The following is a 57,671-nucleotide window of genomic DNA, read 5'->3' on the forward strand; positions in this document are numbered from 1 at the left end:
CGGTCTCGGCCGGCAGGCGCGAACGGTTGTGGTACAGCACCTTCATGCCGAAACCGTGGGCACCACGGCGGGCGACGCCCTGGCCGATGCGGCCCATGCCGAGAATGCCCAGCGTGCTGCCGTGGATGTCGGCGCCGAGCATGGTCTGGAACGACCACTGCTGCCACTGCCCTTGGCGCAGCCAGCGCTCGGATTCGGTGATGCGGCGCGCAGTGGCCATCAGCAGCGCGAAACCAAGATCGGCCGTGGTCTCGGTCAACACGTCCGGCGTGTTGCTGGCAAGGATGCCGGCGGCGCTCAGCGCATCGACATCCAGATTGTTATAGCCGACGCCGACATTGGCGATCACCTGCAGCTGCGCAGCGTCGGCCACCTGGGCCGCACCGATGCGCTCGTTGAGGGTGATGATCGCGCCATCGGCGCCGGCCAGCTGTTCGGCGATCTGCGCAGGCGACCAGGCGGTAACGGTGTCGGTGACGCGCAGCTGCACGCGATCGCGCAGCGGCGCGATGGCCGCGTCGATCAGCGGCTGGCTCACCCACACCGTCGGCCGCGTGTCAGCCATCGATGCGCCCGGGAATGCGCGGGGTGATCGTGCCGACATCGCCGCACTGCGCGCGATGGCGCAGCGCCTGATCCATCAGCACCAGCGCCATCATCGCCTCGGCAATGGGGGTGGCGCGGATGCCGACGCAGGGGTCGTGACGGCCGGTGGTGACCACCTCGACCACGTTGCCGGCGGTATCCAGCGATGGGCCCGGCAGGCGCAGGCTGGAGGTCGGCTTCAGGACGATCGAGGCGACCACCGGCTGGCCGGTGGAAATGCCGCCGAGGATGCCGCCGGCATGATTGCTGGCAAAGCCCTGAGGAGTCAGCAGATCACGGTGCTCGGTGCCCTTCTGCGCAGCGCTGGCAAAGCCATCGCCGATCTCCACGCCCTTCACTGCATTGATGCTCATCAGCGCGGCGGCGAGGTCGCCATCGAGCTTGCCGTAGATCGGTTCGCCCCAGCCCGGCGGCACGTTGTCGGCCACCACGTCCACGCGCGCACCGACCGAGTCACCGGACTTGCGCAGCGCATCCATGTACGCCTCCAGCTGCGGCACCTGTTCGGCGTGCGGCCAGAAGAACGGGTTGTCTTCCACCGCCGACCAGTCGAAACCGGCCGGACGGATCTCGCCCAGCTGTGACAGGTAGCCGCGCACGGTGACGCCGAAGCGTTCTGCCAGCCACTTCTTGGCGACCACGCCGGCGGCCACGCGCATGGTGGTTTCGCGCGCCGAAGAGCGGCCACCACCGCGCGGATCGCGGATGCCGTACTTGTGCCAGTAGCTGTAGTCGGCATGACCCGGACGGAACTGCTGGCCGATGTTGGCGTAGTCCTTGCTGCGCTGGTCGGTGTTGCGGATCAGCAGCGCGATCGGGGTGCCAGTGGTCAGCCCCTCGTACACACCGGACAGGATCTCGACCTCGTCGGCCTCGCGCCGCGCCGAGGTGTGCCGGCTCTTGCCGGTGGCACGACGCTGCAGGTCGTGGGCGAATTCGGCCGCGTCCAGCGCCAGCCCCGGCGGGCAGCCATCGATCACGCAGCCGATGGCCGGCCCGTGCGACTCGCCGAACGTGGTGACGGTGAACAGCTTGCCGAACGAATTGGAGCTCACGGGCGCTGCGCCGCCAGTTCAGTGATGCGCGCGCTGTGCGCGATCAGCTCGCGGCACTCCACTGCGAAGATACCCATCTGGCCGACCTTGAATTCGATCCAGGAGAAGTCGACTTCCGGCAGCAGCTTGATCAGGTGCTGTTCGGACTCGCCCACTTCGCAGATCAGCAGGCCGTCTTCGCTCAGGTGCAGCGGGGCGTCGCGCAGGATCTTCAACACCAGGTCCAGGCCGTCATCACCGGCACGCAGGCCCATTTCCGGCTCGTAGGAGTATTCCTGCGGCAGGGCATCGGTCTCGTCGTTGGTGACGTAGGGTGGGTTGGTGACGATCAGCTCGTAGTGGCGACCGGTCAGACCGCTGAACAGGTCGGACTTGATCAGGCTGACGTTGTGCGCCTGCAGGCGCTCCTTGTTCTCTTCGGCCAGCGACAGCGCGTCATCACTCAGGTCCACGCCGTCCACTTCCCAGTTCGGGTAGTAGTGGCCCATGGCGATGGCGATGCAGCCCGAGCCGGTGCAAAGGTCCAGCGCGCGGTGCACATCGCGGCCGGCCAGCCACGGCTCGAAGCCGCACTCGATCAGCTCGGCGATCGGCGAGCGCGGCACCAGGGCGCGCGCATCGCTCTTGAAGCTGAGGCCGGCAAACCAGGCCTCGCCGGTCAGGTAGGCTGCCGGAATGCGCTCGTCGATGCGGCGCTGGAACAGCTCCAGCACGCGCAGCTTCTCGGCCTGCAGCAGGCGCGCCTGGCCGTAGGCCGGGCCGAGGTCGTGCGGCAGGTGCAGGCTGTGCAGCACCAGCTGGGTGGCCTCGTCCAGGGCGTTGTCGTAGCTGTGCCCGAAGGTCAGCCCGGCTTCATTGAAACGGCTGGTGCCGTAGCGGATCAGATCGATGATCGTGTGGAGTTCGGCGGCCGTTTCAGCGGTCATGGCGGTACTGCGGGCAAAGTGGCCCCCGATTATAGGGGCTGGCGTCGGCGCCGGCATCCGTTGCTGAGGAAACGATCAGGCCGCAGCCGGTATAGTGGAGCCCATTTCGCGCGGGGGACCCCATGTTCAATCGCAACGCCGGCATCATCCTGCTGATCGCCTTGGCGGCAGGCCTGGGCCTGCTGGCCGCCCAGCAGGTGTTCGCGCCGAAGCCGCCGGCCAACGCCCCGGCCACCGAAGCGATCACGCTGTACCCGCAGCCGCGTGCACTGCCCGACTTCAACCTGGCCCAGTCCGACGGCACGCGCCTGATTCCGGGCGAACTGAAGGGCCATTGGACCCTGGTGTTCCTGGGCTTCACCTTCTGCCCGGACGTCTGCCCGACCACCCTGGCCGAACTGGCCAGCGCGCAGAACCAGTGGGAAGCCCTGCCCGACACGCTGCGCCCGCGCGTGCTGTTCATCTCGGTCGACCCGGACCGCGACAGCGCCACCCGCCTGGGCGAGTACGTGCACGGCTTCCACAAGGACACCCTGGCCGCCACCGCCGACATTCCTTCGCTGGAGCGCTTTGCCACCTCGCTGGGCTTCGTGTTCCAGAAGGTGCCGGGCAAGCACTTCGACGAGAACCCCGAGGATTACACCGTCGAGCATTCGGCCAGCCTGGCCGTGCTCGACCCGCAGGGCCGCCTGGCCGGCCTGGTACGCCCCCCGTTCAACGCGCCGGCGATCGCCCGCGACCTGCAGAAGCTGACCGAGAAAACCGCCCCATGAGCCTCACCACCGCCCTGACGTATGCCCTGCCCCATCGCCTGCTGTCCTCGATGGCGCGCTCGCTGGCGTACTCGGACGATCCGCGCGTGTCGCGCTGGCTGATCGACACGGTCACCCGCAAGTTCAACGTCAACCTGGACGAAGCGGCCAACCCGGACCCGCGCAGCTACGCCACGTTCAACCAGTTCTTCACCCGTGCACTGAAGCCGGGCGCGCGGATGGCCGATGCCGATCCGCGCAGCCTGGTGATGCCGGCCGACGGCCGCATCAGCCAGCTGGGGAAGATCGAGGCCGGCCGCATTTTCCAGGCCAAAGGCCAATCGTTCACCGCCGCCGAGCTGCTGGGCAGCGATGAGGACGCCAAGCCGTACAACGACGGCCTGTACGCCACGGTGTACCTGTCGCCACGCGACTACCACCGCGTGCACATGCCGTGGACCGGCACCCTGCGCGAAACCGTGCACGTTCCCGGCCGCCTGTTCAGCGTCGGTCCGGCGGCAGTGAACGGCGTGCCCCGCCTGTTCGCGCGCAACGAACGCCTGGTCTGCCACTTCGATACCAGCTTCGGCCCGATGGTGAGCGTGATGGTGGGGGCGCTGCTGGTGTCGGGCGTGGAAACGGTCTGGAGTGGCGAGGAGATTCCCGCTTACGGCGACCGCATCACCCGCAAGGATTACCGCGGCCGGGGCATCGTGCTGGAGCGCTTCGGCGAGATGGCGCGCTTCAACTACGGCTCGACGGTGATCGTGCTGCTGCCGCCGGGCGTTGCCGAGTTCGCCCCGCAATTGGGCGCCGAAAGCCCGGTGCAGCTGGGTCAGGCGCTGGCCAGGCTGCGCTGACCTGGCTCTTGCCGGGGCACGGAATGCCGGCCAGCGGCCGGCACTACCGGGTTCGTAGACACTGAATGCCGGCCAGCGGCCGGCACTACCGGTACGTGCGTTATTGCAGAGCCGGGGCCGGGCCGACGTCCATGCCGTCGTAGTCCTCTACGCCATGTTCGGCGGCCAGCGCCGCGAATTCCTGGTTGCGGCGGTCCAGCGAGGCCTCGTCGTGGATCTCCACGCGCTCCACATGCAGCACATGGAACGGCGCGTCACCTTCTTCCGGTTCCTGCTCGAACAGGTCGACGAAGCTGTAGCCCTGGGCCTGCAGATGCTCGGCCAGGGCCTGCAGCGGCGCTGCGCTGGAGTGGACGAAGAAGTACCCCCACAGCAATGGGCCGTTGATATCCCAGTCGGTGTTTTCGCGGAGGTTGGCAAACAGGTTGCGGGTGGCTTCAAGGTCCATGCGGGTTCCAGAGGTCGGGGGAATTACTTGTCACAGCCCTGCAGCTTCAGCGTCTGGCCGTGGCGCAGGCTGTAGGCCGGCGCCTTGAGGCCATTGGCGCGGGCCAGGGTCGGCACGTCGCACTGGAACCTGGCGGCGATGGCGCCCAGGGTCTCGCCCCTGCCCACCTTGTGGCTGCGCACCGGCTTCGGGCGTGCGGCCGGGCGCGGCGTCGCCACCGTGGCCACCGGTGTGGTCGGCACGCTGGTCGACGCTGCGGCATCGGCCACCGGCACCACGCCGCCCACCGCCACGCTGCCGGTGTAGCTGGCCGCAGTCGGGCGCACGATCGCCGCGTTCAGATCGGCGGTGATCAGGGTCCGCGCCAGATCGGCGCGCGGGCCGCTGACACAGTTGCGCTGGTACAGGCCGGCGATGCGGGTGGTGGCGTTGATCAGCGTGCCGGCCGGAATCCAGCCGTCGGCCTCATAACGCGGGTTGAGGTTGCGCAGTGCGCGCATGTAGCCATCGCGGGTGCCGTGGCTGCCCAGGCAGATGGTCAGTTCGTAGATGGTGGTGGACTTGGCCAGGCGCAGCGTGGCCGGCTGCGCACTGATCTTCGGGAACTCCACGCCGTACTGCTGCGGGTGCAGGAAGATCCAGGCTGCGGCGATCACCATCGGCACATAGTCCTTGGTCTCGCCCGGGAACTGGTTGTAGACGCTGTCGGTCCAGAAGCTCTGGCCACCGCTCTGCTTGAACACGCGCGCGGCACGGCCTTCGCCACCGTTGTAGGCGGCCACCGACATTTCCACATTGTTGTTCAGTTCGCGCAGGCGCTCGTTGAGGTAGCTGGCGCTGGCCTCGGCGGCGCTGCGTGCATCAAAGCGCGTGTCAAAGCCGGTACCGTCCGGGCCCAGGCCGAAACGGCGACCGGTGGCCGGCATGAACTGCATCAGGCCCGCCGCGCCGGCGCGCGAAGACGCGTGCACGCGGCCGTTGGATTCCTTGGCCATGATGCCGAACAGCAGCGCTTCGGGCAGGCCGCGCTTTTCCCATTCCGGCCACATCACCGCGCGCAGGTTCTGGTAGTTCTCGTAGCTGGTCAGCAGCGCCGGGCGCATGTCGGTCAGCCAGCGGCGGATGCCAGCCTGCACCGCCGGGTTGTATTCGACCATGGTGTCGAAGGTGTGCCGCTTGTCGTTCAACAGCGCTGCGGCGCGGGCCGCCTCGGGCACGTCGGCGGTGAGCGGGCCGATATGGTCGGGGTCGGCTTCCAGGCGGTCACCGCCCTCGTCGGCCACGTCATCGCCGGCTGCAGCGTCGGCATCGTGCTTGAGCAGGCGCTTGTAGCTGGCCAGCAGGGTGCCCATCTGGCAGCCCTTCTGCTTCACGCAGTCGTTGAGGACGTCTTCCATGTCCTCCAGCGCGGCGTCGGCCTCGTTGCTGCCCTTGGGGTCGGCGTTGGCGACCCGCAGCAGGGCGTCGCTGTAGCGCTTCTCGGCGGCAGCCATGCGCTGCTGCAGCGCATCCACCTTGACCTTGTCCCGGGCCGAAACCCGCTGTGCATGGGCGTCGGGTGCCAGGGAAACCAGGCCGGCCAGGGCCAGCAGCGGCCAACCACGGGAAATCAGGACAGGAACGGGCATTGATGGCACTGTGTGCGAAACAGGCAGGCAGAGTAGCGGCGCCGCCAAGGTCCGGGCAAGCGGACCTTCGGACCGTCACCGCCGGCGGTTAACATTGGGCTATTCACCACAAGGGCTGGACCATGGATCCGATTCTGCTCGGCAAAGGCATCACCGACGATGTGGCCGTCACCCTGCTGCCGAAACTCGGCAACCGTCACGGCCTGGTGGCCGGCGCCACCGGTACCGGCAAGACGGTGACCCTGATGACCTTGGCCGAGGGCTTCTCGCGGCTGGGCGTGCCGGTGTTCCTGGCCGATGTGAAGGGTGATGTGTCGGGCCTGGCCGTGCCGGGTACCGGCGCCGAGAACCTGCTCAAGCGCGCCGCCGAGATCGGCGTGGCCGACTATGCGCCGGCCGCGAGCCCGGCCATCTTCTGGGACCTGTACGGCAAGCTCGGCCACCCGGTGCGCACCACCGTGAGCGAAATGGGGCCGACCCTGCTTTCGCGCATCCTGGAACTGAATGACACCCAGGCCGGCGTGCTCGACATCGTATTCAAGCTGGCCGACGACCGTGGACTGCTGCTGCTGGACATGGACGACCTGCGCGCCCTGCTCGGCCTGGTCGCCGAGGAGCGCAAGGACATCTCCACCGAATACGGGCTGGTCAGCGCGCAGTCGATCGCGGCGATCCAGCGCGCGGTGCTGCGCCTGGCCCAGGAGGGTGGCGAGAATTTCTTCGGCGAGCCGGCGCTGGAACTGGCCGACATCATGCGGGTCAACCACGATGGCCGCGGCGTGATCGGCATCCTCGCCGCCGACCAGCTGGTGCTCAAGCCCAAGCTGTATTCGACCTTCCTGCTGTGGCTGCTGTCGGAACTGTTCGAACAGCTGCCGGAAGTGGGCGACCTGGACAAGCCGAAGCTGGTCTTCATCTTTGACGAGGCCCACCTGCTGTTCGACGACGCGCCAGCGTCGCTGGTGCAGCGCATCGAGCAGGTAGTGCGGCTGATCCGCTCCAAGGGCGTGGGCGTGTACTTCTGCTCGCAGTTCCCCGACGACGTGCCCGGCAACATTCTTGGCCAGCTCGGTAATCGGGTGCAGCATGCATTGCGTGCCTTCACGCCGCGCGACCAGAAGGCGGTGAAGACCGCCGCCGAGACCTTCGTGCCGAATCCGAAACTGGATGTGGCCAAGGTGCTGAGCCAGCTCGGCACCGGCGAGGCTCTGGTCTCCACGCTGCAGGACAAGGGCGTGCCGATGCCGGTGCAGCAGACGATGATCGCACCACCGCGCTGCCGGATGGGACCGGTCACCGAGGCCGAACGTGCGCAGGTACGCGCCGGCAGCCCGGTCGGCAGCCGCTACGACACCGCGATCAACCGCGAATCGGCCGCCGAACTGCTGGCCCAGCGCGCACAGAAGACGGTCGAGCAGGCGCAGGCCCCGGCCGCCCGCAGCCGCGAGCAGGACGATGCGCAGGAGGGTGGATTCGGCCAGTCGATCAAGGATGCGATCTTCGGCACCAAGCGCCGCCAGGGCATGATCGAGACCATGGCCAAGCAGACCACGCGTACCGTCGGCACCAAGCTGGGCAACCAGATCGTGCGCGGCATCCTCGGCGGCATTTTCGGCGGCAAGCGCTGAGATCGCTTCATGAGGTCAGAGCCCTTTCCGTGGGAAGGGCTCTGACCTCATCGTTCCCCTGAAAAGAAGTCTTACCGCATGTCCCGTTGGCGCCCGCCTGCAGAGAAAAGCACCGCCCTGATCACCGCCTCCGGGCATGCACGCCTGAAGGCCGAGCTGGATGAGCTCTGGCGCGTGCGTCGCCCGGAAGTGGTCAAGGCGCTGGCCGCCGCTGCCGCGGAAGGCGATCGTTCCGAGAACGCCGAATACACCTATCGCAAGAAGCAGCTGGGCGAGATCGACCGCCGCGTGCGCTACCTGACCAAACGGCTGGAATCGCTGCGCGTGGTCGATACCACGCCGACCGACCCGCAAGCGGTGTTCTTCGGCGCATGGGTGGAGCTGGAGAACATGGACAGCGGTGACACCACGCGCTACCGCATTGTCGGCCCGGACGAGACCGACGCGGGGCTGGGCTGGATCAGCATCGATTCGCCGTTGGCGCGGGCGCTGCTGAAAAAGCGCCTGGATGACGAGTTCTCGGTGGAGCTGCCCGGCGGGCAGTTCACCTTCGCGGTGATCGGCGTGGAATACGAGCCGTTGTAGAGTCGGGCTCGCTCGACTGCGTCACCGTTGTAGAGCCGAGCCCACACTCGGCTGCACCTGCCGCCATTCGAGCAAGCTCGACGCTACAAAGGCGGCGGGTAATGGCGCTCTGCGCGCAGCGGGCGGAAGTAATCGGTGTTGGCATAGAAGGCGGCATCCTGCCCCTCGTGCCAGCCCGGGATGCCGGCCAGCGGCAGCGGTCGCAGCTGCAACGGATCGGTCAGCACCCGGCCCTCGCAGATGGCCGCAGCAACTTCGGCGATACAGGCATCGTCGTCGTCGCCCTGCACCACCACGCATTTGCCGACCAACAGGCGGCCCGGCAGCAACGCCTGCTCCATCAGCGCATGACCGAACACCGCCGCAACGGCCACAACGCCGGTGCGCCAGTGCATCGGTTCAAACAGCGTCGGCCAGTCGTGCGCATCCCATGCCGCCAGCCCCCGATCATCGCACACCCGCACGATCACCCCGCTTTCGTCGAACTGGGTCAACGCGGCCTGGGCGCGATTTCGCTGGCCCGCCGGCATGGCCTCGATATGCAGGCACTGCTGCACATTGAGTACATGCTTGAGCTGCCGATGGCGTGCCCACGCCAGCGCATTGAACAGGTCATGCCAGTTGTCGGCGCGGGTGGCAATGCATCCCTGTGCGATGCGCGCCTCATAGTGCAGGCCGTCGGCCAGCAACGCGGCGCCCTGTTCAACCAGGCGCTTGCCGGGCACGGCCAGGCGTGCATCAAGCGCCGCGATGGAGGGCCATGCCGTGCCGTCCAGCAGGTCACGGAAGTCCTGCACGCCGGCAAACAGCGGGTGCGCGAACACCCGTGGATCGACCGCCGCACGTGGCGGCGGTACGAAGCGCCGAGGACCGCCGCCGTCGCCGGTGGCGGTCGGCGCAGTGGTCACAGCACCTTGAGGTCGAACGCCGGACGCGCGGCGGCGGCCAGTGCGTCGCCGTACAGGTCGTGCTCGTCGCTCTCGGTAATTTCCACATCGACGAACTCACCCACCCGCAGCGGAACCTGATCGGCGTTCTGGATATGCACCAGACCGTCGATCTCCGGCGCATCGGCCTTGGAGCGGGCCACCGCGATGTCACCCTCGATGGCATCGACCAGGCACTGCTGCACGGTGCCGACCTTGGCTTCCAGGCGCGCGGCGGAAATCTGCGCCTGCTTTTCCATGAAGCGGGCCAGGCGTTCCTGCTTCACCGCTTCCGGCACGGCATCGGGCAGGTCGTTGGCAGTGGCACCTTCGACCGGCGAGTAGGCAAACGCACCGACGCGGTCCAGCTGCGCTTCGTCGAGGAACGACAGCAGCTCTTCGAACTCGGCCTCGGTCTCGCCGGGGAAGCCGACGATGAAGGTCGAACGCACGGTGATGTCCGGCGCGATGCGGCGCCAGTTCTGCACGCGCTCGAGGGTTTTCTCCACCGCGCCGGGGCGCTTCATCAGGCGCAGGATGCGCGGGCTGGCGTGCTGGAACGGGATATCCAGGTACGGCAGGATGCGATTCTCGGCCATCAGCGGCACCACCTCATCCACATGCGGGTACGGGTAGACGTAGTGCATGCGCACCCACGCATCCAGCTCGGACAGGCCTTCGCACAGTGCCTTCAGGCGGGTCTGGTAGGCCTTGTTGCGCCACATCTTCTCGGCGTACTTCACGTCCACGCCATAGGCCGAGGTGTCCTGGGAGACCACCAGCAGCTCACGCACGCCGCCGCGCACCAGGCGCTCGGCTTCACGCAGCACCTCATCGACCGGGCGCGAGACCAGCTTGCCGCGCATCGACGGGATGATGCAGAAACTGCACTTGTGGTTGCAGCCTTCGGAAATCTTCAGGTAGGCGTAGTGACGCGGGGTCAGCTTGATGCCGTAGTCGGGCACAAGGTCCACGAACGGATCGTGCTTGGGCGGCAGCGCTTCGTGCACCGCTTCCATCACGCTCTGGTAATCCTGCGGGCCGGACACCGCCAGCACGTTCGGGTACGCCTCGCGGATCTGCTCCGGGCGCTTGCCCAGGCAGCCGGTGACGATCACCTTGCCGTTCTGGTTCATCGCCTCGCCGATGGCGTCCAGCGACTCGGTCACCGCCGAATCGATGAAGCCGCAGGTGTTGACCACCACCACGTCGGCCGAATCGTAGGACGGGACGATGTCATAGCCCTCCGAGCGGAGCTGGGTAAGGATGCGCTCGGAATCGACAAGGGCCTTCGGGCAGCCAAGGCTGACGAAGCCGACTTTGGGGTTCAGCTGGGACATGGAATCGCGGAACTCTGGGGGCCTGGGCCCCTGCCGGCATGGCAGGGGGTCCTGGGGGCCGGGGCCTGAAAGGGCGCCAGTATACCGGGGTTGGTGGCCGCGCCCTGAATCGCCAGCCGCCCGATGCTGCACAGCCGCTGACGCCACGCTAACCCGCGCACCATCGACAATGCAGCCCTGTCCCCTGCAACCGAGGTAGATGACGATGGCCGAGTGGATCACCCTGGATACGCACCATGGCCCGGTGCGGGCCTGGCAGGCCCTGCCGGAGGGCACGCCGCGCGGCGGCCTGGTGGTGGTGCAGGAAATCTTCGGCGCCAACCCGCATATCCGCGGCGTGGCCGAGCGTTTTGCTGCCGAAGGCTACGCGGTGCTCGCCCCCTCGTTCTTCGACCTGGTCGATGGCGCCGATGCCGATCCGGACGCCCTGCCCTATGACGCCGACGGCGTGAAACAGGGCCTGGAACGGGTGGCAGCGCTGGGCATGGAGAAGGCACTGGAAGTGGTCCGCGCAGCAGCCACCCGGCTGGCCCCGTACGGCAAGGTCGGCACCGTCGGCTATTGCTGGGGTGGCACGGTGGCGATGCTGTCGGCACTGCGCCTGGGCCTGCCCTCGGCCAGTTACTACGGCGCGCGCAATGTCCAGTTCCTCGATGAGACGCCGAAGGCGCCGGTGATCTTCCACTTCGGCGCGCAGGACAGGAGCATCCCGCCGGAGGCCATCCAGGCCCACCGCGAAAAGCTGCCGCAGATGGGCACCTACGTCTATCCGGCCGACCATGCCTTCAACCGGGAGGTCGGACATGCGTATGATCCAGACAGCGCCGCCCTGGCGCTGCAACGCACCCTGGACTTCTTCTCGGAGCATCTTGGATGAGCGAATTCGAACTCGATTCACGCCTGGCCACCGATAGCGTGCTGGTGGCCGAAGGACCGTTGTCGCAAGTGCGGCTGATGAACGACGAACGATTCCCCTGGCTGGTGCTGGTACCGCGCCTGGCGGGGGTGACCGAGTGGATCGAGCTGGACGGCGAGCAGCAGGACAAGCTGCGCACCGAGCTCAACCGCGCCTGCAAGGCCCTGAAGGGCGCCGATGGGGTGGAGAAGATCAACATCGGTGCGCTGGGCAACATCGTGCGCCAGCTGCATTTCCATGTGATCGGCCGTCACGACGGCGATCCGGCCTGGCCAGGCCCGGTCTGGGGCAGCGGCCCGGCGCATCGCTACGAGCCGGCCGCGCTTGACCAGCATGTCGCCTACTGGAAGGAACGGCTAGGATATCAGGCCCAGTCCTGAGCCCTTGCCGACCCGATGCGATTCAACCTCGTTGCCGCCATCCTGCTGATCCTGATCGGACTGTTCATGCTCGCCAGCAATCTGGGCTGGACGCACCTGAACCTGTCCCGGCTGCTGATGACCTGGTGGCCGGTGGCCCTGGTGGGTGTCGGCATCGCGATGCTGTTCGGTCGCGGCAAATAAGGAAGGCGGCGCATTGCGCCGCCTTCGTTCATGTAGAGCCGGGCCATGCTCGGCTGCCCTGCCAGGAAGCCGAGCATGGCTCGGCACAACCGCTCAGGTCCGCGGCAGGGTGACCCCGGTCTGGCCCTGGTACTTGCCACCGCGGTCACGGTAGGAGGTCTCGCAGACGTCATCGGCAGCGGCCTGGAAGAACAGCATCTGCGCCACGCCTTCGTTGGCATAGATGCGCGCCGGCAGCGGCGTGGTGTTGCTGAACTCCAGGGTGACATGGCCTTCCCATTCCGGCTCCAGCGGCGTCACGTTGACGATGATGCCGCAGCGCGCGTAGGTGCTCTTGCCCAGGCACACCACCAGGGTGTCGCGCGGGATGCGGAAGTATTCGACGGTGCGCGCCAGCGCGAAGCTGTTGGGCGGGATGATGCATTCATCGCCGACGATATCGACGAAGCTGCCCGGGTCGAAATGCTTGGGATCAACGATGGTGGAGTTGATGTTGGTGAACACCTTGAACTCGCGCGAGCAGCGCACGTCGTAGCCGTAGCTGGAGGTGCCGTAGCTGACGATGCGCTCGCCGTTGGCCTGCTTGACCTGCCCGGCCTCGAACGGCTCGATCATGCCGTGCTGTTCGGACATGCGGCGGATCCAACGGTCACTCTTGATGCTCATGCTTTGTCCTGGGGTACGAGGGGGCGCGAGGATTCTAGCAGGGGGCCGGCGCCTGCCGGCGGCCCCTGCCCGGGCACCTACAGCAGCGAGGACAGGATCGGGATCGAGGCCCGCGGACGCTTGCCGACTTCCTCGACCAGCCGCTGCGCGGCGTGGCGGTAGGCCTGGGCCGGGACCGAATCCGGCTGCGCGACGGTGATCGGGGTGCCCGCATCGCCCTGCTCGCGGATCCCGATCTGCAGCGGCAGCGAGCCCAGCAGCGGCACGCCGTACTGGGCGGCCATGCGCTCGCCACCGCCCTCGCCGAACAGGTGTTCGACATGCCCGCAGCTGCTGCAGGTGTGTACCGCCATGTTCTCGACGATACCCAGCACCGGCACCTCGACCTTCTCGAACATCTTCAGCGCCTTCTTCGCATCCAGCGTGGCGATGTCCTGCGGCGTGGTGACGATCACCGCCCCGGCCAGCGGAATCTTCTGGGTCAGGGTCAGCTGGATGTCACCGGTACCCGGCGGCAGGTCGATCAGCAGGAAATCCAGGTCGTCCCACAGGGTGTCGTTGAACAGCTGGGTCATCGCCGAGGTGGCCATCGGCCCGCGCCAGATCATCGGCGTGTCTTCCTCGATCAGGTAGCCGATGGACATGGTGTCCACGCCGAATGCGCGCAGCGGCTCGATGCTCTTGTTGTCCGGGCTTTCCGGGCGGCCGGACAGGCCCAGCATGGCCGGCACGCTGGGGCCGTAGATATCGGCGTCGAGCACGCCGACGCGGGCCCCCAGCTGCTGCAGCGCCACGGCCAGATTGACCGCCGTGGTGGATTTGCCGACGCCGCCCTTGCCCGAGCCCACCGCGATGACGTTGCGGATGCGGGCATGCGGCGTCAGTCCCTTCTGGACCTGGCTGGCATGGGGACGGCGGGGAGAACTGTTCACAACGGGCACCGGCGGGATCGGAAGGAGTAACCCCGCATCATACAAGCTGGATGCAACCTGACTGAAATTCAGGATTGCGACAGATTCGTCCACGGATTGTTAAGTTCATGTTACGTTCGCCGCGCACTGTTTCCAGGCCTCGGGGCTGTTTGTCCAGCCCGCGCGACGGCGTATGCGCAGTGCCGTTTTTGTTTTTGCTCTTATTGGAACTACATGAAACACTTCAGCAATACCGCACGTCGCAGTACGCTCTCCGTCGCCCTGATTTCCGCCCTGATGGCCGCCGCACCGGCCATGGCCCAGGACAAGGCGACCAACCTGGACAAGATCACCGTCACCGGTTCGCTGATTCCGCAGACCCAGGTTGAAACCCAGACCCCGGTGATGTCCATCACCGCCGAAGACATCCAGACCCGCGGTTTCAGCAGTGTTGCTGAAGTGCTGCAGCAGTCCTCGCTGACCACCGGCGGCCTGCAGGGCGGCCAGACCTCGGGTGCCTTCACCCAGGGCGCCGAAGCGGCCGGCATGTTCGGCCTGAACCCGGGCTACACCAAGTACCTGATCAACGGCCGCCCGATGCTTTCGTATCCGGCGCTGTACAACGGCAGCGAGTCGTTCAACAACATCAGCGGCATTCCGATCGACATCGTCGAGCGCATCGAAGTGCTGCCGGGCGGCCAGTCCTCGCTGTACGGCTCGGACGCGATCGCCGGCGTGGTCAACATCATCCTGAAGGAGCGCATGGACGGCGGCACGATGACCGTCCGTGGCGGCACCTACACCGAAGGTGGTGGTGGCAACATCCGCTTCAGCGCCGCCAAGGGCTTCAACGCGTTCGACGACCGCTTCCACGCGCTGGTCAACGTGCAGATCGAAAACGGCAGCCCGATCTGGGGCTACCAGCGTGACATCACCAAGCAGAACAACCCGGTCGGCTACACCGCACAGGTGCCGTCGAACGACTTCGCCGTCATCACCAACGCTGACAACAAGCTGCTGATGATGGACCCCAGCCGCTGCGCCAACGTGGCCGGCCTGTATGACGGCACCACCACCGTCGGCAAGCGTGCCTCGGGCGAATCGTGCGGTTCGGTGTACAGCGCCGGCTACAAGACCCTGAAGAACGGCAAGAACAGTGGCCAGTTCTACTCGTCGATGACCTTCGACGTGAACGACAACTTCCAGCTGTTCGCCGACCTGCTGTACAGCAAGGAAAAGACTGAATTCACCACCGGCTCGAGCGCCCTGTGGTGGGGCACCAAGTCGGTGATGGGCGGCTTCTACGACCAGGGCCTGGGCAAGGTGGTGAACCTGCAGCGCGCCTTCGCACCGGAAGAAATCGGCCCGGGCCACTACAACAACATCCTCAATTCCGATGAAAGCCGTTCCTACCAGGTCACCCTGGGTGGCAAGGGCATGGTCGGCGACTGGGATTACAGCGCCAGCTTCACCCGTGGCGAGTACCGCCTGGACCAGAACCGCTTCGCACGCTGGAAGGACAAGATCGAAGGCTTCTTCGGCGACACCGTGCTGGGCCCGCGCCTGGGCACCACCGCCGATGGCTTCGGCATCTACAACCCGAACTACGCCGCGTTCTACTCGCCGATCACCCCGGACCAGTTCGCCAGCTTCACCGGCTACGGCACCCACCACAGCAAGACCTGGCAGAACCTGGGCCGCGTGCAGGTGACCAACGGTTCGCTGTTCTCGCTGCCGGGCGGCGACGCCGGCCTGGCCGTGGTGCTGGAAGGCGGCAGTGAAGGCTGGGACTACTCGCCGGACCAGGCCTTCATCGATGGCAACGCCTGGGGCGCGAGCGCCGTGGCCGGTGCCGGCCACCGCAGCAACTACGCGGTGACCAGCGAACTGCGCATGCCGGTGTTCGAATCGCTGACCATCAGCGCCTCGGGCCGCTATGACGCGTTCAAGATCGCCGACAAGACCGTGGACAAGGCCACCTACAGCCTGGGCCTGGAATACCGTCCGATCGAAAGCCTGCTGCTGCGCGGCAAATACGGCACCGCGTTCCGCGCGCCGACCCTGTCCGATGCCTTCCAGGGCATGAGCGGTTCGTTCGCCTCCGGCCAGAACGACTACTACCGCTGCAGCCAGCTGAACTACGCGCTGCATGACGACGCCTGCTCGTTCTACAAGACCACCTCGGTGTACAGCGAAAAGTCCGGCAACCCGGACCTGAAGCCGATCACCGCCGACGTGTGGAGCGCAGGCGTGGTGTGGGCCCCGGTGAGCAACTTCTCGCTGTCGGTGGACTACTACAACTGGAAGATCAAGAACGAGGTCAAGACCCTGAGCACCGACCAGCTGCTGCTGGCCGAGTACCAGTGCCGCAACGGCCTGCCGAACAACACCTCGGCCAGCTGCCAGAACGTGACCGACTGGGTGAGCCGTGACGCCGCCGGCAACCTCACCCGCGTGTACACGCCCAAGCTCAACGTCGCCAGCCAGAACCTGCAGGCGGTGACCGTCGGTGCCAAGTACCAGCAGGACATCGGCCGCTTCGGCTCGCTGATGTTCTCGGGCAACTACACCAACATGCTCAAGCGTGAAGTGGAGCCGCTGCCCGGCGCCAAGAAGCTGGACCTGCTGAGCGATCCGTACAACATGTGGTACTACGACAACTTCGCCAAGGTCCGCGGCGATGTGTCGGTGGCCTGGGCGATCTCCAGGTTCACCACCACCGTGTACGCCAACTACATCGGCAGCACCCCGAACTACCTGGCCTACACCGGCCGCAGCTATGACTACGTCCACTCCTCCGGCGCCAAGGCCGGCAAGTGGGGCTCGTACACCACCTACAACATGAGCCTCAACTACCAGGCGCAGGATGATCTGACCCTGTCGCTGATGGTCAACAACGTGTTCAACAAGCTGCCCGAGGGCCAGCGCTACAACTACCCGGGCAACGAATCGACCCCGTTCAACAGCGGCTTCTACAGCGTGTACGGCCGCCAGATCTCGGCCCAGGTCAAGTACGACTTCTGATCCCGTCGTTTTCCGGACTTCGTGTCCGGGCCAGGCCCCGCTTCGGCGGGGCCTTTTTTTTGCCTGCGATCTGGCCGAATCCGCTTGTTCAGAATATAGACACCTTCGATCACGCCCGTAACAATGCAAGACAGATCAATGAGATATGCAGAACTCGACGTACTTTGTCGCAGTCAGCACGGCGCGTGACACACATCTCCATGACTGCATGATGAACGCTTGACAGCCTTGGTTAATGTGATGTTAATCTCGAGTCATCGGCACGTGAAGCCGGTACCAGCGCCGGGCGGCGGCACGCTGCCGACACCGGGCAAGGGGCACACGGAGACGTCGACAAGGACCAGTCCCGGTGTACGACGCAATCATTCGATTCAAGGGGATTTCAGATGATCAATCGCAAGTCGCTCAGCAAGCATCCGCTGAGCTTCGCCCTCGCCTCTGCCGTGCTGCTCGCCGCAGCCGCCCCGGCGATCGCACAGGACGCCTCCAGCACGACGCAGACCGAGGAAGCGCCCAAGTCGAAGGCCACCAACCTGGACACGGTGACCGTCACCGGTTCGCGCATCAGCCGCGACGTGTTCAACTCGGTTTCGCCGGTGCAGGTCGTCACCCGTGAAGAGACCACCCTGGCCGGCTTCAACTCGACCACCGCCGCCCTGCAGAGCACGGCGGTCACCGCCGGTGCGGCACAGATCAACAACGCCTACGGCGGCTACGTCACCGACGGCGGCCCGGGCGCCAACACCCTGGGCCTGCGCGGCCTCGGTCCGACCCGCACCCTGATCCTGCTCAACGGCCGCCGCGTATCGCCGGCCGGTACCCGCGGCTCGGTCGGCTCGACCGACCTGAACGTGCTGCCGAATTCGATCGTCGACCGCGTCGAGATCCTGAAGGACGGCGCCTCGTCCATCTACGGCTCCGACGCCGTGGCCGGCGTGATCAACATCATCACCAAGACCAAGGTCGACGGTGTCACCTTCGAAGCGCAGCACAACGCTACCGACGGTGGCGGCGGTGAAGAGCGCCGTTACTCGATCATGTTCGGCTCCACCGGCGAGCGTTCGCACTTCTCCGGTTCGTACGAGTACTACACCCGCAACGAACTGACCCTGGCCGACCGCAGCTGGGCCGGCGGCTGCCCGACCGACATGTACCGTGACATCGAGGCCGGCGACTCCTGGGGCAGCGGTGACTTCATCGATCCGCTGACCGGCAAGCCCAAGTGCTGGTCGCTCGATGCCGGCGGCACCACCCTGAATACCATCGGCACCAACACCCGCACCGGTGTGGCAGCCCCGGGCGGCGCCGGCACCCGCTTCAACCGCTGGCGCCCGAACGCGGCGATCACCACCGGCCTGGTCGGCTACGAAGGCGTGGACCTGAACACCCGCGACACCTTCGACCCGGCCATGCGCAACGAGTCGCTGATCTCGCCGACCAAGACCCATACCCTGTACTTCCAGGGCGGCTTCGACCTCAATGCACTGGGTGATGCCGAGCTGTACTACGAGTTCCTGGGCAACAAGCGCAAGTCGACCCAGACCGGCTACCGCCAGCTGACCCTGGACTACGCCGTGGGCAGCCCGCTGATCCCGGCCAACCTGCGTGACAGCGTGGCCGGCGCCCCGACCGACCAGACCAGCGGCAAGAACCTGGGCGTGCGTGCGTTCATCGGCTTCGGCAACGACACCAACAAGCAGAACGTCGACTTCCTGCGCTTCAATGCCGGCCTGCGTGGTCACCTGAGCTCGGAGTGGAACTATGACTTCAACGTCATGCACGCCCGCAGCGACGCCGACTACACCTTCGAAAGCTTCCTGACCAGCCGCCTGCGCCAGAGCCTGGACGTGGTCTCCAACGGCGCCGGTGGCTATGTCTGCCGCGACGCTTCCAACGGCTGCATCGCCGCGCCGGCGCTGAACACCAACACCATCGGCGGCAAGCTGCCGCAGGACTGGAAGGACTGGGTGTTCGTGCCGGTCACCGGCAACACGCTGTACAAGGAAACCACGGTCAACTTCAACGTCAACGGTCCGCTGTTCGACATGCCCTACGGCTCGGCCGGCGGCGCGTTCGGCGTCGAGTACCGCAAGGCACGCATCGACGACACCCCGTCGCCGTACTCGATCAATGCCGACCTGTACAACCTGACCAACGCCACCCCGACCCGCGGTTCGGACTCGGTGCTTGAAGCCTACGGCGAACTGGAACTGCCGCTGCTGTCCGGCGTCACCGCTGCCGAGGAACTGACGGTCAACCTGTCCGGCCGCTACACCGACTACAAGTCCTACGGCTCGGATGAGACCTACAAGATCGGCGCGCTGTGGACCCCGGTGAAGTGGCTGTCGTTCCGTGCGTCGTACGGCACCTCCTACCGCGCACCGGCTCTGTTCGAGCAGTTCCTGGGCGGCACCACCGGCTTCCTGAGCAGCAGCGCCGACCCCTGCAACGAGTACGGTGATCGCAACCCGAGCTCGCCGCGCTACCAGAACTGCGCATCGCTGGGCCTGGCGCCGGACTATCTGGCCACCCAGGGCGTGACCGTGGTTACCCAGGGTGGTGCCGAGGCCGGCCTGGAAGCCGAAACCTCCAAGGCCAAGACCCTGGGCGTGGTGATCCAGCCGGAATTCGGCAGTGGCTTCGGTGACCTGTCCTTCGCCGCCGACTACTTCGACATCGAAGTGAAGAACGGCGTCGACAGCGCGGGCGGTGCGAACATCCTGTCGCGCTGCTACGACAGCGGCAGTGCCGACTTCGCCTCCGGTTCGGGCCTGTGCCGCCTGGTGGCGCGCAACCCGGTCAACAACCAGCTGGTGGTGACCAACGGCTTCATCAACCTGTCCACCGACAAGGTCCGCGGCCTGGACTTCACCACCCGCTATGTCCGCGAAATCGGCCCGGGCACCCTGCGCACCACGCTGCAGTTCACCCACTACCTGGAACAGGCCAGCAAGGTCTTCTCCGACGATCCGCTGGTGGACTACAACGGCATGCTGTCGCGTCCGGAAAACACCGCTTCGCTGGACCTGAGCTACAAGTGGAAGAACTGGCAGGTGCGTTACGGCCTGGACTGGATCGACAAGATGGACAGCTACGCGTACTACGAGGAGCGCAACCCGGGTGACTTCGATCCAGCCACCTCGGCGTACAAGCTGTACACCCCGAACTACTTCCTGCAGGCCATCTCGGTGAAGTATGAAGCGGACAAGTGGTCGGTCACCGGTGGCGTGCGCAACTTCGCCGACCGCAAGCCGCCGACCATCTCCCAGGGCATCTACAGCACTGTCGGCAACGCGCTGCTGTACAGCGGCTTCGACTACTTCGGTCGCAGCTACTTCCTGAACATCACGCGTTCGTTCTGATCCTGCTCCCTGCAACCGCCGCCCTTCGGGGCGGCGGTTCCATTTCCGGCACTGCCTTTTCCGCAGGCAGGTGCCACTGCATTCCGAGGTTGCAATGAAGCGAACCCTGTTGCTGGCGGCCCTGGCCAGCGTTTCCCCGTACCTGCACGCCAAGCCCGAAGCGCCCACCATCGAGCAGATGGCCGCCTTCCCCGCCATCTCCAGCCTGTCGCTGTCGCCCGATGGCCAGCACATCGCCGGTCTGCGCGCCAATGGCGAAGAGCGCGTGATCGTGGTGTGGCGCACCGATGCGCTGGACAAGCCGCCAACGGTGATCGGCGCCAACCGCATGAAGTTCCAGAGCGTGTCGTTCATCAAGAACGGCCAGCTGGCGGTGGTGCTGTGGCAGCCCTACGACCTGCGCGCGGACCGGGTGACCAAGACCTTCGTCAGCAAGTTCTTCATCACCGACATCGAAGGCAAGCAGTGGAAGGAGCCGATCACCCCGCCGCGTGCCAGCAGCCGCAGCGAGGAGCTCGAGCAGGCCCTGGCCAACGCCACGGTACTGGACACCCTGCCCAACGATCCGGACCACATCCTGGTGGTCAACGGCAGTGGCAGCAGCTCCGGTGACGTCTACAAGGTCGACCTGCGCAACTTCACCTCCCAGCGCATCCAGAAGACCGAAGAACGCGTGGCCGGCTACATCACCGACCTCGACAGCGAGCTGCGCGCACGCCTGCGCCAGGATGTCGACGGCACCGGTGCCTACGTCGCCACCGAGTTCCGCTCGCCCGCCACGGGCACCTGGGAGGAGCACTTCCGCTCCTACGTGAAGAACCGCGACGTCAACCAGGTGATCGGCTTTGCCGATGACCCGAACATCGCCTTCGTGCTCAGCAATGTCGGCCGCGACAAGGCAATCGTGTACGAGTACGACATCAGCGCGCGCAAGCAGAAGGAAGTGCTGTTCGAGCACAAGCTGTTCAATGCCGGTTCGATGCTGATCAATCGTTTCCGCAACGGTGCGGTGCCGTTCGGCGAGATCATGGGTATCGGCTACGCCGGCCCGCGCGGTGACGACATGCAGTGGACCTCGCCGCGCATGAAGGCGCTGGACCAGGGCCTGCGCCAGGCGTTGGGCATCACCCAGGAACCGCTGGCGATGGTCGATACTGCCAACGGCCAGCGCTTCACCGCCAACTACGATACCGGCGTGAGCCTGCGCATCCTCGACTACACCGCGGACCTTTCCAACGTGCTGGTCGCGACCTCCGGGCCGTCCAATCCGCCCGAATACCACCTGCTGCACAACGGCAAGCTGACCCTGCTGGCCAAGACCTACCCGCAGATCCAGCCTGCCGCACTGGGCCAGACCCGCCTGGTCTATTACAAGGCACGCGACGGGCTGGATATTCCCGCATTCCTCACCACGCCCAGCACCGAACTGTGCGGCGCCGGCCCCTGGAAGGCGGTCGTGCATCCCCACGGCGGGCCATGGGCGCGCGATGGCATGGACTTCGACGGCTCGATGTGGGTCCCGCTGATGGCATCGCGCTGCATGGCGGTGCTGCGTCCGCAGTTCCGCGGCTCGGCCGACTGGGGCCGCAAGCTGTGGATGGCCGGTGACGCCGAGTGGGGCCAGAAAATGCAGGATGACAAGGACGACGGCGCACAGTGGATGATCGACCAGAAGATCGCCCGCCCCGGCCACATCGCCATGTTCGGCTTCTCCTATGGCGGCTACTCGGCGTTTGCCGCATCGGTGCGCCCCAACGGCCTGTACAAATGTGCCATTGCCGGTGCCGGCGTCTCGGACATCAAGAAGATCTGGTCGCGCTTCTATACCAACCCGTTCTTCCGCCAGGCCCAGGCCCCCACCGTGGCCGGCCTGAACCCGGTGGACAAGGCCGGCGAGATGAAGATCCCGTTGATGGTCTACCACGGCGATCGCGACCGCACGGTGCCGATCGAACAGTCGGAGTGGTTCGTGAACAAGGCGAAGGGTTCCGGCCAGCCGGTCGAGTTCCACGCCATCGCCGATTACGCCCACGGGCCGGCCTGGACGCGCCGGATCATGGCCGACCAGTTGCAGCTGATCGACGACTACCTGGGCAAAGGCTGCGGCGGCGGCGGCCTGTAAGCGTTACCGGCCCACAGCAAGGGCGCCCGGCGGGCGTCCTTGCACGTTCTGGCCCTTGCGCCCGGGCATGACCTTCGACACCCTTGCAGCGCAGGCCGGCGGCGTATCGTTCGGCCCACGGCCGTACCTGCGGCTCTTTCCTGACTCACTCGGCCTGGAGGCCAACAATAGTGATGACGCGCACTCCCAAGATCGTCCTGCTCAGCCTGGCCGTGTCGGCCGTGCTGGCCGGCTGCGGCAAGAACGAAAGCCCGGCCAAGGATGCCGCGGCCCCCGCCCCGGCCACCGCCGAAGCCACCGTTTACAAGCTGGATGAGAGCAAGCTGCCGGCCTACAACGCCTTCCAGCCCAGCGACCTGGATACCACCAAGGACGCCTGCACCGCCTTCGGCGACTACGTCAACAGCAAGTGGCTGGCCGCCAATGAGATCCCGGGCGACCGCACCAGCTGGGGCGCGTTCACCATCCTCGACGAGCGTTCGGTGGCCGTGCAGCACCAGCTGGCCGAGCAGGTCGCACAGGTGAAGAACCCGAACCACATCGAGAAGATCGTCGGCGACCTGTGGGCCACCGGCATGGACGAAGCCAAGATCAATGCCCAGGGCATCGAGCCGCTGAAGGCCGACCTGAGCGCGATCGACGGCCTGCAGGACAAGGCAGCCATCGCCAACTACCTGCGCAGCAGCGCGGCCAAGGGTGACAACATCCTGTTCGGCTTCGGCGCTGAAGCCGACTTCAAGAACTCGGCGGTGAACCTGGCCTACGCCAGCCAGGGTGGCCTGGGCCTGCCGGACACCACCTATTACACCGATGCCAAGAACGCCGACAAGCTGAAGGCCTACCAGGCGCACGTGGCCAAGGTGCTGGAACTGTCCGGCGTCGCTGCAGCCGATGCGGCCAAGCAGGCCGAGGACGTGGTCAAGTTCGAGACCCGCCTGGCCAAGGCATCGAAGTCGCGCGTGGAGCTGTCGCGCAACGTCGAGCTGTTCTACAACCCGGTCACCCTGGCCGACGCCGACAAGCTGACCCCGAACTTCAGCTGGACCGAGTTCTTCAAGTCGCAGGGCGTGGCCGCGCCGGAGAAGTTCTCGCTGGCCATGCCGGCCTTCCATGAAGAAGTGAGCAAGGCGCTGGGCGACACCGATCCGTCGGTGTGGCGCGCCTACCTGCGCTTCCACACCGTGGACAGCGCCTCGCCGTACCTGGCCGATGCCTTCGTGCAGGAGAACTACGAGTTCTACGGCAAGACCCTCAACGGCCAGAAGGAACAGAAGCCGCGCTGGAAGCGCGTGCTGGGCACCATCGAGAACGATGCCGGCGAAGCCTTCGGCCAGCTGTACGTGAAGGTGGCCTTCTCGCCGGAAGCCAAGGCGAAGATGGAAGAGCTGGTGAAGAACCTGGCCGCGTCGCTGAAGGAACGCATCCAGGGCCTGAGCTGGATGAGCGAGGAAACCAAGGCCAAGGCCATCGCCAAGTGGGAAACCTTCACCCCCAAGATCGGCTACCCGGACAAGTGGCGTGACTGGTCGGGCCTGCAGACCCAGCGCGACAGCTTCCTGGGCAACGTGCGCGCGGCCAACGAGTTCAACTACAAGTTCAACCTGTCCAAGATCGGCAAGCCGGTGGACAAGACCGAGTGGGGCATGACCCCGCAGACGGTCAACGCCTACTACAACCCGCTGCAGAACGAGATCGTGTTCCCGGCCGCCATCCTGCAGCCGCCGTTCTTCGACCCGAAGGCCGACGACGCGCTGAACTACGGCGGCATCGGTGCGGTGATCGGCCACGAGATGACCCACGGTTACGACGACCAGGGCGCACGCTTCGGGCCGACCGGCAACCTGGAAGACTGGTGGAGCCCGGCCGACAAGAAGAACTTCGAAGGCCTGACCGGCAAGCTGGTCAAGCAGTTCGACCAGTACAAGGTTGACGGCCAGGCGGTGAACGGCCACCTGACCCTGGGCGAGAACATCGCCGATCTGGGTGGCCTGGCCACCGCCTACGACGCTCTGCAGAAGGCCAGCGCCGGCAAGGAAGACGCCAAGGTTGACGGCTTCACCCGCGACCAGCGCTTCTTCTTCAACTGGGCCACCGTGTGGCGTACCAAGTACACCCCGGAAAACGCCAAGGTCCGCCTGGCCACCGACCCGCACGCCCCGGCGCAGTTCCGCGCCATGGGTGCGCCGTCGAACCTGCCGACCTTCGCCGCAGCGTTCCAGTGCAAGGCCGGTGCACCGATGGTCCGTGCCGGCGATCAGCAGGTGGTGATCTGGTAAGCCCCGGCTGACGCTGCGGCAGACCTGCAAAGGCCCGGGGATTCCCGGGCCTTTGTCTTTTTGCCTAACCCGCCATCCACGCATGGCGTGGATCCACTCATCCCGACGCTCTCCGGCGGCTGCCGACCTTGGTCGGCGAGAGCAGCGTGATGGGTCCATGCCACCCATCCGGTCGCGCCGGGTCATGCCCGGCGGATGCAGCGTGATGCGTGCATGCCGCGTCCATGCCCGGCTTGCTATAGTGCGCGCGCCCTCAATCCATCACGGATTCGTTCTACATGCCCAACTTCCGTCCGCTTGCCATCGCCCTGGGCATCAGCCTGGCGACCCTGGTCCCGAGCCATGATGCGTTCGCCGCCGCCAAGAAGAAGGCCGCGCGTGCCCCGGCCGTCAGCGCCCAGTGCAGCGATTTCTATGCGGCCACCAATGCGGGCTGGCTCAAGGCCAACCCGGCGCCGCAGGTCGGTGCCACCACCGCGCTGGGCCAGCTGGTCGAGCGCAGCCGCCAACAGCAGCGTGAACTGCTGGACGCCTCGATGAAGGCGCCGCAGGGCAACGTGCAGAAGCTGCTGGGCGATTTCTGGGCCAGCGGCCTGGACGAGGCGGCGGTGGAAGCAGACGGCTCCAATCCGATCGCGCCGCTGCTGACCCGCATCAACGCCATCAAGAAGGCCAAGGATGTTCCGGCCTCGATCGCCGCGCTGCACCAGGTCGGCATTCCGGTGGCCTTCAACTTCGGTCCGGATGTGGACCTGAAGGCACTGGACCGACACATCGGTTACTTCATGCAGGGCGGCATGGGCCTGCCCGATCCGGCGTTCTACACCCGTACCGATGCCGATACCGTGGCGTTGATGGGCCGCTACCGCAACTACGTCAAGCAGATCCTGGCGCTGACCGGCACCCCGGCTGCCAAGCTGGATGCGGAGTCGCAGGCGGTGATCGCGCTGGAAACCGAACTGGCGCGCAATGCGCAGTCGCTGGCCGGCATCAACAATCCGTTCAACAACTACGCGCCGATCTCCACCAAGGATCTGAACAGCCGCTACCGCAACCTGCAGCTGGATGCGTTCCTGAAGGCGCAGGGCGTGGACGACGATCTGGTCTCGCTGGCCGACCCGCAGCTGTTCAAGCAGCTTGACGGCATGGTCACCAAGCTCAAGCCGGACCAGTGGAAGGCCTACCTGCGCTGGCGCGTGGGCGATTCGATGGCACCGTACCTGTCCAAGGCCTACCGCGACGCCGAGTTTGAATTCCGTGGCCGCGTGCTGCGCGGCGAAACGCTGCCGCCGCAGCGCTGGGAAAGCGTGCTCGATGCGATCAACGTGGCCGCCGGCCCGATGGTCGGCCGCGAGTATGCCGCGCGTTACCTGTCGGCCGAAGACCGTCGCCAGGCGGCATGGATCGTCGACAAGGTGCGCGAGGTGCAGATCGAGGCGGTCAAGAACAGCAGCTGGATGAGCGCCGAGGCCAAGACCGAAGCGCAGGCCAAGCTGGCCGCGCTGAAGATCGAGATCGGTACGCCGCTGCGTGACCTCGACTACACGGTTCAGCCGATGGGCCGCGGCTCGTTCGGCGGCAACATGCTGATCGCATCGACCTGGCGCCACCGTGAGGAGATGCGCCGCATCGGCAAGGGCAACGCCGACCGCCGCTGGGACGTGCTGCCGCAGCAGCCGTCGCTGGCCTATGACCTGGCGCAGAACCGCCTGATCGTCACCGCTGCGATCCTGCAGGGTCCGGTGTTCAACGCCAAGGCCGACGCGGCCGACAAGTTCGGCAGCTTCGGTGGCCTGGTCGGCCATGAGCTGACCCGCGCGATCGACGCCAAGGGCGCGCTGGTGGATGCCAAGGGTGAACTGCGCAGCTGGTGGACCCCGGCCGACAAGACCGCCTGGACCCTGCTCGGCAACCGCGTGGCCGCCCAGTACGGCGCCTACGAATTCCCCGGCGTGAAGGGTGCCAAGGTCAACGGCACGCTGACCCAGGAAGAAAACCTGGCCGACATCGCCGGTCTGGAACTGGCCTGGGCGGCGTACACCGCGCAGGAGCCGAAGGCCAAGCAGGCACAGCAGCAGGGCTTCTTCCGTGCCTGGTCGGCGCTGTGGGCACAGCAGCTGTCGCCGAACGAAGCCGTGCGCCGCCTGACCGCCGACATCCGTGCACCGGGCATGTGGCGCAGCAACGGCACGCTGGCCAACCTGCCCGCGTTCGGGGCCACCTTCAGCTGCAAGGCCGGCCAGCCGATGCAGCGCAGCGAGGCCGAGCAGATCAAGGTCTGGCGTTGAGCCAGGGCTGACGCAGCACAGCAAAGGGCGCCTTCGGGCGCCCTTTTTTCTGCGGGTGCAGCACGATCCCGGGTTAACACCGGGCATGTTATCGCTGCGGCCTCGTCCATCGTGGAGCCCCGACATGGCACACAAGAACACGATCTGCATCTGGTACGACAGCGGCGCACTCGAGGCCGCTACCTTCTATGCCAGCATCCTGCCCGACAGTGCAGTGACGGCCGTGCACCACGCCCCCGGTGATTACCCGGACGGAAAGGAAGGCAACGTGCTGACGGTTGAGTTCAGCGTCTGCGGCATTCCCTGCGTCGGCCTCAATGGCGGCACTGCGTTCAAGCACAGCGAAGCCTTCTCCTTCCAGATCCAGACCGAAGACCAGGCCGAGACCGACCGCCTGTGGAATGCCATCGTCGGCAACGGCGGCCAGGAGAGCCAATGCGGCTGGTGCAAGGACCGCTGGGGCATTTCCTGGCAGATCAGCCCACGCATGCTGATCGAAGCGGTGACCAGCAAGGACAAGGCGCTGGCCAAGCGCGCCTTCAACGCGATGATGCCGATGAAGAAGATCGACATCGCGACCCTCGAAGCGGCAATCAAAAAAGGGGACGGAGGGAATTAAGTCGTTTCTCCCCATCCCCGGCGCATCGATGCAGAATGCGACTTGATCCCCTCCGCCCCCTTTTTGCGAGGTGCAGATGTCCTGGGATGCGATCATCATCGGTGGCGGTCACAACGGGCTCGTCTGCGCGGCCTATCTGGCGAAGGCCGGGAAGCAGGTGCTGGTGCTGGAACGGCGCAGCGTGCTCGGCGGGGCGGCGGTCACCGAGGAGTTCCATCCCGGCTTCCGCAATTCGGTGGCCTCGTACACGGTGTCGCTGCTGCAGCCGAAGGTGATCGACGATCTGCAGCTGCATGCGCATGGGCTGCGCATCGTTGCGCGGCCGGCCAACAACTTTCTGCCATTGCCCGATGGCCGCTACCTGTTGTCGGCGCCGGGCCGTACCCAGGCCGAGGTGGCCAAGTTCTCCCGACGCGATGCACAGGTGCTGCCCGCCTACGAGGCGCGGCTGGAGGTCTTCGCCGACGTGCTGCGTGCGTGGGCCCTGCGCGCGCCGCCGGATCTTGGCATGTCGGGTGGTTGGCGCGCGCTGCCCGCACTGTGGCAGATGGGAAAGCTGGGCCGCGAACTGGCGGCGCTGGATGCTTCACTGCGCCAGGAACTGCTGGACCTGTTCACGCTGTCGGCGGCCGAGTACCTGGACCGCTGGTTTGAAAGCGAGCCGATCAAGGCCTTGTTCGGCTTCGACGGCATCGTCGGCAACTACGCCAGCCCCTACTCGCCGGGCAGTGCCTACGTGCTGCTGCATCATGTGTTTGGCCAGTGCAATGGCGTGAAAGGCGCGTGGGGCCACGCGATCGGTGGCATGGGCGCGATCAGCCAGGCCATCGCGGCCGCTGCACGCCAGGCCGGCGCCGAGCTGCGCGTGGATGCCGATGTGCGGCGAGTGCATGTCGAGCAGGGCCGCGCGGTCGGTGTGGAACTGGGCAACGGCGAAACGCTCCGCGCACACGTGGTGATCGCCAACGTCAACCCGAAACTGCTGTACGAGCAGCTGCTGGAACCGGCGCAGGTACCTCAAGCAACCCGCGAGCGCATGACGCACTGGCGCTGTGGATCGGGCACGTTCCGGATGAACGTGGCGCTGTCGCGTCTGCCCGACTTCCGCGCCCTGCCCGGGCCGGGCGAGCATCTCAGTGCCGGCATCATCCTGGCACCCAGCCTGGACTACATGGACCGCGCCTGGCTGGACGCACGCCGCGACGGCTGGTCACGCGAGCCCATCGTGGAGATGCTGATTCCCAGTACGCTGGATGATTCGTTGGCGCCGCCCGGGCAGCATGTGGCCAGCCTGTTCTGCCAGCACGTGGCGCCGGTGCTGTCCGAAGGTCGGCACTGGGATGACCACAAGGACAGCGTGGCCGACCTGATGATCGCCACCGTCGAACGTCATGCGCCTGGCTTCGCCAACAGCGTGCTGGGCCGCCAGGTGTTGTCACCACTGGATCTGGAACGCACCTTCGGCCTGATCGGCGGCGACATCTTCCACGGCGCGCTCAGTGCCAACCAGCTGTTCTCGGCACGGCCGATGGTCGGCCAGGCCGGCTACCGTGGCGCCCTGCCCGGCCTGTATCTGTGCGGTTCGGGCACCCATCCCGGCGGTGGCGTTACCGGTGCACCGGGGCACAATGCCGCGCAGGTGGTACTGCGGGATCTGTGAGGGTGTGCCTTTGGTAGGCGTACCGTTTGCTCTGGTAGGTGCCAACCGTGGTTGGCACCTACCCGCGTGAAGCGAGACGCATCGCGCCTCACTTCACGCTTCGCAGATGGTTCGGGCGATTCGGTGGGCCCGGCGGGCGGCGCTTGTTGAACGGCGGTTGTCCGCGCCAGTAGCGGATCAGCAGCCAGCCGAACAGCATGCCGCCCAGATGCGCGAAGTGGGCCACGCCTGGCTGCCAGCCGGTCATGCCGAGCACCAGTTCGCCCACACCGAACAGGATCACGAAGGTCCGCGCCTTCATCGGAATCGGCGGGAACAGCAGCATCACCCGCTGGTTCGGGAACAGCATGCCGTAGGCCAGCAGCAGGCCGAACACGCCGCCGGAGGCACCCAGCACCGTGGCCGGATTCTCCAGCAGGGTGCCGACCAGCAGCTGGCAGACGCCGGCACCGGCCACGCACACAAGGTAGTACAGCAGGAAGCGCTTCTCGCCCCAGGTCTGCTCCAGCGGCGCGCCGAACATGAAGACCGCCAGCATGTTGAAGAACAGGTGGCCGAAGCTGCCATGCAGGAAGCCATAGGTCAGCAGCTGCCACGGCTGGAAGTTGCCGCCGGGCGAGAACGCATCGAAGCCCTGCTGCAGCGGTTGCAGCATGAACGGCTCGAAGGTCTGCATGCCGAGCAGGAACGGCTGCTGCAGCAGAAACAGGATCGCGTTGGCGATCAGCAGGGCCTTGGTGACGGTTGGCAGTCGCGGGAACATGGGAGCACCGGCATGGAACGGCCTCCATCATAGCCGCAGCACCGCATCTTGTTGGCGACCGGCAGGCGCAGCCTGTTCAGTCGCCCGCCACGCTCAGCCGGGGCCCCACACCGCGGCATCCAGCGCTGCGGCCGGATCGGTCGCCGCCATCCGCACCCGCCCGTTCTCCACCACCACGCCCTCGGCACGCAAGCGCTGTGACTGCTCGCGCCAGCCGGCCGATCCCTCCGCCATCGCGATGCGCCCGTCCGAGCGCAGCACACGGTGCCAGGGCAGGTCCGGGTCGTCGTTCTGGCCGAGGATGCGCGCGGTCAACCGCGCCCGCCCGGGCAGGCCGGCTCGCATCGCCACCTGGCCATAGCCCAGCACCTGTCCCGGCGGAATCGCGCGGATCACCGCCAGGATGCGTGCACGCGCCTGCTCCGGCGTCAGCGCCGCAGCCGGGTCACCAGCAGTACGCCGATCAGCACCAGCACGGTGCCGGCGATCTGCGCCGGCCCCATCGGTTCGTCGAGCAGCCATAGGCTCATCACGATGGTGGAAACGGGGCCCAGCATACCGACCTGCGCGGCCAGCGACGAACCCACGCGTTGCACCGCCAGCATGATCGCCAGCACCGGCAGCACCGTGCACACGGTGGCATTGACCAGCGACAGCCATTGCACCCGTGCCGGTGCCTGCCACAGCAACGGCAGTGGATGGGTCACCGCGAAATGCAGCAGCACCAGCACGCTGGCCACACAGCTGGCATAGGCGGTCAGCCGCACCGCACCGATGCGCGCCACCACCTGCCCACTGCCGAACAGGTACAGCGCGTAGCTGAGCGCACTGCCCAGCACCAGCAGGCTGCCGACGATGATCTGCCCGCCCTCGCGCTGCAGATCGTGGCCGAAGGCCAGCAGCACACCGAGGTAGCTCAGCACCAGCGCGCCGATCTGCCAGCGCCCCGGCCGCTGCCGTGCCAGCAGCACGTTGATCAGCAGCACCAGGGTCGGGTTCAGGTACAGGATCAACCGTTCCAGGGTCACGCTGATGTACTGCAGGCCCTGGAAGTCGAGCAGGCTGGACAGGTAATAGCCGGTGAACCCGAGCCACAGCACGCGGGCGCGGTCGGCCCAGGACAGTGGCCCGGCCCGGCGCGCGGCCCACAGTGCCATGAGCACGAACAAGGGCAGCGCCATCAGCATGCGCAGCGCGAGCAGCGTGGTGGCATCGACACCATGGCGCAGGCCGAGCTTGACGATGACGGCCTTGCCGGAGGCGGCGACGGCACCGATCGCGGCCAGGCCGATGCCGCCCAGCGCGATGCGTGGGGAGGCGGTGGCGATACGGGAAACGGGGCTGGACATCAGGACAGCGGCAGGCCGCACCGGGCGGCCAGGGAAGACGTGGGGGCCGTCATTGTCGCATGGGTGCGCCCGGCGCCCCGTAGAGCCGAGCCTACGCTCGGCTTCGCCATGTCTGGGCGAAAAGCAGCCGAGCATGGCTCGGCTCTACAACGGCCTGGCTCAGCGCATCAGCACCACTTCCTCGGCCGAGGTCGGGTGGATCGCCACGGTGTCGTCGAACTGCGCCTTGGTCGCCCCCATCTTCACCGCAACGGCGAAGCCCTGCAGGATTTCATCGGCCGCTTCGCCCAGCAGGTGAATGCCCACCACCCGTTCTTCCGGGCCGGCACAGACCATCTTGAACAGGCTGCGCTGGGTGCCGTTGGCCAGCGCCTGCAGCATCGGGCGGAAGCGGCTGTGGTACACGCTCACCTGATCGAAGCGCGCACGCGCCTCTTCCTCGCTCATGCCCACCGCGCCCAGCGGCGGGTGCGAGAACACCACACTGGCCACGTTCTCGTAATCCATCTTCGATTGCGGGCGGCCACCGAACAGGCGGTCCATCAACCGCCGCGATGCGGCCACCGCCACCGGGGTCAGGCCGACCTTGCCGGCGATGTCGCCGACCGCATGAACGCTCGGCACGCTCGTGGTCTGCCATTGGTCCACTTCCACCTGCTGGTGCTCGCCGATGCCAATGCCCAGCGCCTCCAGGCCCAGGTCACGGCTGTTGCCGCGGCGGCCGGTGGCGAAGAACACCGCATCGAACACGCTGTCCAGCGGCCCATCGTGGCCGAACGCACGCACACGCTCACCGTCGCGCTGCAGTTCACGCAGGCGGTAACCGAAATGGATGCGTACGCCCTGCTGCTTCAGGTTCTCGGCCAGCTGATCGGTCAGTTCGTAGTCGAAGCGCTCCAGCAGCCGCTGGCCACGCACCAGCAGGCTCACCTTGCTGCCCAGTGCCTGCAGCAGCCCGGCCAGTTCCACCGCGATGTAACCGCCACCGATGATGGCCACCTCGGCCGGTGCCGCGCGCAGATCGAAGAAGTCATCGGAGACCAGGCCCAGCTCGGCACCCGGAATGTCCGGGCGCAGCGGGTGCGCGCCGGTGGCGATCAGGATGTGTTCGCCGCTGTAGCGCACGCCGTCGCTGCAGGCCACGGTATGCGCGTCGAGCAGATGGCCGCGTGCCGGGATGCGTACCACGCCGGTTTCGTCCAGGCGCTTGTGGTAGCTGGTGTGGATGTTGCTGATGTAGGCCTGGCGGTGGATCACCAGCTCCTTCCACGACAGTGCCGGGCGCACCGGCACATCGAAGCCCATCGCGTTGGCCAGGCCGATGCGCTCGTGCAGGTCGGCCGCCAGCCACATCGCCTTCTTCGGCACGCAGCCGACATTGACGCAGGTGCCGCCCAGTTCGCCGGGTTCGAGCATCGCCACGCGCTTGCCATGCTGCGCGGCGCGGATCGCACCGGCCAGGCCGGCGGAACCGCCGCCAAGGACGATCAGATCGTAATCATAGGGTGCAGTGCTCATCGGAATCGCTCGGGTCGGTAAGGGGCAGGATCGATCGCGGGCGTGCGGCCGCAGACCAGATCGGCAATCAATTGGCCGGTGCCGGCGCTCATGCTGATGCCGAGCATGCCATGCCCGGCTGCAAGCCAGACGTGAGGATGCGCGGGCGCGCGGCCGATCATCGGCACGTCGTCCACGCTCATCGGCCGCCAGCCACACCACTGTTCCTGCAGCTGCGCGCCGCGCGGCGTGCGCAGGTAGTGGTCGGCAGCGCGCTGCAACGCCTGCAGGCGGGTCGCATGCAGCTGCGGGTCAGCACCGGCGAACTCCATGGTGCCGCCCAGCCGCAGCGCGTCGCGCCAGGCAATCACGAAGACGGAATGGTCTTTCAGCACCGCCGGACGCAGCGGCACCTGCGATGGGCGCGACCAGGTCAGCGAATAGCCCTTGCCGGGCTGGATCGGCACGCGCAGATCCAGCTGCCGCGCCCAGTGGCGCGACCACGGCCCGGTGGCCAGCACCAGCTCGCGCGCCAACAGATGCTGGCCACCGGCCTGCACGCGCACACCGTGCGCATCGCCGATGAAACCCTGCACATCCCGCTGTTCGTCAATCACCACGCCCTGCGCGCGCAGCACGCGTGCCAGTTCGGCGGTGTAGCGGTCCGGTCGCAGCTGTGCATCACCGGGGAAGTGGATCGCACCGGCAAGCCGATCATGGAAGGCCGGGTTGTCGCGCGCGTAGTCGGCGCCACCGATGCACCGCGTGGAAATGCCCTGCGCGTTCAATGCCTCGCACTCGGCCGCGTAATGGTCGAAGTTGCGCGCATCACCGAACACGTAATCCAGACCGCGCGCCTTGAATTCGCAGTCCAGCGCGTGTGTCTTCACCCACTGCGCCAGGCGCAGCCGCGAATCATTCAACAGTGCGCCGCGTGCCCGCGTGGACTGCAGCCAGTCCCGCGCGTTGCAGCGCGCGCCGAACTGCAGCAACCAGCGCCACAGCGTTGGGTCCAGCCGCGTGCGCACATACAGCGGTGCGCGCGGGTCGAGCATCCAGCGCAGCGCACGCAGCGGTACACCGGGGGCCGCCAGCGGTGGCGCATGACTGGGCGTGATGGTGCCGCAGTTGCCATGCGAGGTCGCGCCGCCGATGCGCCCCCGTTCGATCACCCGCACCTGCCTGCCCTGCGCGCGCAGCGCGAGCGCAGTGGCCAGACCGATGGCACCGGCGCCCACCACGATCACATCCTCGCGCGCGCCCTGCATCGATCAGCCCTGCCCGGCTCCGCGCCGCATCGGCGGCCACTGCCGGTACGTCATCGCGCGCCACAGCCATTCCATCGGGCCGAAACGGAAGCGCCGCAGCCAGGCGTGCGAAATGCCCACCTGCACCGCAAACAGCGCCAGCGCGAACAACAGCTGCACGCTGCGCGGCATCTGCCCGAACGCGCCCAGGCCGTAGTGATAGAACAGCCAGGTGCACAGCAGCGACTGGCCCAGGTAGTGGGTCAACGCCATGCGTCCCACCGGCGCCAACCACGCCAGCCGCCTGCGCCAATGCACGATCCAGGCCAGGTAGCCCAGGCACATCGGCAGACCGCCCACCGTCACCAGGGCCATCGCGGCGGTGACCGGCAGATCATAGGCACCCGGTGCCAGATACGGCTTCCAGACAACCCCCAGCAGCGTGATCACCAGGCCGAGCGGGAGCGCCACCCAGCGCAACACCGTGTACAGCCGCACGAAGCGCTCCGGGGTGGCCAGTGCGCCGCTGCCGGCAAACCAGCTGCCGATCAGGAACATGCCCAGCACTTCCGGGCCCGTAATCAGCAGCGCCCCCATCGACGATCCGAACTCGCCCAGGCGCTGCGCGTTGGCCTGCATCCAGCTGCCCTGCCCGTACACCAGGCGCTGCTGGGCGATCTCCTGCTGTGCGTCGGCGAGCATCTTCTGCAGGTCCTCCACCGGCGCCATCGACACCATCGCCCCGACCAGCAGCATCATCGCCACGCCGCCCAGATAGACGATCACGCCCATCCACGGCAGCCAGCTGCGCGGCGCCTCGCGGCATGCCAGCAGCGGCAGCGAAACCAGCGCGTACAGCACCAGGATGTCGCCGGACCAGACCAGCAGCGCATGGCACAGGCCGATCAGCAGCAGGCCGGCACTGCGGCGCAGGTAGAACGGGGTGAACGCACGCCCGGCCACCTCGGCGCGCTGCGCCATCACCGCGAAGCCGGCGCCGAACAGCAACGAGAACAGGGTGAAGAACTTGCCCTGCACGAACACATAGACGAACGCATCGGCCCAGTAGTCCAGGCCCTGCCAGTGCGTGTCGATACCGGTGAAGGCCAGGTCCAGCGGACCGCTGAAGGCCTCGATGTTCATCAGCAGGATGCCCAGCAGCGCGGCACCGCGCAGCACATCCAGCACCGCGATGCGTTCGCTGGAAGCCAGCGGTTGCAGAGAAGGAGAAGCGGCGTTCACGGGGCGTCCGTCGAGCAGGTCCACCATTATGCCGCCGGCCCAAGCGCCATGGATGGCCGCGCCGTGTTCCAGAAACGCAACGGCCCGCCGAAGCGGGCCGTTGCTGCCATCACGATCGCGCGACGATCAGTGCTGGTGACCGCCGTCGCCGTGGACGTGGCCGTGATCGATCTCTTCCTTGCCGGCTTCGCGCACGTCGACGATTTCAACGTCGAAGTGCAGGTCCTTGCCGGCCATCGGATGGTTCAGGTCCACGTCGACCACGCTCATGCCGACCTTCTGCACGGTCACCGCACGCGGGCCGAAGTTGGTCTGCAGCACGACCTGCTGGCCCGGGGCCAGCTTGGTGTTGCCGAAGTGCTTCTTCGGCACGCGCTGGGACAGGCCCTCGCGACGCTCACCGTAGGCATCGGCGGCCTTGACGTCGACGCTGAAGGTCGCGCCGGCTTCCTTGTCCATCATGGCGTTTTCCAGGCCCGGGATGATGTTGCCGTGGCCGATCAGGATCGCCAGCGGCTCGCCGCGGTCCTTGGACGACTCGATCGGCTCCTGGCCGGCTTCGGAAACGGTGTAGTGGAAGCGGACAACGCGGTCTTTTTCGATCTTCATGCGCAACTCTGTCTGGATCTGCCGGAGGCAGGCGGGTTGGGGCGGGTTGTGGCCCGGCGGGGACGCCGCCATCATGACGGCCAATCCAAGGTGGCGCATTATCCGGAGATCATGCACATCACGCCAGTTTCGTCCGGCCCGCGCCGGTTGCTCGCCCCGGCCCTGCTGCTGGCCCTGCCCCTGTTGCTGACCGCCTGCGGCGGCGGCAAGGCCACCCGCCCTGCTCCGCCACCGCCAACCGCGCACTGGCCGAAGACCGTGCCGGACAACCCCGAGGCGGCCAATTCGGTGCTGATGCGCGCCATCAGCCTGGTCGGCACGCCCTACCGCTACGGCGGCAACACCCCCGATTCGGGCTTCGACTGCAGCGGCCTGGTGGCCTACGTCTACCGCGAGATGCTGGACCTGAAGCTGCCACGTACCTCGCGTGACCTGGCTGCGGTACAGGGCCCGAAGATCGACCCGCAGCGCCTGGCCACCGGCGATCTGGTGTTCTTCGGCAGCCGCGGCAACGTCACCCATGTCGGCATCTACGTGGGTGAAGGGCGTTTCGTGCACGCCCCCAGCACCGGCGGCACGGTCCGGCTCGACTCGCTCAGTGGGCCTTACTGGAAGGACCACTACACGGGGGCGAAACGCGTTCTTCGCTAAAATGAACAGGCGATATGTTCAAAAATGTGACGCGCATCACTATGAAACTAACGGATTACTAACGGAATTTTTAACTTATCCGCGCTTTTACAGGGCATGATGCCCCATCGTTTTTTTCCTGTGACCGACGCGTGACGACTGACGACCTGAAAAGCGAAGGCCAGACTTCCGTATCTTCACGTGGTGCCCGCCCGCTGTTGCTTGGCCTGGCACTGTGCCTGACCAGCCTTCCGGCTTGGTCGCAGACCGCTCCGAACCGTTCCTCCGATGTGACCCCGGCCCCGGTGGCCGAGAGCACCGCCCGACCGGCCGCCAAGGCCGAGGCTGCCGCTCCGCAGCGCAGCCGCGTCGATGCCGCCGCCAGCGCCACGCTGGCCGCCCTGCTGCCGCACCTGGCCGCCAACGACACCATTCCGCTGATGGACCGCTCGGCCGTGGTGGCCGGCGATCTCAGCCGCCTGCTCGCCAACTACGACACCAGCAGCGCCGCCAATGGCAGCGTTGTCGGCACCGCCGCCGACAATGGCAAGGTGCAGTCGCTGCTGCGCCGCGCGATGACCCTGCTGGGCACCCCGTACCGTTGGGGCGGCAGCAACCCGGACAGCGGCTTCGACTGCAGCGGCCTGGTTGGCTACGTGTTCCGTTCTGCGCTGGGTATCGAACTGCCGCGCGTGTCGCGCGAGATGGCCCACGACGACAACGCCGAACTGATCAACGACCGCACCGCGCTGGCCGCGGGCGACCTGGTGTTCTTCGGCCGCAAGGGCCGCGTCGACCACGTCGGCATCTATGTCGGTGATGGCCGTTTCCTGCACGCACCGAGCTCGGGCAAGGACGTCCGCGTGGACACCCTGCTCAGTGGCTACTGGGGCAACAAGTTCATGCAGGCCCGCCGGGTCGACCTCTGACCCGCTGGCGCCACCGCGCCGCCTGAGAGACGAAAAGCCGCTGCCCTGCAGCGGCTTTTTCGTTTGCGCCCCCGGTGGGTGCCGACCGTTGGTCGGCACGGCCGCCATCCACGCATGGCGTGGATCTACCGGAACAAAACAAAAGGCCCGCCGGTCAGGGTGGGCCTTCCATCACCACCACGCAACCTCAGCCGCGCGGCGGCGTCGGGTCGGGGTCATCCACACCGACATTGCTGGACGGGTTGTCATACACCGCCTGGTCGAGCAGCCCGGTCTCCTTGGCCACGATCACCGGCACCAGCATCTGGCCGGTCACGTTGGTCATCGTGCGCATCATGTCCAGGATGCGGTCGATGGCATACAGGTAACCGATGGTTTCCAGCGGCAGGTTGGCCGCACTCAGCACCACCGTGGCCATGATCACCGCCGTGCCCGGCACACCGGCGGTACCGAAGCTGCCCAGCACCGAAGCAATCAGCACCACCACGTACTGTTCCGGGGTCAGCGGCACGCCGCTGTACTGCGCGATGAACACCGCGCACAGCGCCGGGTAGATCGCACCGCAGCCGTCCATCTTGATGCTGGCACCCAGCGGCACCGCGAACGAGCCGTAGTCCTTGTTCACCCCCAGGTTGTGGGTGATCGAACGCAGCGCCACCGGCATCGCCGCGAAGCTGGACGAGCTGACGAACGCCACCTGCATGCCCGGCGCGGCGCCACGGAAGAACTTCAGTGGGTTCAGGCCATGCGCCATCAACAGTGCGCTGTAGACCACCACGATGTGCAGCGCGCAGGCCACGTACAGCGCCAGCACGAAATGCCCCAGCGGCAGCAGCTTCTCGAAACCGTAGCTGCCGACCAGGCCGGCGATCAGGCCGAAGGTGCCGATCGGGGTGACTTCCAGTACGAAGCGGGTCACCTGGATCATGATGTCGCTCATCTGGCCGACCAGCTTGCGCGCCTCGGTCACCTTCTCGCCCAGCTTGACGATGGCAAAGCCGACCAGGCCGGCGAAGAAGATCACCGGCAGGATCGAGCCGCGGCCGGCCGCCAGCACGGTCTCACCAGCGGCATTGACCTTGGTGCCGATGCCGGACAGCGCGTAGAAGACATTGGCGGGCACCACATCCAGCAGCACCTGCACCACGCTGGGCACTTCGCGCGGTACGTAGTTGCTGGCCATCGACAACTGCAGTCCACCGGCACCCGGCTGCAGCACGGTGCCCACGGCCAGGCCGACGCATACCGCCAGCGCTGCGGTGATCACGAACCACAGGAAGGTGCGGCCACTGAGCGCGGCGACCGACTTCTGGCCATGCAGCGAAGAAATCGCATTGATGACCGCGAAGAACACCAACGGTACGGCGATCATCTTGATCAGGGTGACGTACAGCTCACCGAGCGGGCCAAACCACGTTTCCGCGGCCGGGCCGAGCGCCCAGCCGGCCAGCGCGCCGAGCACGAAGCCACCGACCACGCGCTGCCAGAATGGAATCCGCAGCCAGGCAGAGACCAGCTTCATAGGCAATCCAGAGGGGAAGGAAGGGATGCTGGCACGATAGCCGAACCTGGCCCGCGGAACGACCGCCCGGCCGGCAAATCAGTGTGTCATCGGCGTGCCTTGCAGGGCCGGGCATAATGAACGTCCCGTTACAGTTTGTGAGATCCCAGCGTCCATGCGCCGTTCCGTCTCCCTGTTGGCCGCCTGTGCCACCACCCTGCTGCTCGGCGCCTGCGCCAGCACTACCCCCGCCTCTGCCCCGGCCGGCCTGAAAGTCGCCGTCGACCCGGTCGCGCACCCGGCCGGCGAGACACCGCAGTGGTGGTACCGCAGCGGCGCCGCCCAGGCGGCGGCCAATGGTGCGATGGCCGGAAAGGCCAAAAACGTCATCCTGTTCCTCGGTGACGGCATGAGTCTGACCACCGTGGCCGCCTCGCGCATCTACGAAGGCCAGCGCAAGGGCGGCTCGGGCGAAGAGAACCTGCTGTCCTGGGAGCGCTTCCCGGCCACGGCGTTCAGCAAGACCTACAACACCGATTCGCAGACGCCGGACTCGGCCGGCACCATGACCGCCATCACCACCGGCGTGAAGACCCACATGGGCGCGATCGGCGTCAGCGCCGGCAGCCGCACCGACTGTGCCGACAGCCTGTCCAAGGGCCTGCTGACCTGGCTGCAGCTGGCCGACAGCGCCGGCCTGGCCACCGGCGTGGTGTCCACCGCACGCCTGACCCACGCCACTCCGGCGGCGACGTATGCGCACTCGCCCGAGCGCAACTGGGAAAACGACACCGACCTGACCGACGCGGCCAAGGCCGCCGGCTGCAAGGACATCGCCCAGCAGCTGCTGTCGACCTCGCGTTACGGCCGCGGCCCGCTGGTGGCCCTCGGTGGCGGCCGCGGTGAGTTCACCACTGTGGAAGAGCGCGATCCGGAGTACGACGACAAGGTCGGCCAGCGTCTGGACGGCCGCAGCCTGGTGCAGGAATGGCAGCAGGCCCATCCGCAGGGCGCCTACGTGTGGAACAGCAAGCAACTGGCGGCTGCGGCCAACGCGCCGGCCATCCTGGGCCTGTTCGAGCCGGACCACATGCGCTACGAGTACGAGCGTCCGCAGGATCCGGGCGGCGAGCCGAGCCTGGCCGAGCTGACCGCTGCGGCGATCAAGAACCTGTCCCAGCACCCGGAAGGCTACGTGCTGATGATCGAAGGCGCGCGCATCGACCACGCCAACCACAGCGGCAACGCCTACCGTGCGCTGACCGAAACCGTGGCGCTGTCCGACGCGGTACGCGTGGCCAACGAGCTGACTTCGGCCGATGACACCCTGATCATCGTCACCGCCGACCATTCGCACACGTTGAACTTCGTCGGCTACCCGGCGCGCGGCAACCCGATCCTGGGCAAGGTGAAGGACAAGGGTGGCGAAGATGGCGCCGGCAAGCTGGATTACGCGCTGGACGGCACCGGCCAGCCGTACACCACGCTGAGCTATGCCAACGGCCCGGGCCATACCGGCGCCAGCAACCAGCAGCCGGCCGGCCCCAAGCGCTACCCGCACAACCCGAGCAGCTTCGAACCGGCCAACGGCCGCCCGAACCTGCGCGAGGTCGACACCGAGCATCCCGACTACATGCAGGAAGCACTGGTGCCGATGAAGTCCGAGTCGCACGGTGGCGAGGACGTCGGCATCTGGGCGCGCGGCCCGGGCAGCAAGGCGATCCGCGGCACGCTGGAACAGAACGCGATCTACCACATGATCGTGCAGGCCACCCCGGCACTGCGCGAGCGCCTGTGCCAGGCCGGCACCTGCGACGACAAGGGCGTGCCGGTGCAGCTGCCGGCACCAACCGCGTTCGAGCGCAAGGCCGAGGACAAGTGACCCTGCGGCAGGCCCGCCCTGCCCGCGCCGGCGGCCGCTTCGCGCGGTCGCTGGCCCTGTTCGGGATGCTGGCCAGTGCCAACGCGCAGGCACAGGCGCCGGCATGCAAGCTGCTCACCGACGAACACGGCTTGTGGCCGCTGCCCAACTGCGAGGTGGTCGATCACCGGCCGAAGATCCAGCCAGGCACACTGAAGGACCTGAACTTTGATGACCACGGCCTGGCCGTGGTGTATGCCGACCAGGGCTTCCATTACGTCGACCGCACCGGCCGCAGCCTGCCGGTGCTGACCTGGGACAACGGCCCGGAAACGCCGGAGGAAGGCCTGCTGCGCGGGCGCGTGGGCAATCGCGTGGGCTACTTCGATCTGACATTCCGTCAGGTGGTACCGGGCACCTTCGATTTCGCCTGGCCGTTCCGCGACGGCGTGGCCGAGGTCTGCAACGGCTGCCGTCGCGGCACGCCGGATGGCGATGGCCATACACCGATGGAAGGCGGCGAGTGGTTCCGCATCGACCGCACGGGTCGTAGGCTGAAGTAAGGTTTTCGGCAGGGCTGCGCCCTGCACCTGCTACGAACCGGAGCAACAGCAACAGCCAAAGCGGCTCTGGTCTTCTGTGAGTTGGGCGGTGCGGTGCGGGTGGTCAGGACACGCCGTAAACCCCGCTCCGCGGTCCGGCCCAGCCGTTAGCGGCTGGGCGTTCGGGCGCTTGCGAAGCAGTGCTTCGCAAGCAAAGCTCCCTCACCCATGGGGGCTCGATGGCGCCATCCATGGCGCCAACGGTCCTGCCCACCCGCACCGCCCCACCCCCGATAGATTTCCGGAGACGGTTGGACCATCCACGCTTTGCGTGGATCAGATCTGTGAGAGATCGAATTGAATCCGGGGTCAGATCCGTTTTCCGCAGGAAAACGGATCTGACCCCGGATTTGGCATTTCCAACAGCTCGCAGGAAACTGTCGAAGGCGGGGTGGGTCCGGTTGCGGGAGTGTCCGCGGCATGGATGCCGCGGCCAAGCCCCCAAGGACGGGTTTACGGCGTCTCCCGCAACCGGACCCACCCCGCCAACCTTCAGGAAACCAGCTTCTGCTGTTGCTGTTGCTCTGGCTCGTAGCGGGTGCAGGGCGCAGCCCTGCCAAGTAAACCCCACCCTATACTTGCCGCCGTGACCGCCTTCCCTGCCCTCGTTCCGCTGGATGCACCGCTGCTGGTGGGCTACAGCGGCGGTGTCGATTCGACCGTGCTGCTGCACTGGCTGTGGCGCTGCGCCCAGGCCTCTGCCACGCCGCTGCGTGCGGTGCACGTGCACCACGGCCTGCAACCGGCCGCCGATGACTGGGTGCGGCATTGCCAGCAGCAGTGCGCAGCGCTGGGCCTCGAACTGGCCGTGCACCGCGTGCAGGTTGATCTGCACCCTGGCCTCGGCCTGGAGGGCGCGGCGCGCCACGCCCGGCGCGCGGCGTTCGCCGCCGAACTGCGCGACGGCGAAACACTGGCGCTGGCACAGCACCAGGACGACCAGGCCGAGACCTTCCTGCTGCGTGCACTGCGTGGTTCCGGCGTCGATGGGCTTGCCGCGATGGCAGCGTACAGTCAGCTCGGTGCACACCGCCTGTGGCGCCCGCTGCTGCGCGCACCGCGCAGCGCGCTGCTCGACTACGCCCGGCAGCACGCGCTGTGCTGGATCGAAGACCCCAGCAACAGCGATGACCACGCCGATCGCAACTTCCTGCGCCTGCATGTACTGCCGCTGCTGCGTCAGCGATGGCCGCATGCCGCTGCGGCATTGGCCGGCAGCGCGACGCACTGCCGGCAGACCCGCGAACTGCTGGACGAAGAAGACGCCGAACTGATCGCACACCTGGAAGTCGCACCACGCGTGCTGTCGCTGCAACTGCTGCGCCAGGTTTCGCCGGGCCGTGCCGCGCGCGTGCTGCGCGCCTGGGTGCTCGGCCACGGCGCCCTGCCGCTGCCGGCCACGGTGCTGCAGCAGGCACTGGAGCAGCTGCTGCCGGCAGCCAATGACCGTCAGGCACAGGTACGCTGGCACGACCATGCCATCCGGCAATGGCGCGACCATGCCTATCTGCTGCCTGCGCAGCTGCCGGCTCTGCCCGCCGACTGGCAGGCCACATGGGATGGCCGCTCGCCATTGCCGCTGCCCGACGGCGGCCAGCTGCGCCTGCGGGGTGCCAGTGCTTTCGAGCAGCCGTTGCAGATCCGTGCGCGGGTGGGTGGCGAGCGCATCCTGATGCCCGGCCGCCAGCATGCCCATGCGCTGAAGGACTGCCTGCAACGCGAACACCTCGCGCCGTGGCGACGCGCGCAGCTGCCGCTGCTGTTTGCGGACGGGCAACTGCTGGCCGCCGCCGATGTGGTCATCAGCGCGCCCTTGCAGGCATGGCTGCTGGCCCGGGACGCGCAGCTGCAGTGGCGTCCCGGCGGTTGGTGAATTGACCCCCGCGCGCAGCCCGTCCACACTTGCCGCATGGCCAAGAAGTCCCCCGAAAACGCCTCCCCGGTCGCCCAGTTCGAGCAGTCGCTTGAATCGCTGGAGCAGCTGGTGGAGCAGATGGAAACCGGCGAGCTGAGCCTGGAAGCTTCGCTCAGTGCTTACGAACGTGGCGTCGGCCTGTACCGGCAGTGCCAGCAGGCGCTGGAGCAGGCGGAACTGCGCGTGCGCCTGCTCAGCGATCCGGCCCAGCCGGAAACGGCCGAGCCCTTCGACCCGCCCAGCCATGACGGCTGAGCTGCTGTTCGCGCGCTGGCGCGACCGCATCGAAAGCCAGCTCGATGCCGCCCTGCCCTCACCCGCCGAAGCGCCGCAGCGCCTGCACCAGGCCATGCGCTATTCGGTGCTCGGCGGCGGCAAGCGCATGCGCCCGCTGCTGGTGTACGCCAGCGGCCAGCTGTTCGGCGCGCAGGCCGAAACCCTGGATGCGGCGGCGATGGCGGTCGAACTGATCCACGCCTATTCGCTGGTGCATGACGATCTGCCGGCGATGGACGACGATGCACTGCGCCGTGGCAAGCCGACCACGCACATCGCCTTTGACGAAGCCACGGCGATCCTGGCCGGCGACGCGCTGCAGACCCGCGCCTTCGGCCTGCTGGCCGACGCACCGCTGCCGGCCACCCTGCGCGTGGCCTGCCTGCAGACCCTGGCGCATGCGTCCGGTGCGTCCGGCATGTGCGGCGGGCAGGCCCTGGATATCGATGCCACCGGCCAGCAGCAGTCGCTGGCGGCACTGACCCGCATGCACGCGCTCAAGACCGGTGCGCTGATCCGCGCGGCGGTGCGCATGGGCGCGCTGTGCGGCCAGGCCCACGAGCCGCAGCTGGCCCAGCTGGATCATTTCGCCGACGCGCTCGGCCTGGCGTTCCAGGTGCGCGACGACATCCTCGATGTCGAAGCCAGTTCCGAACAGCTGGGCAAGACCGCCGGCAAGGACCAGGCACAGGACAAGAGCACCTTCCCCGCGCTGCTCGGCATGAACGGCGCCAAGGCGCAGCTGCGTGAACTGGCTGCGCGCATGCAGTCCAGCCTGGCCGGCTACGGCGAAGAGGGCGATGCGCTGCGCGCGCTGGCAACGCTGGCGGTGGAACGCGATCACTGATCGCAGCCACGCTGCGCGCTCACCAACAAAAAACGCCCGGCAGTGCCGGGCGTTTTCCGTTCCACATGCGGACGGTCTTACTTGACCAGGCGCAGCGCGAACGGATAGCGATAGGCTTCGCCGTTGTTAGCCTTCACCGCCGCGATGATGCAGAACACCAGGTTCAGGATGCCGACGATCGGCGCCAGGATGCCGCCGATGATCACGATGGTCAGCACGATGCAGATCAGCATCGCGATGGTGATGGTGATCTGGAAGTTCAGCGCTTCCTTGGCCTGGTCGGTGACGAAGGCCTTGCTGGCATCATCCTTGTTGATCAGCCAGATGATCAGCGGGCCGATGAACCAGGTGAAGATGCCCAGCAGGTGGGCAGCCAGGGCCATGGTGCGCTGGTCGGCCGGCGCATTGGTGGTGGCCGGCGGCGGCGGGACGTTATCGAATTCACTCACGACAAAACTCCTTTTCATTGGGTGGTCTTGACCCACCAGCACCAGGCTGATTGCGTCAGGCGGGGATAGCTTACGGCATCAACGCCATCAATCATTACCGGCGATGGTCATTCGTCCAAGCAGGATCGAGCCGGTCCGGATGTGCGAGCGGGGGTCGACGTCGCTGCCAACCGCCTCGATGCTGCTGAACATCTCGCGCAGATTGCCGGCGATGGTGATGCCGTCCACCGGGTACTGGATCTCGCCGTTCTCGACACGGAAGCCGCCGGCACCGCGCGAATAGTCGCCGGTCACCCCGTTCACGCCCTGCCCCATCAGCTCGGTCACCAGCAGGCCGCTGCCCATCCGGGCGGCGATCTCGTGCAGCGAGCCGGCATTGGCCGCCAGCTGCAGGTTGTGCACGCCGCCGGCATTGGCGGTGGTCTGCAGGCCCAGCTTGCGCGCCGAGTAGCTGCCCAGCACGTAGCGCTGCAGCACGCCGTCACGCACCAGCGCCGAGGCGCGGGTGGCCACGCCATCACCATCGAAGGCCGCCGAACGCAGGCCGCGGCGCAGGTGCGGCAGTTCGTCGATCTGCATCCACTCGGGGAACAGGCGCTGGCCGACGCTGTCCAGCAGGAAGCTGGCCTGGCGGTACAACGCACCGCCGGACACGGCCGTCAGCAGGTGTCCCACCAGGCTGCGCGCCACTTCCGGGGCAAACAGCACCGGCATGCTGCCGGTCGCCAGCGAGCGCGGCTGCAGGCGGGCCACGGTGCGCTCGGCGGCCTGGCGGCCGACCCGGCCCACGTCCTCCAGGTCCTCGCGGGCCAGCGCGCTGGTGTACCAGCCGTCGCGCTGCATGCCATCCCCCTGGCCGGCGATCAGCGCACAGCCGATCGAATGATGGGTGCCGCGCTCGCGGCCGATGAAGCCATGCGAATTGGCGTACACCGACAGGCTCTGCATGCTCGACACCGAGGCGCCGTCGGAGTTGCGGATCTGTGCGTCGGCCTCGCGCCCGGCGTTCTCGCACGCCAGCGCCAGGTCCACCGCCTCATCGGCCTGCAGCGCCCACGGGTGCCAACTGTCCAGTTCCGGGAAGTGGGTGGCCATCAATGCGGCCTCGGCCAGGCCGGCGGCAGGGTCGTCCTCGGTATGCCGGGCGATCGCGCAGGCCTGCTCGACGGTGGCCGCCAGGCTGCTCTCGTTCAGGTCTCCGGTGCTGGCACTGCCCTTGCGCTGGCCGAAATAGACGGTCACGGCGATACCGCGGTCGCGGGTGGACTGCACGGTCTCCACCTCACCCAGGCGGACGTTGACATCCAGGCCGCGGTCCTCGCTGCAGCTGACTTCGGCCTGGCTGGCGCCCAGCGCGCGGGCGCGGTCGAGCAGCTGCTGGGAAAGGTCGGCCAGCCGTTCCAGGCGGGCCGGGCTGTCGTCACCGACGGCGACTTCAGGGGCGATCACGTTCAATGCTTTATCCTGTGCAGGTTGGGCCCGGCATCACGCCGGGCGACTTTTTTTGAAAGCAGGTGTGGACGATGCGCGGACGCGACGAAGAAACCGGTGAATTCCTTGACAAGAGCCGCAAGCAGAAGCGCGGCGAAGCCCTGGAAGTACTGGCCCTGGGTGAGAAGCTGGTGTCGCTGACCCCGGCCCAGCTGGCGCGCCTGCCGATTCCGGAGGACCTGCTGCCGCATATCGCCGAGTGCAAGCGGATCACCGCGCACATCGCCCACAAGCGGCAGCTGGCGTTCCTGGCCAAGCACATGCGCCGCGAGGACGAGGCCACGCTGGAGGCGATCCGCGATGCGCTGGACGCCAACAGTGAAACCGGCCGCCGCGAGGTGGCGATGATGCACCGCGTGGAAGACTGGCGCGAGCGCCTGCTGGCCGACGGTGACACGGCGCTGGCCGCGCTGCTGGACGACTACCCGCAGGCCGACCGCCAGCAGCTGCGCACGCTGGTACGCAACGCCCAGGCCGAAAAGGCGAAGAACAAGCCGCCGCGCGCCTACCGCGAGATCTACCAGGTGCTGCGCGGGCTGATGCTGCCGGCCGCGCTGGGCCTGAAGACGGCCGGCGGCGACGACGCCGACGACACGGTCGACGACGCCGACACGGACTGAGTCCATGTCGGCCAGGGCGCGGGCCGCGGCCATGGCCCGGCTCAGGCCTGGGTACCGCCGACGGTGATGCCCTCGATCAACAGCGAGGGCTGGCCGACACCCACGGGCACGCTCTGCCCGTCCTTGCCACAGACGCCCACGCCCTCATCGAGGGCGAGGTCGTTGCCGATCATGCGCACCTTCTGCATGGTTTCCGGGCCGTTGCCGATCAGCGTCGCGCCCTTCACCGGCGCGGTGATGCGGCCATCCTCGATCAGGTAGGCCTCGGTGGCCGAGAACACGTACTTGCCGCTGGTGATGTCGACCTGGCCGCCACCGAAGTTCACCGCGTACAGGCCCTTCTTCACCGAACGGATCATCTCCTGCGGATCGTGCTGTCCGGCGCGCATGTAGGTGTTGGTCATGCGTGGCATGGTCAGGTGCGCGAAGGATTCACGACGTGCGTTGCCGGTGGGCGCCATGCCCATCAACCGCGCATTGAGGCTGTCCTGCATGTAGCCGACCAGGATGCCGTCCTCGATCAACGTGGTGCACTGGGTCGGATGGCCTTCATCGTCGATGTTCAACGAGCCGCGGCGCCCGTCGAGGGTGCCGTCGTCGACGATGGTCACCCCCGGCGCCGCCACGCGTTCGCCGATGCGCCCGGCATAGACGCTGGTGCCCTTGCGGTTGAAGTCACCTTCCAGGCCATGGCCGACAGCTTCGTGCAGCAGCACGCCAGGCCAGCCCGGGCCCAGCACCACCGGCATCACTCCGGCCGGGGCCGGCACGGCCTCCAGATTCACCAGCGCCTGGCGCAGCGCCTCGCGGGCCAGCGCTTCGGGGCGGCCGCCGGCGAACAGTTCGTCGTAGCCGAAGCGGCCACCGCCACCGGAGTAGCCGGACTCGCGGCGCCCGTTGTGTTCGACGATCACCTGCACGTTCAGGCGCACCAGCGGGCGCACATCGGCACCCAGCACGCCATCGCTGCGGGCGATCAGCACGGTGTCGACGCCGCCGGACAGGCTGACCATCACCTGCTTCACCCGCGGATCGGCGGCACGCAGGTAACCGTCCAGGCGCTTGAGCACCTCGACCTTGGCCTCGTTGCCGATGCCGTCGATCGGGTCCAGCGCCGGGTACAGCGCGCGCGCGGTGCCGCGCACCAGCGAGCGCCCCGACTGGGCCCCGCCTTCGCGCGAGATCGCACGTGCCGACTGCGCCGCCGTCAGCAGTGCGTCGGCGTGGATGTCATCGGAATAGGCGAAACCGGTCTTTTCACCGGCGATGGCGCGTACGCCCACGCCCTGCTCGATGGAATGGGCGCCGTCCTTGACGATGCCGTCTTCCACGCTCCAGCTCTCGCGCCGGGCGTGCTGGAAATAGAGGTCGCCGAAGTCGACACCCGGGCCGAGCAACTGGCCGAAGGCGCGCTCCAGGCCGGCGGTATCCAGGCCACCGGGGCGCAGCAGGCGGTCTTGGGCAAGCGTCAGGGCGATATCAGTCATGGTCTCGATCTGGGGATGCGGGGGCGCTCAGGCAACCCCGTGGACGGAAGGCCGGGCTCAGCGCGAGCGCGGCAGGTCGGTGACGGTGGGCGGAATGGCCGGTGCCGGCGCCGGTCCGGGCGCTGGCGGGGTCTTGTCTCGGCTGCGTTCGATCACTTCCACCTTCGGCTCCTTCCATGGACCGGTCACCTTGTAGGTACGGGCGCCAATCTCGCCCAGCGGTTTGGACAATACCGCATTGGTGGCCGCGCCGAGCGCCGCCCCCACCGGGCCACCGGCCACCGCGCCAACCACGGTCAGCAGGTTGCCGGCGCGCGGGTTGACGTCGATGGTCTGGTCGAACTGCTGGTTGCGCAGGTCGGCCTGGCCGCGGATGGTGATGTTCGCCGCCGGGCCTTCGATCAGCACCTTGTCGGTGCGCGCCATGCCCTGGCCGAACTGCATGCGGCCGTCAATCTGGTTGAACGCGAAGCCCTTGGAGAAGAAGTCGCGGAAGTCGAACATCAGGCGGCGCGGCAGCTGGGTGACGCTCAGCAGGCCCAGGACGCGGCCGGCGCCCGGTTCCAGCTCCAGCAGCTGGCCGTTGCGTGCATGCAGGTCCAGGCTGCCCTGCAGATTGGCCAGCTGGAAGTCCGACGGGCCGCCACTCCAGGAGGCCTGCAGCTGCGCCTGGCCGGCCCCCCCGCGCAACTGGCCACCATAGTCGAGGTTCTGCATCAGCCCGCCCAGGTCTTCACTGCGCACCTGCGCGGTCAGTTCGGTGCGGGCACCGCCGCTGCGGCCCAGCCAGCGGCCGCTGATGTCGATTTCCTGGTCCGGCGCACGGAAGCGCAGCTCGTCCACGTTCAGGCCGTTGGCCAGCGGCCGCGTGCGCAGCACCGCCTGGCCCAGCACCACCTTGCCGAACTTCAGGTCGGCAATGTCCAGCGCGAACGGTGGCAGCTTTGCCGGGTCCATGTCATTGGCACCGGCCTGCACCCGCGCCGGTGCCGGCGTCGCCCCCGGTGCCGCCGGCAGCGATTGCCAGTGCACGCGGTCGAGCTGGCCACTGATGGTGCCGCCTTCGGCGTTGGGCACGGTCAGGCGGCCAGCCAGCGAAGGGCCATCCAGACGCACGTCCAGTGCCTGCGCGCCTGGGCGCAGCTGCAAGCGGGTCTGCTCGAACACGCCGCCGATCAGCTTCAGCTGGCCGACCTGCACGTCCACTGCGCGCAGCGGCATCGCATCATCGTCGCTGCCGCCGCGTGCCAGGCCGATCCACTCCAGTGCGTCCAGGGTCGGGCTGCGGCCATTGACCGTCAGCCCGCTCGGCGGCGGCTCGCGGTCGACACGGTCGCTGCCGAGCGTGACCTGTACGCCGGTCTGGTTGTTGTGGCTGCGCGCGGCCAGGGCCAGGCGCTGGCCGAACGCCACGTCGATGCGGCCGGCGCCCATCGGCAGCTGCGCGGCCACCGTGGTCGCCAGCGGCTCGATGGCCGGCTTGTCCAGCGGTGCCGGCAGGTCCAGGCGGGTCCCGACCAGATCCGAACTCAACCGCAGCTCGCTGGGCGGGGCCGGCGCCCCCGGCGCCACCTTGGGCAGGTTCACCGCGATGGTCCAGGCCGAGGTGCCGTTGATATAGGGCTTGAGCCAGGCCATTTCCGGCGCGCGGTCGATCAACACCCCGGCATCGAGATGGGCCGACAGCTGCGATTCGAAGGCCAGCCTGCTGTCACGCACGTAGCCACCGGCACGCAGGCTCAGGCGGCCGTCCTGGCCGAGATGCCGCACCGACAGTTCCTCGGCATCGAAACCGCCATTGCTGTAGCGCGCCTGCCCGTGCATGTTGTCGAAGGCCAGCTGGAAGCGCTTGTCGACCAGCTTCACGCCGGCCAGATCGACCGTGCCCTGCAGATGGCCGCCCCCTTCATCGTGGTGCAGCGGCTGCAGCAGATCGAACGTCACGTGCGCAGGGCCGGCAGCGCTGAGATTGTCCAGGGTGTCGCCGTAGTCCTTGTGCAGCGGGCTTTGCCGCAGCATCGCCAGCAGCTTCCCGGCCTCGCTCTTCGCGTCGGCGCGCACATACAGGGGCTGCTGGCCGAAGTCGGCAATGCCCGCTTCGAAGGTCTGCACGGCCACCCCGGCCAGATCACCGCGTCCGCGCATGTCGAAGCCGGGGCCGATGAAGGCGATATCGGCATCGACCTGGCTCATCAACGGCCAGTCGTGCTGGAAGCGGATCTCACCCTGGGTGATGTGGCCGGTGGCCTCGAAGCGGCCATCGTGGTTGTCGAACGGCCAGTCGTCCAGGTCACCGGTGACCAGGCCGACACCGCCGCGTACCTGGCCGCCGGCCAGCGCCATGTCCAGCCAGTCGGTAGCGCCCTTGCTCATCTTGGAATGGATCCAGAAGCGCTTGGCCGCGGTCATCGGCACGTCGTCCAGCTTGGCCGCCAGCTGCAGCCACGGCCGCGTGCCATCGCCCTGGAACCAGACCCCACCGCGCACATCGGCGGCGTAATCGGTGCCTTGCACGCGCATCGCCGGCGTTCCGATGCGCCAGCCACCGCCTTCGTCGCGCCAGCCCACCACCTGCCCCGCCAGGTGCAGGTCGTGGCGTACGCCAAAGCCCGTTGGCCAATCGAACTGCAGCTGGCGCTGCGGTTGCAGCTGCAGGCTGAAACCATTGGCATCGCCCTCGAAACGGCCGCCCAGGCCGCGCACGCCCGGGGAACCGCCCACGCTGGCAAAGCCCAGCGACTGCAGTTCACCCTGCGCCCACAACGGGCCGTCGCGTTCGCCGGCCAGCTGCAGCTCAGCGACCTCCAGCTGTGGCCGGGACAGGAACAGCCAGCGACGCAGATCCGCCGGCAGGCGATCGCTCAGGGCCAGACCACGCAATGCGGTCCCCGCCTGTGCCGCCGCGGCGCTCACCCGCAGCTGCCTGCCCACCTGCACCTGCAGGCCATCAAGCCGCTGCTCGCCCTCGTCCGTGGTCAGGCGCAGGCGCGGCACCTGCAATGCCCAGCCCTCGGCCTGGCGCTGCCAGCGCAGTCGCGCCTGCACGCGCTGCAGCTGCAGCTGCGGGGCCGCCACACCGGCCATCGCAGCGCCCTGTACGCGCACCTCGCGCAGGTCCGAGTCGGTGGTCAGCGCCACCGGCGCGAAGTCGCGCAGGGTCAGCCACAGGTTCAATTCGCCCTTGCCTTCGCGCAGGCGCACGCCGCCGGCCGCCAGCAGTGGCGACCAGGCATGGAAATCAACAGGATCGGCACCCAGCCAGGCCTGGCCGTTGCCATGGCGGCGGTCCACGTCCAGCACTGCGGTCAGCGGCAGGGCGTCCGCCTGCGCCCACGCACGTACGCCCACCCGCAGGCGGTCGCCATTGACCCGCAGGCGCAGGTCGATGCGCGGCAAGGTGGCATCGATGCCCAGCTGCGGCGCGTGCACGCCCAGGCGGCCCTCGATCACCTGCAGTTCGCCGAGCCGGCGCAGTGCATCCAGCGGGTCACCCCCGCTGCTGGACTGCGGCAGCCCACGCACCGACCAGCGACCGTCCTGGTCCTGTTGCAGGTCCAACGCCAGGCCACGCAGGCGCAGCTCGGTCAGCGAGCGCCCGGGCAGCAGCCCGCTGTACATCGACACCAGCACCTCGGCCTCGCCGATGGCCAGGCCCTGGCCGGCGCCGATGCGCAGGCCCTTCAGCTGCAGCAGCGGGCCGCGCCGGGTCCAGGCGGTCTGCAGCTGGTCAAAACGCACCGGCTGGCCGGCGCGCTCGCTCAGCCAGGCGGCAATCGTCCCGGGATGGCGCTCGGCCAGCGGCAACAGCTGGCTGAGCGTGCCCACCAGCAGTGCGAGCCCAACCAGGCCCACCGCACAGGCGGCAATGAAATGACGGCGGATCCTTCGCAGTCGCAGGCGCGGTGGCGCGCTCATCGGCCACCGCCGGCCTGCAGCCGGCGAGGATCAGAGCAGAACGACATCGAACTGCTCCTGCAGGTACTGCTCGTCCGCCTGGAAGCGGATGCTCTTGCCGAGGAATTCCTCCAGCTCGGCCACCGCCGAGGACTCCTCGTCGGTGATGCGCGCGACCACCTTGGTCGAAGCGATCACCAGCAGGCGCGCCGCATCGAACTGGCGCACCGCACGGGTGATCTCGCGGAAGATCTCGTAGGTGACCGTCTCGGTGGTCTTGATGCTGCCACGGCCGCTGCACTGCGGGCAGGTTTCCGACAGCTGGCGCTCCAGGCTTTCGACCGTGCGCTTGCGCGTCATCTCCACCAGGCCCAGCGGCGAGAAGTCATAAACCGTGGTCTTGGCATGGTCGCGGGCCAGCGCCTTTTCCAGGGTCCGCAGCACCTGGCGGCGATGCTCGGCATCGTCCATGTCGATGAAGTCGATGATGATGATGCCGCCCAGGTTGCGCAGGCGCAGCTGTCGGGCCACCGCCTGTGCCGCTTCCAGGTTGGTGCGGAACACCGTCTCTTCCAGATTGCGCTGGCCGAGGAACGAACCGGTGTTCACATCGATGGTGGTCATCGCCTCGGTCTGGTCGATCACCAGGTAGCCGCCGGACTTCAGCGGTACCTGCTTGTCCAGCGCGCGGCCGATCTCGTCTTCCACGCCGAACATGTCGAAGATCGGGCGGTCGCCGGAATACAGCTCGATCTTCTCGGCCAGCACCGGCATGTACTTGGCAACGAAGGCCTGCAGCTGGGCAAAGGTCTCCTTCGAGTCCACCTTCACCTTGTCCACGTCCTTGCGGATCAGGTCGCGTACCGAACGCAGCGGCAGGCTCAGGTCTTCATAGATGATGCTGCACGGCGGCGCTTCGCGGCCGCGGCGCTCGACCACGTTCCATACCCGCGACAGGTAGGCGATGTCCTCGGCGATGGCCTCGGCCGGCTGGCCTTCGGCATTGGTGCGCACGATGTAGCCGTAGCCACCGTGCTGTGCCGACAGTTCGGTCACCAGCGCCTTCAGCCGCGCGCGTTCGGTTTCATCCTCGATGCGCGCCGACACCCCCACCACCTTCGACTGCGGCAGCAGCACCATGTAGCGCGAGGGAATGCTGATCTGCGTGGTCAGCCGCGCGCCCTTGGTGCCGATCGGGTCCTTCACCACCTGCACCACGATGTCCTGGCCGTCGCGCAGCAGCTCGACGATCGGCACGCTGGCCGGCGGCGGCAGGGTGGTGTTCTCGGTATCGGCACTGGCCACCGGTGCCGGACGCACCACATCGTTGGCGTGCAGGAACGCCGCGCGTTCCAACCCGACTTCGACGAAGGCCGCCTGCATGCCTGGCATGACCCGCTGCACCTTGCCCCGGTAGATGTTGCCGACCACGCCACGGCGCCAGCCGCGCTCGATGTGCAGTTCCTGCAGCATGCCATTTTCGATCACCGCGACCCGGGTCTCGCGCGGGGTCACATTGACCAGGATTTCTTCAGACATCGGCAGCCTCCCTGGCGGCATCGGCAGTAGGAGCCGGCACGCCGCAACGTGCCAGCAGACGATCGGTGTGCAGCAGCGGCAGCCCCATCACGCCGGAGTAGCTGCCGGAAAGGTGTTCGATCCAGCGCTCGGCCCCGCCCTGGATGGCGTAGGCGCCGGCCTTGTCCAGCGGTTCGCCGGTGGCCACGTAGGCGGCGATGTCGGCCGCAGCGATCGGGGCGAAGGTCACCTCGGAAATGACCAGCTCGGTGTCCTCGCCGTCGGCGCCGACCACCACCACTGCCGTCATCACCTGGTGGGTACGGCCGGCCAGGCGTGCCAGCATCGCGCGCGCATCGGCCGCATCGGCCGGCTTGCCGAACACTTCACCGTCCAGCACCACTTCGGTGTCCGAGCCCAGCACCCGCGCCTGCGGGTCGTCAGCCCGCACCCGCGCCAGCCCGGCACGCGCCTTGTCGGCGGCGACCCGGCAGACATAGTGTTCGGCGCTTTCAGTCGCCGCGCGCTGCTCGACGACCTCCAGGTCCAGGGCCTGGAAGGGGCGTCCGAGTCGGGCCAGCAGCTGGTTGCGTCGGGGGGAGCGGGAAGCAAGATAGAGCATCGGCACAGCATAACCTGAGGCCGCCACCTGAATCGTCGGCAACCCGTTCCGGAATGCGTTCAACCCCGCACGGGCTCACAGCGCGTTCATCGCTACGACACCACCCTCACCGCACAACAAGGAGATCCCATGCGCCTGACTGCCACCCCGCTGCTGCTTGCCCTGTCCCTCGCCCTTGGAACCTCGATGACCGCCCATGCCGCTCCGTCGTCGCCGTCGATCGCCGCCCCGGCCGAAGGCACCCTGCTGAACGTCTCGGCCAACGCCGAAGCCACCCGCGTGCCGGACGTGGCCACCCTGTCGGCCGGCGTGGTCACCCAGGCCGCCGACGGCAACAGCGCGATGCGCCAGAACGCCCAGCAGATGGACAAGGTGCTGGCCGCGATCAAGGCCGCCGGCATCGCCGAGCGCGACGTGCAGACCAGCGGCGTCAGCCTCAACCCGCAGTACCGCTATGCCGACAACGAAGCGCCGAAAATCACCGGCTACCAGGCCAGCAACACGGTCAGCCTGAAGGTGCGTGACATCGCCAAGCTCGGCAAGGTGCTCGACGCACTGGCCGCGCAGGGCGCCAACCAGATCAACGGCCCCAGCTTCGAGATCGACCAGCCCGAACCGGTGTATGACGAAGCCCGCCTGGCCGCGCTGAAGAAGGCCCAGGCCCGTGCCCAGACCTATGCCAAGTCGCTGGGCCTGCAGGTGCGCCGCATCGTCAGCATCTCCGAGAATGCCGGCGGCGGTTATCGACCGATGCCGATGATGCGCACCATGGCCGCCGGCGCAGCGATGGACAAGGCCACCCCGGTTGCCCCCGGCGAATCCACCGTGTCGGTCAATCTGGACGTGGTGTTCGAACTGGGGCGCTGATCGCGTTCTGGTCTTTAGACAGAGGCGGGTCCCGCAGCGGGCCCGCCTTTTTCATGCCTGTCGGCGGCGCTGGCTGAAGGCCAGCCCAACGATTCGGACCCTGCCTCTAGGCAGTAGCCGTTGCGCCGCGCTACTGATGCACTGCCAGCCGCGTGCGGCGACCCCGCCACGGGCCCTGGTGCGTTGAGGACTTCGTCACTGGCATGGAGGTGGACCATGGTTCGTACGTATCCCGTTGCATCCGCGCATTTCGACCCCGCCCGCGTTGCCGCCTGGAGCGCGGCCATCGCCCTGCATCTGCTCGCATTCCTGTTGCTGCTGATCCCGGCCACCTACCAGGCCATCACGGCGCTGCCGCGCGACGAAACCACGGTGCGGCTGATTCCCAGGGAGTTGCCGCCGCCGCCCGCGCCGCCCACCGCGCCGGAACACGTGGACGTGGTGCCGAAGCAGCAGACGGCGCCAAGGGAAACCACGCCGCTGCCGCCGCCGACGGCCAGGCTGGAGGAAGCGCAGGGCATCGTCGCCCCCGCGGCCGAATCCGCGCCGGTGCCGCCGGCGCCGACCATCGACCGTTCGACCCCCATGCCCGGCGCCCAGCTGCAGTACCTCAGCGCCCCGCCGCCGGCCTACCCGATCCCGGCCCTGCGCAATCACGAGCAGGGCACGGTGCTGCTGCGGGTGGAGGTGGACGACCGCGGCCAGCCGGTCGCGGTGAGCATCGAGCGCAGCAGTGGTTCGCGCACGCTGGACCAGGCCGCCCGCCAGCAGGTGCTGCGGCACTGGCGTTTCGAGCCTGCCCTGCGTGACGGCGCGGCGGTTCCGGCCATCGGCCTGGTGCCGGTGCAGTTCTCCCTGCCCGACTGACCCGGTGGCCGGCCCGGCAGGACCCGGGCCGGCCCCCGACCGCGAGCGCGGCGGGTCTTTCCCGTCCAGATGTTACCGATTAAGCAAAATTTCACGGCGTCGTCACTCGCTGGAAACCTAGATTGGCGCGTCCCGGTACTGATCCGGCGACAGCCCTCAACGCTACGGTTTTCCAGTTAGGAGAGAAGCTGTGAAACACCCGATCCAACGGCCCGCCAGCCGCCGCCGCACCACCCTGGCATCGTCCATCACCCACATCCTCACCGGCGGCGCCCTGCTGCTGGTCGGCGCCGTCGCTTCCTCCTCCGCCTTCGCGCAGGAACAAGCCACCAACCTCGACCGCATCACCGTCACCGGCTCCAACATCCCGCGTACCAACACCGAGACGCCGTCCCCGGTGCAGGTGGTGAGCCGCCAGGAAATCGACCGCAGTGGCAAGACCACGCTGGCCGAGTACCTGCAGACGATCACCGCCGATGGCGCCGGCTCCATTCCCAAGACCTTCGGCAACGGCTTCGCCGGTGGCGGCGCCGGCATCTCGCTGCGCGGCCTCGGTGCCGGCTCGACGCTGGTGCTGTTGAATGGCCGCCGCATGGCGACCTACGGCCTGGCCGACGACGGCCAGAAGGTGTTCACCGACCTCAGCACCATTCCGCTCGATGCCGTCGAGCGCGTGGAAGTGCTGAAGGATGGCGCCTCGGCGATCTACGGCTCCGACGCCATCGCCGGCGTGGTCAACATCATCCTGCGCACCGACTTCGAAGGTGCGATCCTGCGCGCGTCCTACGGCCTGTCCGGCGACAGCGACGGCGATACCAAGAAGGCCACGCTGACCGCCGGTACCGGTGACCTGTCCAAGGATGGCTGGAACGCATTCTTCAGCCTGGATGTCGGCAAGTCCGACGCGATCAAGATCAGCGACCGCAAGAACCGCAAGTGGATCGGCACCGGCGACACGCGCCAGTGGGGCTATGACGCCACCGACGCGCAGTTCCTTGGCGGCGCCTACCTCAGCGGCCGCACCAACGGCGGCGTCGGCCCGAACGGCTCGGTGTTCAACAATGATGCACCGTCGCCGCACCTGGTCGCCCTGCCGGGCTGCGCCAACCTGAGCACCATTCCGGGCCAGACCGAAGCCTCTTCGGCGGCGCAGGGCTGCCTGTGGGATCCGGCGCAGCAGTATCGCGACCTGACCCCGGAAGAGAAGTACATCAACGTGTTCGGCCGCGCCACGTTCGCCTTCGGCGAAGGCGGCGAGATCTACACCGAGATCGGCTACTCGAAGAAGGAAACCATCTTCAGCAACACCCCTTCCAGCGTGTCCGGTGGCTGGGGCTTCCCCGGCGGTCCGAGAAACGCCAGCAGCGGTGACGGCGCGACGATGCTCTATGCCGGGCATCCGGACAACCCGCTGCCGTATGCGGCGC

General features: G+C 67.3%; 48 protein-coding genes (2 of these 48 only partly in view). 25 read left to right on the forward strand and 23 right to left on the reverse strand.

What is annotated here, in order from left to right:
- The 3 genes in view from AC5YGJ_RS08345 to prmB are tightly spaced (each overlapping or abutting the next) and all read right to left on the reverse strand, a layout consistent with a single transcriptional unit that may run on beyond the window.
- Positions 1–565 carry the 5' portion of a 2-hydroxyacid dehydrogenase gene (locus AC5YGJ_RS08345; RefSeq protein WP_496186257.1) on the reverse strand. It extends 473 nt beyond the left edge of the window, so the window shows 565 of its 1,038 coding nt (coding positions 1–565); it begins with the start codon at positions 563–565; its stop codon lies off the left edge, out of view.
- Positions 558–1,661: a chorismate synthase gene (gene aroC / locus AC5YGJ_RS08350; protein WP_107231084.1), complete on the reverse strand. Its 1,104-nt coding sequence runs from the start codon at positions 1,659–1,661 to the stop codon at positions 558–560. The genes AC5YGJ_RS08345 and aroC overlap by 8 nt, the downstream gene beginning before the upstream one ends.
- Positions 1,658–2,587 (reverse strand): 50S ribosomal protein L3 N(5)-glutamine methyltransferase, encoded by a 930-nt coding sequence (prmB, locus tag AC5YGJ_RS08355; protein WP_057495420.1) that lies wholly within the window; start codon positions 2,585–2,587, stop codon positions 1,658–1,660. The genes aroC and prmB overlap by 4 nt, the downstream gene beginning before the upstream one ends.
- 122 nt (positions 2,588–2,709) lie before the next feature.
- Between prmB and AC5YGJ_RS08360 the strand changes: the two genes are divergently transcribed.
- On the forward strand, positions 2,710–3,360 hold the full coding sequence (locus AC5YGJ_RS08360; RefSeq protein WP_249843318.1) for an SCO family protein: 651 nt from the start codon (positions 2,710–2,712) through the stop codon (positions 3,358–3,360).
- The gene (gene asd / locus AC5YGJ_RS08365) at positions 3,357–4,199 is read left to right on the forward strand and encodes an archaetidylserine decarboxylase (RefSeq protein ID WP_496186258.1); all 843 of its coding nucleotides are present in this window, start codon (positions 3,357–3,359) and stop codon (positions 4,197–4,199) included. The genes AC5YGJ_RS08360 and asd overlap by 4 nt, the downstream gene beginning before the upstream one ends.
- A 100-nt stretch (positions 4,200–4,299) precedes the next feature.
- Here asd and AC5YGJ_RS08370 read toward each other — a convergent pair whose 3' ends face one another.
- Positions 4,300–4,647: a ribonuclease E inhibitor RraB gene (locus tag AC5YGJ_RS08370; protein ID WP_249843316.1), complete on the reverse strand. Its 348-nt coding sequence runs from the start codon at positions 4,645–4,647 to the stop codon at positions 4,300–4,302.
- Between the two features lie 23 nt (positions 4,648–4,670).
- Positions 4,671–6,275: a transglycosylase SLT domain-containing protein gene (locus AC5YGJ_RS08375; RefSeq protein ID WP_496186259.1), complete on the reverse strand. Its 1,605-nt coding sequence runs from the start codon at positions 6,273–6,275 to the stop codon at positions 4,671–4,673.
- Positions 6,276–6,397: 122 nt separating this feature from the next.
- Here AC5YGJ_RS08375 and AC5YGJ_RS08380 point away from each other — a divergent pair, with 122 nt between their 5' ends.
- Together AC5YGJ_RS08380 and greB are read left to right on the forward strand one after the other, a co-directional pair.
- Positions 6,398–7,903, forward strand: coding sequence for a helicase HerA-like domain-containing protein (locus AC5YGJ_RS08380; RefSeq protein WP_249843314.1), 1,506 nt, complete (start codon positions 6,398–6,400; stop codon positions 7,901–7,903).
- 78 nt (positions 7,904–7,981) lie between these two features.
- On the forward strand, positions 7,982–8,488 hold the full coding sequence (gene greB / locus AC5YGJ_RS08385; protein ID WP_249843313.1) for a transcription elongation factor GreB: 507 nt from the start codon (positions 7,982–7,984) through the stop codon (positions 8,486–8,488).
- An 83-nt stretch (positions 8,489–8,571) separates the two neighbouring features.
- On the opposite strand, the gene AC5YGJ_RS08390 is transcribed toward greB, so the two are convergent.
- Together AC5YGJ_RS08390 and rimO are read right to left on the reverse strand one after the other, a co-directional pair.
- Positions 8,572–9,396: a DUF3025 domain-containing protein gene (locus tag AC5YGJ_RS08390; RefSeq protein ID WP_496186260.1), complete on the reverse strand. Its 825-nt coding sequence runs from the start codon at positions 9,394–9,396 to the stop codon at positions 8,572–8,574.
- Positions 9,393–10,754, reverse strand: coding sequence for a 30S ribosomal protein S12 methylthiotransferase RimO (rimO, locus tag AC5YGJ_RS08395; RefSeq protein WP_249843311.1), 1,362 nt, complete (start codon positions 10,752–10,754; stop codon positions 9,393–9,395). Before rimO ends, AC5YGJ_RS08390 begins: the two co-directional genes overlap by 4 nt.
- A gap of 205 nt (positions 10,755–10,959) precedes the next feature.
- On the opposite strand from rimO, the gene AC5YGJ_RS08400 reads away from it, so the two are divergent.
- Genes AC5YGJ_RS08400 through AC5YGJ_RS08410 form a run of 3 tightly spaced genes read left to right on the forward strand, consistent with a single transcriptional unit; the run spans position 10,960 to position 12,233 of the window.
- Positions 10,960–11,631: a dienelactone hydrolase family protein gene (locus tag AC5YGJ_RS08400; RefSeq protein ID WP_496186261.1), complete on the forward strand. Its 672-nt coding sequence runs from the start codon at positions 10,960–10,962 to the stop codon at positions 11,629–11,631.
- On the forward strand, positions 11,628–12,050 hold the full coding sequence (locus AC5YGJ_RS08405) for an HIT domain-containing protein (RefSeq protein WP_057495924.1): 423 nt from the start codon (positions 11,628–11,630) through the stop codon (positions 12,048–12,050). The genes AC5YGJ_RS08400 and AC5YGJ_RS08405 overlap by 4 nt, the downstream gene beginning before the upstream one ends.
- 15 nt (positions 12,051–12,065) lie before the next feature.
- A complete protein-coding gene (locus tag AC5YGJ_RS08410; RefSeq protein ID WP_181358735.1) occupies positions 12,066–12,233 on the forward strand; it encodes a LiaI-LiaF-like domain-containing protein in 168 nt (55 codons plus the stop codon).
- Positions 12,234–12,326: 93 nt separating this feature from the next.
- Here the strand turns inward: AC5YGJ_RS08410 and dcd are convergent, their stop codons facing one another.
- The gene (dcd, locus tag AC5YGJ_RS08415; protein ID WP_012511735.1) at positions 12,327–12,899 is read right to left on the reverse strand and encodes a dCTP deaminase; all 573 of its coding nucleotides are present in this window, start codon (positions 12,897–12,899) and stop codon (positions 12,327–12,329) included.
- Between the two features lie 77 nt (positions 12,900–12,976).
- The gene (gene apbC, locus AC5YGJ_RS08420) at positions 12,977–13,831 is read right to left on the reverse strand and encodes an iron-sulfur cluster carrier protein ApbC (protein WP_107231096.1); all 855 of its coding nucleotides are present in this window, start codon (positions 13,829–13,831) and stop codon (positions 12,977–12,979) included.
- A 213-nt stretch (positions 13,832–14,044) separates the two neighbouring features.
- On the opposite strand from apbC, the gene AC5YGJ_RS08425 reads away from it, so the two are divergent.
- From AC5YGJ_RS08425 to AC5YGJ_RS08455, 7 genes are all read left to right on the forward strand, one after another.
- Positions 14,045–16,834, forward strand: a complete 2,790-nt coding sequence (locus tag AC5YGJ_RS08425) for a TonB-dependent receptor domain-containing protein (protein WP_496186262.1) — start codon at positions 14,045–14,047, stop codon at positions 16,832–16,834.
- Between the two features lie 386 nt (positions 16,835–17,220).
- Positions 17,221–20,196, forward strand: coding sequence for a TonB-dependent receptor plug domain-containing protein (locus tag AC5YGJ_RS08430; RefSeq protein ID WP_249843308.1), 2,976 nt, complete (start codon positions 17,221–17,223; stop codon positions 20,194–20,196).
- A gap of 94 nt (positions 20,197–20,290) precedes the next feature.
- On the forward strand, positions 20,291–22,318 hold the full coding sequence (locus AC5YGJ_RS08435; RefSeq protein WP_249843307.1) for an alpha/beta hydrolase family protein: 2,028 nt from the start codon (positions 20,291–20,293) through the stop codon (positions 22,316–22,318).
- A gap of 173 nt (positions 22,319–22,491) precedes the next feature.
- Positions 22,492–24,594: a M13 family metallopeptidase gene (locus tag AC5YGJ_RS08440; protein ID WP_496186263.1), complete on the forward strand. Its 2,103-nt coding sequence runs from the start codon at positions 22,492–22,494 to the stop codon at positions 24,592–24,594.
- 278 nt (positions 24,595–24,872) lie between these two features.
- On the forward strand, positions 24,873–26,882 hold the full coding sequence (locus AC5YGJ_RS08445; protein WP_309338331.1) for a M13 family metallopeptidase: 2,010 nt from the start codon (positions 24,873–24,875) through the stop codon (positions 26,880–26,882).
- Positions 26,883–27,006: 124 nt separating this feature from the next.
- A complete protein-coding gene (locus tag AC5YGJ_RS08450) occupies positions 27,007–27,501 on the forward strand; it encodes a VOC family protein (RefSeq protein ID WP_249843304.1) in 495 nt (164 codons plus the stop codon).
- A 76-nt stretch (positions 27,502–27,577) separates the two neighbouring features.
- Positions 27,578–29,161, forward strand: coding sequence for a phytoene desaturase family protein (locus AC5YGJ_RS08455; protein WP_309338334.1), 1,584 nt, complete (start codon positions 27,578–27,580; stop codon positions 29,159–29,161).
- 88 nt (positions 29,162–29,249) lie between these two features.
- On the opposite strand, the gene AC5YGJ_RS08460 is transcribed toward AC5YGJ_RS08455, so the two are convergent.
- The 7 genes from AC5YGJ_RS08460 to AC5YGJ_RS08490 all read right to left on the reverse strand — a co-directional run bounded on the left by AC5YGJ_RS08460 (position 29,250) and on the right by AC5YGJ_RS08490 (position 35,868).
- Entirely contained in the window at positions 29,250–29,924 is a 675-nt protein-coding gene (locus tag AC5YGJ_RS08460) for a rhomboid family intramembrane serine protease (RefSeq protein WP_008267505.1), read from the reverse strand.
- 93 nt (positions 29,925–30,017) lie between these two features.
- Positions 30,018–30,446, reverse strand: a complete 429-nt coding sequence (locus AC5YGJ_RS08465) for an MGMT family protein (RefSeq protein WP_409460303.1) — start codon at positions 30,444–30,446, stop codon at positions 30,018–30,020.
- A complete protein-coding gene (locus AC5YGJ_RS08470) occupies positions 30,353–31,273 on the reverse strand; it encodes a DMT family transporter (RefSeq protein WP_496186264.1) in 921 nt (306 codons plus the stop codon). The genes AC5YGJ_RS08465 and AC5YGJ_RS08470 overlap by 94 nt, the downstream gene beginning before the upstream one ends.
- 159 nt (positions 31,274–31,432) lie before the next feature.
- Positions 31,433–32,791 (reverse strand): glutathione-disulfide reductase, encoded by a 1,359-nt coding sequence (gene gorA / locus AC5YGJ_RS08475; RefSeq protein WP_496186265.1) that lies wholly within the window; start codon positions 32,789–32,791, stop codon positions 31,433–31,435.
- Complete coding sequence (locus AC5YGJ_RS08480) at positions 32,788–34,038, reverse strand: NAD(P)/FAD-dependent oxidoreductase (RefSeq protein WP_496186266.1); 1,251 nt, start codon at positions 34,036–34,038, stop codon at positions 32,788–32,790. Before AC5YGJ_RS08480 ends, gorA begins: the two co-directional genes overlap by 4 nt.
- 3 nt (positions 34,039–34,041) lie before the next feature.
- On the reverse strand, positions 34,042–35,286 hold the full coding sequence (locus AC5YGJ_RS08485) for a DUF418 domain-containing protein (protein WP_496186267.1): 1,245 nt from the start codon (positions 35,284–35,286) through the stop codon (positions 34,042–34,044).
- Between the two features lie 99 nt (positions 35,287–35,385).
- Positions 35,386–35,868 (reverse strand): FKBP-type peptidyl-prolyl cis-trans isomerase, encoded by a 483-nt coding sequence (locus AC5YGJ_RS08490; protein ID WP_107231105.1) that lies wholly within the window; start codon positions 35,866–35,868, stop codon positions 35,386–35,388.
- Between the two features lie 111 nt (positions 35,869–35,979).
- On the opposite strand from AC5YGJ_RS08490, the gene AC5YGJ_RS08495 reads away from it, so the two are divergent.
- Complete coding sequence (locus AC5YGJ_RS08495) at positions 35,980–36,519, forward strand: C40 family peptidase (protein ID WP_107231263.1); 540 nt, start codon at positions 35,980–35,982, stop codon at positions 36,517–36,519.
- Positions 36,520–36,650: 131 nt separating this feature from the next.
- Entirely contained in the window at positions 36,651–37,427 is a 777-nt protein-coding gene (locus AC5YGJ_RS08500) for a C40 family peptidase (RefSeq protein ID WP_423172578.1), read from the forward strand.
- A 187-nt stretch (positions 37,428–37,614) separates the two neighbouring features.
- On the opposite strand, the gene AC5YGJ_RS08505 is transcribed toward AC5YGJ_RS08500, so the two are convergent.
- On the reverse strand, positions 37,615–38,949 hold the full coding sequence (locus AC5YGJ_RS08505) for a dicarboxylate/amino acid:cation symporter (protein ID WP_107231107.1): 1,335 nt from the start codon (positions 38,947–38,949) through the stop codon (positions 37,615–37,617).
- A gap of 154 nt (positions 38,950–39,103) precedes the next feature.
- Between AC5YGJ_RS08505 and AC5YGJ_RS08510 the strand changes: the two genes are divergently transcribed.
- From AC5YGJ_RS08510 to AC5YGJ_RS08530, 5 genes are all read left to right on the forward strand, one after another.
- A complete protein-coding gene (locus AC5YGJ_RS08510; RefSeq protein WP_496186268.1) occupies positions 39,104–40,810 on the forward strand; it encodes an alkaline phosphatase in 1,707 nt (568 codons plus the stop codon).
- Entirely contained in the window at positions 40,807–41,352 is a 546-nt protein-coding gene (locus AC5YGJ_RS08515) for a WG repeat-containing protein (protein WP_496186269.1), read from the forward strand. The genes AC5YGJ_RS08510 and AC5YGJ_RS08515 overlap by 4 nt, the downstream gene beginning before the upstream one ends.
- Positions 41,353–41,977: 625 nt before the next feature.
- Positions 41,978–43,264 (forward strand): tRNA lysidine(34) synthetase TilS, encoded by a 1,287-nt coding sequence (gene tilS / locus AC5YGJ_RS08520; protein ID WP_496186270.1) that lies wholly within the window; start codon positions 41,978–41,980, stop codon positions 43,262–43,264.
- A gap of 36 nt (positions 43,265–43,300) precedes the next feature.
- Entirely contained in the window at positions 43,301–43,561 is a 261-nt protein-coding gene (locus AC5YGJ_RS08525) for an exodeoxyribonuclease VII small subunit (RefSeq protein WP_006381978.1), read from the forward strand.
- Positions 43,551–44,429 carry a polyprenyl synthetase family protein gene (locus AC5YGJ_RS08530; RefSeq protein ID WP_496186271.1) on the forward strand — a complete coding sequence of 293 codons (879 nt, stop codon included), beginning with the start codon at positions 43,551–43,553 and terminating at the stop codon, positions 44,427–44,429. Before AC5YGJ_RS08525 ends, AC5YGJ_RS08530 begins: the two co-directional genes overlap by 11 nt.
- A 77-nt stretch (positions 44,430–44,506) precedes the next feature.
- Here the strand turns inward: AC5YGJ_RS08530 and AC5YGJ_RS08535 are convergent, their stop codons facing one another.
- Both AC5YGJ_RS08535 and pmbA read right to left on the reverse strand, forming a co-directional pair.
- Positions 44,507–44,878, reverse strand: coding sequence for a DUF4870 domain-containing protein (locus AC5YGJ_RS08535; RefSeq protein ID WP_040007321.1), 372 nt, complete (start codon positions 44,876–44,878; stop codon positions 44,507–44,509).
- An 87-nt stretch (positions 44,879–44,965) separates the two neighbouring features.
- The gene (gene pmbA / locus AC5YGJ_RS08540; protein WP_249843293.1) at positions 44,966–46,333 is read right to left on the reverse strand and encodes a metalloprotease PmbA; all 1,368 of its coding nucleotides are present in this window, start codon (positions 46,331–46,333) and stop codon (positions 44,966–44,968) included.
- A gap of 68 nt (positions 46,334–46,401) precedes the next feature.
- Here pmbA and yjgA point away from each other — a divergent pair, with 68 nt between their 5' ends.
- On the forward strand, positions 46,402–46,989 hold the full coding sequence (gene yjgA, locus AC5YGJ_RS08545; protein ID WP_475287802.1) for a ribosome biogenesis factor YjgA: 588 nt from the start codon (positions 46,402–46,404) through the stop codon (positions 46,987–46,989).
- A 41-nt stretch (positions 46,990–47,030) separates the two neighbouring features.
- Here yjgA and tldD read toward each other — a convergent pair whose 3' ends face one another.
- The 4 genes from tldD to AC5YGJ_RS08565 are packed head-to-tail and all read right to left on the reverse strand — an operon-like array spanning position 47,031 to position 54,510.
- Positions 47,031–48,476, reverse strand: coding sequence for a metalloprotease TldD (gene tldD / locus AC5YGJ_RS08550; RefSeq protein WP_496186272.1), 1,446 nt, complete (start codon positions 48,474–48,476; stop codon positions 47,031–47,033).
- A 57-nt stretch (positions 48,477–48,533) separates the two neighbouring features.
- Positions 48,534–52,391, reverse strand: a complete 3,858-nt coding sequence (locus AC5YGJ_RS08555) for a YhdP family protein (protein WP_496186273.1) — start codon at positions 52,389–52,391, stop codon at positions 48,534–48,536.
- A 30-nt stretch (positions 52,392–52,421) separates the two neighbouring features.
- Entirely contained in the window at positions 52,422–53,909 is a 1,488-nt protein-coding gene (gene rng, locus AC5YGJ_RS08560; RefSeq protein WP_409460311.1) for a ribonuclease G, read from the reverse strand.
- Positions 53,902–54,510 (reverse strand): Maf family nucleotide pyrophosphatase, encoded by a 609-nt coding sequence (locus AC5YGJ_RS08565; protein WP_107231117.1) that lies wholly within the window; start codon positions 54,508–54,510, stop codon positions 53,902–53,904. The genes rng and AC5YGJ_RS08565 overlap by 8 nt, the downstream gene beginning before the upstream one ends.
- A 129-nt stretch (positions 54,511–54,639) precedes the next feature.
- On the opposite strand from AC5YGJ_RS08565, the gene AC5YGJ_RS08570 reads away from it, so the two are divergent.
- The 3 genes from AC5YGJ_RS08570 to AC5YGJ_RS08580 all read left to right on the forward strand — a co-directional run.
- A complete protein-coding gene (locus tag AC5YGJ_RS08570) occupies positions 54,640–55,377 on the forward strand; it encodes an SIMPL domain-containing protein (RefSeq protein WP_309334499.1) in 738 nt (245 codons plus the stop codon).
- A gap of 216 nt (positions 55,378–55,593) precedes the next feature.
- The gene (locus tag AC5YGJ_RS08575; protein ID WP_496186274.1) at positions 55,594–56,244 is read left to right on the forward strand and encodes an energy transducer TonB; all 651 of its coding nucleotides are present in this window, start codon (positions 55,594–55,596) and stop codon (positions 56,242–56,244) included.
- Positions 56,245–56,434: 190 nt separating this feature from the next.
- Positions 56,435–57,671: the 5' end (the start) of a TonB-dependent receptor gene (locus AC5YGJ_RS08580; protein ID WP_249843287.1), read on the forward strand. The gene runs 1,559 nt beyond the window's last position; 1,237 of the gene's 2,796 nt are visible here — the first part of the coding sequence; it begins with the start codon at positions 56,435–56,437; its stop codon lies beyond the right edge, outside the window.

The organism is Stenotrophomonas sp. CS3K5, assembly GCF_059515225.1.

Excerpts from the sequence above, each read along its gene's own strand:
- AC5YGJ_RS08465 (WP_409460303.1), bottom strand. The coding sequence starts at position 30,446 with ATGGCTGCTCGACGAACCGATGGGGCCGGCGCAGATCGCCGGCACCGT.
- AC5YGJ_RS08360 (WP_249843318.1), top strand. The coding sequence starts at position 2,710 with ATGTTCAATCGCAACGCCGGCATCATCCTGCTGATCGCCTTGGCGGCA.
- AC5YGJ_RS08505 (WP_107231107.1), bottom strand. The coding sequence starts at position 38,949 with ATGAAGCTGGTCTCTGCCTGGCTGCGGATTCCATTCTGGCAGCGCGTG.
- AC5YGJ_RS08565 (WP_107231117.1), bottom strand. The coding sequence starts at position 54,510 with ATGCTCTATCTTGCTTCCCGCTCCCCCCGACGCAACCAGCTGCTGGCC.
- AC5YGJ_RS08380 (WP_249843314.1), top strand. The coding sequence starts at position 6,398 with ATGGATCCGATTCTGCTCGGCAAAGGCATCACCGACGATGTGGCCGTC.
- AC5YGJ_RS08450 (WP_249843304.1), top strand. The coding sequence starts at position 27,007 with ATGGCACACAAGAACACGATCTGCATCTGGTACGACAGCGGCGCACTC.
- AC5YGJ_RS08455 (WP_309338334.1), top strand. The coding sequence starts at position 27,578 with ATGTCCTGGGATGCGATCATCATCGGTGGCGGTCACAACGGGCTCGTC.
- AC5YGJ_RS08495 (WP_107231263.1), top strand. The coding sequence starts at position 35,980 with ATGCACATCACGCCAGTTTCGTCCGGCCCGCGCCGGTTGCTCGCCCCG.
- AC5YGJ_RS08470 (WP_496186264.1), bottom strand. The coding sequence starts at position 31,273 with ATGTCCAGCCCCGTTTCCCGTATCGCCACCGCCTCCCCACGCATCGCG.
- AC5YGJ_RS08525 (WP_006381978.1), top strand. The coding sequence starts at position 43,301 with ATGGCCAAGAAGTCCCCCGAAAACGCCTCCCCGGTCGCCCAGTTCGAG.
- AC5YGJ_RS08430 (WP_249843308.1), top strand. The coding sequence starts at position 17,221 with ATGATCAATCGCAAGTCGCTCAGCAAGCATCCGCTGAGCTTCGCCCTC.
- AC5YGJ_RS08400 (WP_496186261.1), top strand. The coding sequence starts at position 10,960 with ATGGCCGAGTGGATCACCCTGGATACGCACCATGGCCCGGTGCGGGCC.
- AC5YGJ_RS08530 (WP_496186271.1), top strand. The coding sequence starts at position 43,551 with ATGACGGCTGAGCTGCTGTTCGCGCGCTGGCGCGACCGCATCGAAAGC.
- AC5YGJ_RS08570 (WP_309334499.1), top strand. The coding sequence starts at position 54,640 with ATGCGCCTGACTGCCACCCCGCTGCTGCTTGCCCTGTCCCTCGCCCTT.
- AC5YGJ_RS08425 (WP_496186262.1), top strand. The coding sequence starts at position 14,045 with ATGAAACACTTCAGCAATACCGCACGTCGCAGTACGCTCTCCGTCGCC.
- gorA (WP_496186265.1), bottom strand. The coding sequence starts at position 32,791 with ATGAGCACTGCACCCTATGATTACGATCTGATCGTCCTTGGCGGCGGT.
- rimO (WP_249843311.1), bottom strand. The coding sequence starts at position 10,754 with ATGTCCCAGCTGAACCCCAAAGTCGGCTTCGTCAGCCTTGGCTGCCCG.
- AC5YGJ_RS08485 (WP_496186267.1), bottom strand. The coding sequence starts at position 35,286 with ATGGTGGACCTGCTCGACGGACGCCCCGTGAACGCCGCTTCTCCTTCT.
- AC5YGJ_RS08555 (WP_496186273.1), bottom strand. The coding sequence starts at position 52,391 with ATGAGCGCGCCACCGCGCCTGCGACTGCGAAGGATCCGCCGTCATTTC.
- AC5YGJ_RS08480 (WP_496186266.1), bottom strand. The coding sequence starts at position 34,038 with ATGCAGGGCGCGCGCGAGGATGTGATCGTGGTGGGCGCCGGTGCCATC.
- AC5YGJ_RS08575 (WP_496186274.1), top strand. The coding sequence starts at position 55,594 with ATGGTTCGTACGTATCCCGTTGCATCCGCGCATTTCGACCCCGCCCGC.
- AC5YGJ_RS08405 (WP_057495924.1), top strand. The coding sequence starts at position 11,628 with ATGAGCGAATTCGAACTCGATTCACGCCTGGCCACCGATAGCGTGCTG.
- AC5YGJ_RS08460 (WP_008267505.1), bottom strand. The coding sequence starts at position 29,924 with ATGTTCCCGCGACTGCCAACCGTCACCAAGGCCCTGCTGATCGCCAAC.
- dcd (WP_012511735.1), bottom strand. The coding sequence starts at position 12,899 with ATGAGCATCAAGAGTGACCGTTGGATCCGCCGCATGTCCGAACAGCAC.
- yjgA (WP_475287802.1), top strand. The coding sequence starts at position 46,402 with ATGCGCGGACGCGACGAAGAAACCGGTGAATTCCTTGACAAGAGCCGC.
- rng (WP_409460311.1), bottom strand. The coding sequence starts at position 53,909 with ATGTCTGAAGAAATCCTGGTCAATGTGACCCCGCGCGAGACCCGGGTC.
- greB (WP_249843313.1), top strand. The coding sequence starts at position 7,982 with ATGTCCCGTTGGCGCCCGCCTGCAGAGAAAAGCACCGCCCTGATCACC.
- AC5YGJ_RS08375 (WP_496186259.1), bottom strand. The coding sequence starts at position 6,275 with ATGCCCGTTCCTGTCCTGATTTCCCGTGGTTGGCCGCTGCTGGCCCTG.
- AC5YGJ_RS08440 (WP_496186263.1), top strand. The coding sequence starts at position 22,492 with ATGACGCGCACTCCCAAGATCGTCCTGCTCAGCCTGGCCGTGTCGGCC.
- prmB (WP_057495420.1), bottom strand. The coding sequence starts at position 2,587 with ATGACCGCTGAAACGGCCGCCGAACTCCACACGATCATCGATCTGATC.
- AC5YGJ_RS08445 (WP_309338331.1), top strand. The coding sequence starts at position 24,873 with ATGCCCAACTTCCGTCCGCTTGCCATCGCCCTGGGCATCAGCCTGGCG.
- AC5YGJ_RS08490 (WP_107231105.1), bottom strand. The coding sequence starts at position 35,868 with ATGAAGATCGAAAAAGACCGCGTTGTCCGCTTCCACTACACCGTTTCC.
- AC5YGJ_RS08410 (WP_181358735.1), top strand. The coding sequence starts at position 12,066 with ATGCGATTCAACCTCGTTGCCGCCATCCTGCTGATCCTGATCGGACTG.
- AC5YGJ_RS08370 (WP_249843316.1), bottom strand. The coding sequence starts at position 4,647 with ATGGACCTTGAAGCCACCCGCAACCTGTTTGCCAACCTCCGCGAAAAC.
- asd (WP_496186258.1), top strand. The coding sequence starts at position 3,357 with ATGAGCCTCACCACCGCCCTGACGTATGCCCTGCCCCATCGCCTGCTG.
- tldD (WP_496186272.1), bottom strand. The coding sequence starts at position 48,476 with ATGACTGATATCGCCCTGACGCTTGCCCAAGACCGCCTGCTGCGCCCC.
- AC5YGJ_RS08510 (WP_496186268.1), top strand. The coding sequence starts at position 39,104 with ATGCGCCGTTCCGTCTCCCTGTTGGCCGCCTGTGCCACCACCCTGCTG.
- AC5YGJ_RS08435 (WP_249843307.1), top strand. The coding sequence starts at position 20,291 with ATGAAGCGAACCCTGTTGCTGGCGGCCCTGGCCAGCGTTTCCCCGTAC.